Annotated in this window: 55 protein-coding genes and 2 tRNA genes (2 of these 57 only partly in view); 26 read left to right on the forward strand and 31 right to left on the reverse strand. The window is 71.5% G+C overall.

Annotated features, from left to right (window positions below; all coding sequences use genetic code 11):
• The 6 genes in view from ABT063_RS14440 to ABT063_RS14465 are tightly spaced (at most 45 nt apart) and all read right to left on the reverse strand, a layout consistent with a single transcriptional unit that may run on beyond the window.
• Positions 1-619 carry the 5' portion of an SAM-dependent methyltransferase gene (locus ABT063_RS14440; protein WP_351057607.1) on the reverse strand. The gene continues 188 nt to the left of window position 1, outside the view, so 619 of the gene's 807 nt are visible here — the first part of the coding sequence; the start codon lies at positions 617-619; its stop codon lies beyond the left edge, outside the window.
• A gap of 45 nt (positions 620-664) precedes the next feature.
• Positions 665-1,312, reverse strand: a complete 648-nt coding sequence (locus tag ABT063_RS14445) for an endonuclease (protein WP_351057608.1) — start codon at positions 1,310-1,312, stop codon at positions 665-667.
• Positions 1,309-1,641 carry a DUF3140 domain-containing protein gene (locus ABT063_RS14450; RefSeq protein ID WP_351057609.1) on the reverse strand — a complete coding sequence of 111 codons (333 nt, stop codon included), beginning with the start codon at positions 1,639-1,641 and terminating at the stop codon, positions 1,309-1,311. Before ABT063_RS14450 ends, ABT063_RS14445 begins: the two co-directional genes overlap by 4 nt.
• A gap of 42 nt (positions 1,642-1,683) precedes the next feature.
• The gene (locus ABT063_RS14455; protein WP_351057610.1) at positions 1,684-2,166 is read right to left on the reverse strand and encodes a Dps family protein; all 483 of its coding nucleotides are present in this window, start codon (positions 2,164-2,166) and stop codon (positions 1,684-1,686) included.
• Positions 2,163-2,453 carry a WhiB family transcriptional regulator gene (locus ABT063_RS14460; RefSeq protein WP_351057611.1) on the reverse strand — a complete coding sequence of 97 codons (291 nt, stop codon included), beginning with the start codon at positions 2,451-2,453 and terminating at the stop codon, positions 2,163-2,165. The genes ABT063_RS14455 and ABT063_RS14460 overlap by 4 nt, the downstream gene beginning before the upstream one ends.
• Before the next feature lie 32 nt (positions 2,454-2,485).
• Entirely contained in the window at positions 2,486-3,295 is an 810-nt protein-coding gene (locus ABT063_RS14465; protein ID WP_351057612.1) for an alpha/beta hydrolase, read from the reverse strand.
• Positions 3,296-3,430: 135 nt separating this feature from the next.
• Between ABT063_RS14465 and ABT063_RS14470 the strand changes: the two genes are divergently transcribed.
• Positions 3,431-4,204 (forward strand): sulfite exporter TauE/SafE family protein, encoded by a 774-nt coding sequence (locus ABT063_RS14470; protein WP_351057613.1) that lies wholly within the window; start codon positions 3,431-3,433, stop codon positions 4,202-4,204.
• Positions 4,205-4,224: 20 nt separating this feature from the next.
• Here ABT063_RS14470 and ABT063_RS14475 read toward each other — a convergent pair whose 3' ends face one another.
• Positions 4,225-5,019, reverse strand: coding sequence for an HAD-IIA family hydrolase (locus tag ABT063_RS14475; protein ID WP_351057614.1), 795 nt, complete (start codon positions 5,017-5,019; stop codon positions 4,225-4,227).
• 85 nt (positions 5,020-5,104) lie between these two features.
• Here ABT063_RS14475 and ABT063_RS14480 point away from each other — a divergent pair, with 85 nt between their 5' ends.
• Positions 5,105-5,851: a cobalt-precorrin-6A reductase gene (locus ABT063_RS14480; RefSeq protein ID WP_351057615.1), complete on the forward strand. Its 747-nt coding sequence runs from the start codon at positions 5,105-5,107 to the stop codon at positions 5,849-5,851.
• 23 nt (positions 5,852-5,874) lie between these two features.
• Here ABT063_RS14480 and cobF read toward each other — a convergent pair whose 3' ends face one another.
• Positions 5,875-6,648: a precorrin-6A synthase (deacetylating) gene (gene cobF / locus ABT063_RS14485; RefSeq protein WP_351057616.1), complete on the reverse strand. Its 774-nt coding sequence runs from the start codon at positions 6,646-6,648 to the stop codon at positions 5,875-5,877.
• 271 nt (positions 6,649-6,919) lie between these two features.
• On the reverse strand, positions 6,920-7,438 hold the full coding sequence (locus ABT063_RS14490) for a DUF309 domain-containing protein (protein WP_351057617.1): 519 nt from the start codon (positions 7,436-7,438) through the stop codon (positions 6,920-6,922).
• Positions 7,439-7,560: 122 nt separating this feature from the next.
• Between ABT063_RS14490 and ABT063_RS14495 the strand changes: the two genes are divergently transcribed.
• A tRNA-Pro gene (locus ABT063_RS14495) sits at positions 7,561-7,634 on the forward strand.
• A 113-nt stretch (positions 7,635-7,747) separates the two neighbouring features.
• Here the strand turns inward: ABT063_RS14495 and ABT063_RS14500 are convergent.
• Positions 7,748-8,182, reverse strand: coding sequence for an ATP-binding protein (locus ABT063_RS14500; protein ID WP_351057618.1), 435 nt, complete (start codon positions 8,180-8,182; stop codon positions 7,748-7,750).
• Between the two features lie 144 nt (positions 8,183-8,326).
• Between ABT063_RS14500 and ABT063_RS14505 the strand changes: the two genes are divergently transcribed.
• Complete coding sequence (locus tag ABT063_RS14505) at positions 8,327-9,094, forward strand: IclR family transcriptional regulator (protein WP_351057619.1); 768 nt, start codon at positions 8,327-8,329, stop codon at positions 9,092-9,094.
• Between the two features lie 42 nt (positions 9,095-9,136).
• Positions 9,137-10,651: a glycerol kinase GlpK gene (gene glpK, locus ABT063_RS14510; RefSeq protein WP_351057621.1), complete on the forward strand. Its 1,515-nt coding sequence runs from the start codon at positions 9,137-9,139 to the stop codon at positions 10,649-10,651.
• A gap of 216 nt (positions 10,652-10,867) precedes the next feature.
• Here the strand turns inward: glpK and ABT063_RS14515 are convergent, their stop codons facing one another.
• From ABT063_RS14515 to ABT063_RS14525, 3 genes are all read right to left on the reverse strand, one after another.
• On the reverse strand, positions 10,868-12,307 hold the full coding sequence (locus tag ABT063_RS14515) for an FAD-dependent oxidoreductase (protein WP_351057623.1): 1,440 nt from the start codon (positions 12,305-12,307) through the stop codon (positions 10,868-10,870).
• A 70-nt stretch (positions 12,308-12,377) separates the two neighbouring features.
• Positions 12,378-13,574: a polysaccharide pyruvyl transferase family protein gene (locus ABT063_RS14520; protein ID WP_351057624.1), complete on the reverse strand. Its 1,197-nt coding sequence runs from the start codon at positions 13,572-13,574 to the stop codon at positions 12,378-12,380.
• A gap of 65 nt (positions 13,575-13,639) precedes the next feature.
• A complete protein-coding gene (locus tag ABT063_RS14525; protein WP_351057625.1) occupies positions 13,640-14,518 on the reverse strand; it encodes an SDR family oxidoreductase in 879 nt (292 codons plus the stop codon).
• A gap of 146 nt (positions 14,519-14,664) precedes the next feature.
• Between ABT063_RS14525 and ABT063_RS14530 the strand changes: the two genes are divergently transcribed.
• The 4 genes from ABT063_RS14530 (at position 14,665) to ABT063_RS14545 (ending at position 18,356) form a co-directional block, all read left to right on the forward strand.
• The gene (locus ABT063_RS14530; protein WP_351057626.1) at positions 14,665-15,684 is read left to right on the forward strand and encodes a sigma-70 family RNA polymerase sigma factor; all 1,020 of its coding nucleotides are present in this window, start codon (positions 14,665-14,667) and stop codon (positions 15,682-15,684) included.
• A 59-nt stretch (positions 15,685-15,743) separates the two neighbouring features.
• Positions 15,744-16,412 (forward strand): NUDIX domain-containing protein, encoded by a 669-nt coding sequence (locus ABT063_RS14535; protein ID WP_351057627.1) that lies wholly within the window; start codon positions 15,744-15,746, stop codon positions 16,410-16,412.
• Between the two features lie 94 nt (positions 16,413-16,506).
• Entirely contained in the window at positions 16,507-17,493 is a 987-nt protein-coding gene (locus ABT063_RS14540) for an aldo/keto reductase (RefSeq protein WP_351057628.1), read from the forward strand.
• 59 nt (positions 17,494-17,552) lie between these two features.
• A complete protein-coding gene (locus ABT063_RS14545) occupies positions 17,553-18,356 on the forward strand; it encodes a DUF427 domain-containing protein (protein ID WP_351057629.1) in 804 nt (267 codons plus the stop codon).
• On the opposite strand, the gene ABT063_RS14550 is transcribed toward ABT063_RS14545, so the two are convergent.
• The 5 genes from ABT063_RS14550 to iolC are packed head-to-tail and all read right to left on the reverse strand — an operon-like array spanning position 18,346 to position 23,849.
• Positions 18,346-19,131: a GntR family transcriptional regulator gene (locus tag ABT063_RS14550; RefSeq protein ID WP_351057630.1), complete on the reverse strand. Its 786-nt coding sequence runs from the start codon at positions 19,129-19,131 to the stop codon at positions 18,346-18,348. The genes ABT063_RS14545 and ABT063_RS14550 overlap by 11 nt on opposite strands.
• 49 nt (positions 19,132-19,180) lie before the next feature.
• On the reverse strand, positions 19,181-21,058 hold the full coding sequence (gene iolD, locus ABT063_RS14555; RefSeq protein ID WP_351057631.1) for a 3D-(3,5/4)-trihydroxycyclohexane-1,2-dione acylhydrolase (decyclizing): 1,878 nt from the start codon (positions 21,056-21,058) through the stop codon (positions 19,181-19,183).
• Between the two features lie 8 nt (positions 21,059-21,066).
• Complete coding sequence (gene iolB / locus ABT063_RS14560; RefSeq protein ID WP_351057633.1) at positions 21,067-21,945, reverse strand: 5-deoxy-glucuronate isomerase; 879 nt, start codon at positions 21,943-21,945, stop codon at positions 21,067-21,069.
• Positions 21,946-21,959: 14 nt separating this feature from the next.
• A complete protein-coding gene (locus tag ABT063_RS14565; RefSeq protein WP_351057634.1) occupies positions 21,960-22,838 on the reverse strand; it encodes a Cgl0159 family (beta/alpha)8-fold protein in 879 nt (292 codons plus the stop codon).
• A 12-nt stretch (positions 22,839-22,850) separates the two neighbouring features.
• Positions 22,851-23,849 (reverse strand): 5-dehydro-2-deoxygluconokinase, encoded by a 999-nt coding sequence (gene iolC / locus ABT063_RS14570; protein ID WP_351057635.1) that lies wholly within the window; start codon positions 23,847-23,849, stop codon positions 22,851-22,853.
• A gap of 298 nt (positions 23,850-24,147) precedes the next feature.
• On the opposite strand from iolC, the gene ABT063_RS14575 reads away from it, so the two are divergent.
• Genes ABT063_RS14575 through ABT063_RS14595 form a run of 5 tightly spaced genes read left to right on the forward strand, consistent with a single transcriptional unit; the run spans position 24,148 to position 29,111 of the window.
• Positions 24,148-25,167, forward strand: coding sequence for a sugar ABC transporter substrate-binding protein (locus ABT063_RS14575; protein WP_351057636.1), 1,020 nt, complete (start codon positions 24,148-24,150; stop codon positions 25,165-25,167).
• Positions 25,167-26,243: an ABC transporter permease gene (locus tag ABT063_RS14580; RefSeq protein WP_351057637.1), complete on the forward strand. Its 1,077-nt coding sequence runs from the start codon at positions 25,167-25,169 to the stop codon at positions 26,241-26,243. The genes ABT063_RS14575 and ABT063_RS14580 overlap by 1 nt, the downstream gene beginning before the upstream one ends.
• Positions 26,244-26,248: 5 nt before the next feature.
• The gene (locus ABT063_RS14585; protein ID WP_351057638.1) at positions 26,249-27,166 is read left to right on the forward strand and encodes an ATP-binding cassette domain-containing protein; all 918 of its coding nucleotides are present in this window, start codon (positions 26,249-26,251) and stop codon (positions 27,164-27,166) included.
• A 1-nt stretch (position 27,167) separates the two neighbouring features.
• Positions 27,168-28,070: a sugar phosphate isomerase/epimerase family protein gene (locus ABT063_RS14590; protein ID WP_351057639.1), complete on the forward strand. Its 903-nt coding sequence runs from the start codon at positions 27,168-27,170 to the stop codon at positions 28,068-28,070.
• A gap of 18 nt (positions 28,071-28,088) precedes the next feature.
• On the forward strand, positions 28,089-29,111 hold the full coding sequence (locus ABT063_RS14595; RefSeq protein WP_351057640.1) for a Gfo/Idh/MocA family protein: 1,023 nt from the start codon (positions 28,089-28,091) through the stop codon (positions 29,109-29,111).
• A 70-nt stretch (positions 29,112-29,181) separates the two neighbouring features.
• Here the strand turns inward: ABT063_RS14595 and ABT063_RS14600 are convergent, their stop codons facing one another.
• From ABT063_RS14600 to ABT063_RS14615, 4 genes are read right to left on the reverse strand one after another with little or no spacing between them, the layout of a single operon-like run.
• The gene (locus tag ABT063_RS14600) at positions 29,182-30,204 is read right to left on the reverse strand and encodes a Gfo/Idh/MocA family protein (protein WP_351057641.1); all 1,023 of its coding nucleotides are present in this window, start codon (positions 30,202-30,204) and stop codon (positions 29,182-29,184) included.
• Positions 30,201-31,205, reverse strand: a complete 1,005-nt coding sequence (locus ABT063_RS14605) for a Gfo/Idh/MocA family protein (protein WP_351057642.1) — start codon at positions 31,203-31,205, stop codon at positions 30,201-30,203. The genes ABT063_RS14600 and ABT063_RS14605 overlap by 4 nt, the downstream gene beginning before the upstream one ends.
• Positions 31,206-31,257: 52 nt before the next feature.
• Positions 31,258-32,034 (reverse strand): SDR family oxidoreductase, encoded by a 777-nt coding sequence (locus ABT063_RS14610; RefSeq protein WP_351057643.1) that lies wholly within the window; start codon positions 32,032-32,034, stop codon positions 31,258-31,260.
• Between the two features lie 12 nt (positions 32,035-32,046).
• On the reverse strand, positions 32,047-33,210 hold the full coding sequence (locus ABT063_RS14615) for a phytanoyl-CoA dioxygenase family protein (RefSeq protein ID WP_351057645.1): 1,164 nt from the start codon (positions 33,208-33,210) through the stop codon (positions 32,047-32,049).
• A 133-nt stretch (positions 33,211-33,343) separates the two neighbouring features.
• Between ABT063_RS14615 and ABT063_RS14620 the strand changes: the two genes are divergently transcribed.
• A complete protein-coding gene (locus ABT063_RS14620; RefSeq protein WP_351057646.1) occupies positions 33,344-34,369 on the forward strand; it encodes a LacI family DNA-binding transcriptional regulator in 1,026 nt (341 codons plus the stop codon).
• On the opposite strand, the gene ABT063_RS14625 is transcribed toward ABT063_RS14620, so the two are convergent.
• Positions 34,356-35,516: a Gfo/Idh/MocA family protein gene (locus tag ABT063_RS14625; protein ID WP_351057647.1), complete on the reverse strand. Its 1,161-nt coding sequence runs from the start codon at positions 35,514-35,516 to the stop codon at positions 34,356-34,358. The genes ABT063_RS14620 and ABT063_RS14625 overlap by 14 nt on opposite strands.
• 108 nt (positions 35,517-35,624) lie before the next feature.
• On the opposite strand from ABT063_RS14625, the gene ABT063_RS14630 reads away from it, so the two are divergent.
• From ABT063_RS14630 to ABT063_RS14665, 8 genes are all read left to right on the forward strand, one after another.
• Positions 35,625-36,629: a LacI family DNA-binding transcriptional regulator gene (locus ABT063_RS14630; RefSeq protein ID WP_351057648.1), complete on the forward strand. Its 1,005-nt coding sequence runs from the start codon at positions 35,625-35,627 to the stop codon at positions 36,627-36,629.
• A gap of 826 nt (positions 36,630-37,455) precedes the next feature.
• Positions 37,456-38,331 (forward strand): dioxygenase family protein, encoded by an 876-nt coding sequence (locus ABT063_RS14635; RefSeq protein WP_351057794.1) that lies wholly within the window; start codon positions 37,456-37,458, stop codon positions 38,329-38,331.
• Entirely contained in the window at positions 38,328-39,419 is a 1,092-nt protein-coding gene (locus ABT063_RS14640; protein WP_351057649.1) for a maleylacetate reductase, read from the forward strand. Before ABT063_RS14635 ends, ABT063_RS14640 begins: the two co-directional genes overlap by 4 nt.
• Before the next feature lie 160 nt (positions 39,420-39,579).
• Positions 39,580-40,230: a GntR family transcriptional regulator gene (locus ABT063_RS14645; RefSeq protein ID WP_351057650.1), complete on the forward strand. Its 651-nt coding sequence runs from the start codon at positions 39,580-39,582 to the stop codon at positions 40,228-40,230.
• A 48-nt stretch (positions 40,231-40,278) separates the two neighbouring features.
• Entirely contained in the window at positions 40,279-40,941 is a 663-nt protein-coding gene (locus tag ABT063_RS14650) for a PIG-L deacetylase family protein (protein WP_351057651.1), read from the forward strand.
• Positions 40,938-41,666, forward strand: coding sequence for a 4-carboxy-4-hydroxy-2-oxoadipate aldolase/oxaloacetate decarboxylase (locus ABT063_RS14655; RefSeq protein ID WP_351057652.1), 729 nt, complete (start codon positions 40,938-40,940; stop codon positions 41,664-41,666). The genes ABT063_RS14650 and ABT063_RS14655 overlap by 4 nt, the downstream gene beginning before the upstream one ends.
• Positions 41,663-42,766, forward strand: a complete 1,104-nt coding sequence (locus ABT063_RS14660) for a 4-oxalomesaconate tautomerase (RefSeq protein ID WP_502990810.1) — start codon at positions 41,663-41,665, stop codon at positions 42,764-42,766. Before ABT063_RS14655 ends, ABT063_RS14660 begins: the two co-directional genes overlap by 4 nt.
• Positions 42,763-43,713, forward strand: coding sequence for a VOC family protein (locus tag ABT063_RS14665; RefSeq protein WP_351057653.1), 951 nt, complete (start codon positions 42,763-42,765; stop codon positions 43,711-43,713). Before ABT063_RS14660 ends, ABT063_RS14665 begins: the two co-directional genes overlap by 4 nt.
• A gap of 270 nt (positions 43,714-43,983) precedes the next feature.
• On the opposite strand, the gene ABT063_RS14670 is transcribed toward ABT063_RS14665, so the two are convergent.
• Entirely contained in the window at positions 43,984-44,916 is a 933-nt protein-coding gene (locus tag ABT063_RS14670) for an alpha/beta hydrolase (protein ID WP_351057654.1), read from the reverse strand.
• A 119-nt stretch (positions 44,917-45,035) separates the two neighbouring features.
• Positions 45,036-45,614 carry a TetR/AcrR family transcriptional regulator gene (locus ABT063_RS14675; protein WP_351057656.1) on the reverse strand — a complete coding sequence of 193 codons (579 nt, stop codon included), beginning with the start codon at positions 45,612-45,614 and terminating at the stop codon, positions 45,036-45,038.
• Positions 45,615-45,816: 202 nt separating this feature from the next.
• On the opposite strand from ABT063_RS14675, the gene ABT063_RS14680 reads away from it, so the two are divergent.
• Both ABT063_RS14680 and ABT063_RS14685 read left to right on the forward strand, forming a co-directional pair.
• Positions 45,817-47,271: an MFS transporter gene (locus tag ABT063_RS14680; RefSeq protein WP_351057658.1), complete on the forward strand. Its 1,455-nt coding sequence runs from the start codon at positions 45,817-45,819 to the stop codon at positions 47,269-47,271.
• Positions 47,272-47,350: 79 nt separating this feature from the next.
• A tRNA-Pro gene (locus ABT063_RS14685) sits at positions 47,351-47,424 on the forward strand.
• 628 nt (positions 47,425-48,052) lie between these two features.
• On the opposite strand, the gene ABT063_RS14690 is transcribed toward ABT063_RS14685, so the two are convergent.
• Together ABT063_RS14690 and ABT063_RS14695 are read right to left on the reverse strand one after the other, a co-directional pair.
• Positions 48,053-49,504, reverse strand: coding sequence for an MFS transporter (locus tag ABT063_RS14690; protein WP_351057659.1), 1,452 nt, complete (start codon positions 49,502-49,504; stop codon positions 48,053-48,055).
• Positions 49,505-49,550: 46 nt separating this feature from the next.
• Positions 49,551-49,979, reverse strand: coding sequence for a DUF3291 domain-containing protein (locus ABT063_RS14695; protein ID WP_351057660.1), 429 nt, complete (start codon positions 49,977-49,979; stop codon positions 49,551-49,553).
• Positions 49,980-50,116: 137 nt separating this feature from the next.
• Between ABT063_RS14695 and ABT063_RS14700 the strand changes: the two genes are divergently transcribed.
• Entirely contained in the window at positions 50,117-50,737 is a 621-nt protein-coding gene (locus tag ABT063_RS14700; protein ID WP_351057661.1) for a MerR family transcriptional regulator, read from the forward strand.
• A 7-nt stretch (positions 50,738-50,744) separates the two neighbouring features.
• Here ABT063_RS14700 and ABT063_RS14705 read toward each other — a convergent pair whose 3' ends face one another.
• The 4 genes in view from ABT063_RS14705 to ABT063_RS14720 are tightly spaced (at most 26 nt apart) and all read right to left on the reverse strand, a layout consistent with a single transcriptional unit that may run on beyond the window.
• A complete protein-coding gene (locus ABT063_RS14705) occupies positions 50,745-52,046 on the reverse strand; it encodes an NAD(P)/FAD-dependent oxidoreductase (RefSeq protein ID WP_351057662.1) in 1,302 nt (433 codons plus the stop codon).
• Between the two features lie 26 nt (positions 52,047-52,072).
• Positions 52,073-52,786, reverse strand: a complete 714-nt coding sequence (locus tag ABT063_RS14710; protein WP_351057663.1) for a 4'-phosphopantetheinyl transferase family protein — start codon at positions 52,784-52,786, stop codon at positions 52,073-52,075.
• Between the two features lie 25 nt (positions 52,787-52,811).
• Positions 52,812-54,614, reverse strand: a complete 1,803-nt coding sequence (locus tag ABT063_RS14715; protein ID WP_351057664.1) for an acyl-CoA dehydrogenase family protein — start codon at positions 54,612-54,614, stop codon at positions 52,812-52,814.
• A gap of 12 nt (positions 54,615-54,626) precedes the next feature.
• Positions 54,627-54,972, reverse strand: the final stretch of a protein-coding gene (locus ABT063_RS14720; protein WP_351057665.1) for an acyl-CoA dehydrogenase family protein. It continues 1,358 nt past the right edge of the window; only the last 346 of its 1,704 coding nucleotides appear in the window; its start codon lies beyond the right edge, outside the window; it ends in the stop codon at positions 54,627-54,629.

Genomic DNA, 54,972 nt, shown 5'->3' on the forward strand with positions numbered 1-54,972 from the left:
CGATGCCCTTGCGCACGTTCTCCGGGTCGAAGTCCGCCGTCATCGCGGACAGGACCAGGCAACTGCCCGGCGTCAGCGCGTCGACCAGCGTGTCCACCAGCTCGTGGGCGCCGTCCTCGTCGGCGACGAAGTGCAGGAGCGCGATCAGTGACAGGGCGACGGGCCGGTCGAAGTCGAGGACGGACGCGGCCCCTTCGAGAATCCGCTCGGGCTCGCGCGCGTCGGCCTGGACGTACCGCGTGGCGCCCTCGGGGGTGCCGTGCAGCAGGGCCTTCGCGTGAGCGAGGACGATCGGGTCGTTGTCGACGTACACGACACGCGCGTCCGGTGCCACGGACTGGGCGATCTGGTGGAGGTTGGGCTCGGTGGGGATGCCGGAGCCGATGTCGAGGAACTGGCGGATCCCCGTCTCCCGCAGAACGACACGTGTGGCGCGTTCCATGAACCGGCGGTTGGCGCGCGCGTGCCGCGGAGCGTCGGCCTGCATCGAGGTGATCCGGCGGCCGAGTTCCTCGTCGACGGGGTAGTTGTCCTTACCGCCGAGGAACCAGTCGTAGACCCGGGCCGGATGCGGCCTGCTCGTGTCGATGCGACGGCCTGCCGACTCGGTCTCGGTCACGCGGTGCTCCTCTGTTCGCCGGTGCGTGCCAGCAGTCTGGCACGATCATCCGGCGCGGCGGAGACAGTCTTCGGCCACCTCCTTGTCCAGCGCGGCCCGCACCAACGCCGCGGCGAGCACGGCCGGTTCGGTGTCCCCGGCGAGTTCGACCAGCCGGTCCTGGTCCTTGGGCAGGCCCAGGCGTTCCGCACCCTTCAGCGCCTTGTCGTCCAGGTACGGCGCCACTTCCGGCCACACCCGCTGGACCTCGCGCAGAAAGATGTCGGCGCCGGCCGGGCCCAGCCCGGGCATCTCCTTAATCATCCGGCGCAGTTCGGAGACCTTGCCGTCCGCCTCCCTGCGCATCCGCCGCAGGTCCCCGCCCCACCGCTCGGTCAACAGCTCGGCCTCGTCGCCGAGTTGGCTGGCCGTACGCTCGTCGTAGCGCCGGTAGCCGCCGCGGCCGAGAGCGTCCACGCGCTCCTGCCAGCTCGCGTCGGCCATACGGCGCGGATCGCTCATCCCGGCCTCGTACAGCTCGCGGGCGGTGTCGACGGCGATCGAGCCACGGATGCGGGCGCTGAGCAGGTGCGCCAGGACCAGCAGTCGGTACAGGGGCTGCGGGGTGTCCTTCAGCTTGATGCCCGCCTCCTCGGCGAAGGTCTGCCCGTGGGCGCCGACGAGCTCCCGCACCACTCTCTCTCTGCTGCTCATGGCTTCAGCGGGTCGTGGCCGAGCGTCATCAGCCGGTGCCGACGGCGCGTCTCCTCGGCCTCGGGCTCGTTCTCCACGTCCGTCTGCGCGGTGACGGTGTCGACGACCTCCTGCATCGTGCGGATGTCGTCCTCGGTGAGATCCGTGCGCCGCTTCTGCAGAATCGCCAGGACGTGCTGCCCCGTGGGCGTGCCCGCCTGGTCCGGCAGCGGCTCCACGGTCTCGTCGGCGTCGCTCACCCGCAGCCAGGCGGCCAGCTCCTGCGAGGTCATGTTCACCACGCGGTGGAAGTCCTCCCACAGCGCGTCGAGTTCGAGGGCGTCGGTCATCGCGTGCCCCTTCCGTACGTATGTGCTCGGACCGGGCGCCGGTCAGCCCTCCTTGGGCCAGTTCTCCGCGTCGAACATCCAGCGCTGCTTCTCCAGCTCCGCGGTGACGGTGATCAGCAGGTCCTGGGTGACCCGATCGGCCTCGTCGGTCGCCTCGATGCGCTCGCGCAGTCGCCCGATGGCCGCCTCCAGGGCCTCGACCATCACCTCGACGACGTCGTTGTCCCGCACCCAGCCGTCCTTCGGGCCCGGCAGCGTGAACGCCGACGCGATCGTCTCGGGCCGCCCGTCGGGCGGCATGCCGAGCGCCGCCGCGCGCTCCGCGACCGTGTCGGAGAACTCGCGTGCGGCCGAGACCAGTTCGTCGAGTTGCAGGTGGATCGACCTGAAGCGCGGCCCCACGAGGTTCCAGTGCGCCTGCTTCCCGGTGAGGGAGAGCCCGAGAAGATCCACCAGAGTGCTCTGCAGCGCATCCCCGACGACCTGACGGGCCGAGTCGGGAATCGTGCTCTTCACAACAGTCATACCGTGCTTCTCCTTCTGGCGTCGTCTCTGGCGGTACGGAGCAGTGCGTCGCGTTCCTCCTCACAGGTCCCGCCCCACACACCCGACGTCGGCCCGCCGTCCAGCGCGAAGTCCAGGCACGGGCTGATCACCGGGCAGCGAGCACAGATGCGCTTGGCCGCCGCGATGTCCCGCAGCGCCGGTCCTTCGGTGCCCACGGGGAAGAACAACTCGGGGTCCTCACCCACGCAGGCCGCTCGCCGCAACCACTCCATGCGGGCGCGGGTGCCCAGGGCGAACCGGTGCAAACACAGCGCCCGTGAAGCCCTCCCGGGCCCTCTCAGCCTGCGAGAACGCCGTCCAGGAAGTGCGTCACGTCCGCGAAGACCTCCGCCTTGTTCGTCTCGTTGAACACCTCGTGCCGGGCACCCGCATGGATCCGCTCGGTCAGCATCCCGCCGCTGATCTCCTCGATGCCGACACGGCTCCCGGCGAGCGGCACCAGCCGGTCGTCGTCGCCGTGCAGCCACAGCAGCGGAAGCCGGCCGAGGTCGCCGCCCTTGGACACGGTCTCCAGGGTCCGCGCGAACGCCTGAACCGTCGGCCGCTTCATCGGCCCGTGCCACACCAGCGGATCCGTCGCGTAAGCCGCCCCGACCGCCGGGTCGCGGGAGAGCGAGGCCGGGCTGATCGGGGTGTCGGGGATCTCGTCGAGCGCGAGCAGCCGCCCCGGCAGCTCCCAGGCGCCGATCACCGGCCCCGACAGCACCAGCGCGGCGAGACCGTCGCCGTACCGCTGGGCATAGCGGGCCGCGATCAGACCGCCCATGGAGTGCCCGACCATCACGACCGGCACGCCCGGATACGCGGCCCGGGCCCGCTCGGCCACGGCGCGCACATCGGTGACCACGTCCTCGAAGTCCTCGATCAGCACACGCTCGCCCGTCGACTTCCCGTGCCCCATGTGGTCGGGCCCGAACACCGCCGCCCCGTGCGCCACCAGGACGCCGGCCAGTTCCTCGTAGCGGCCGACGTGTTCGCCGTACCCGTGGACGACGAGCGCGACGTACCGGGGCCGCTCGCCCGGCCATTCGCGCACGGTGATCGGGCCCCGTGTTCCAGGCAGGACGTACTCACGGGAGTCGGCCATGTCTCCTCCGGCGATGTCGGTGCGGCTTCCGAGGGATCTTCCCAGGCGGTCGCCGACGGGTCCATACGCCCAGGGGCCACCTGTCGAGACGCTCCTTACGGGCACCGGTTCGCTGCACATAGCATCAGTCTCCGCATGAACACGATGACCCTCTGGCACATCACCGGCTGGGAGTTCGCCGCCCTCGCCTTCGCCGCCCTGCTCGTCGGTTTCTCCAAGACCGCCGTGAGCGGGGCCAACACGGTCAGCCTGGCGATCTTCGCCGCCGTGCTGCCCGCCCGCGCCTCCACCGGTGTCCTGCTGCCGGTCCTGATCGCCGGGGATGTCCTCGCCGTGCTCACCTACCGGCGGCACGCGCACTGGCCGACGCTGTGGCGGCTGTTCCCGGCGGTCGCGGTGGGCGTGGTCGTCGGCACGCTGTTCCTGGTGTGGGCGGACGACGAGATCGTACGGACGTCGATCGGGGCGATCCTGCTGCTGATGGCGGCGGTCACGGTGTGGCGCCGCCGTGCGGCCGACGCGGAGGACGAGCCGGACGCGGTCGTCACCCGCGCGGGCCGCCTCAAGGCCCGTTCGTACGGTGTCCTCGGCGGCTTCACCACCATGGTCGCCAACGCGGGCGGCCCGGTGATGTCGATGTATCTCCTCTCGGCCGGCTTCCGCAAGCTCGGTTTCCTCGGCACCTCCGCCTTCTTCTTCCTGATCGTCAACGTGTCCAAAGTGCCCTTCAGCGCGGGTCTCGGCCTGATCGACGGCCGCTCGCTGCTCCTCGACGCGGCGCTCGTGGCGTTCGTCGTGCCGGGCGCGTTTCTCGGCAAATGGGCTGTGAACAGGATCAACCAGCGGCTGTTCGAACAGCTGGTGATCGCGGCTACGGTGCTGGGCGGCCTGCAACTGCTCCTGCGCTAGTTCCCGCGACTGCTACCGCGCTAGGTGGATCGACCCAGCAGCGCGGGCAGGTCCGCGAAGGAGTCGATCACGTGATCGGGCGTGCCCCGGGCGGCCCGATGCGTCTCCGGCAGGTACTTGCCGGTCTTCACCAGCACCCCCGTGATCCCGGCGTCCTGCGCCGCCAGGACGTCGGACTCGATGTCGTCCCCGACCATCACGGCCTCGTCGGGGCCGGCCCCGAGGTGCGCCAGCGCCGCCCCGAAGAACGCGGGCGACGGCTTCCCCGTGACCTCGGCCTCCGTACGCGCGGCCTGCTCCAGGCCGATCAGGAACGCGCCCGAGTCGAGCCGCAGTCCGTCCTCGGTCCGCCAGTACAGATTGCGGTGCATCGCCACCAGCCGGGCACCGCGCTGGAGGTGGCGGAAGGCCCCGTCGAGCGCCGCGTAGCCGAACTCCGGCCCGGCCCCGCCGACGACCACGACATCCGCCTCGCCGTCAGTGTCGGCCGGGTCGAGGAGGGTGACGTCCCCGAGGTCCTCCCGGATGTCACCGCTGTTGAGCAACACACAGCGTGCGCCGGGCCAGTGCTCGGCGAGATGGGCGGCGGTGACGGCGGGCGCGGTCAGGATGTCCTCCGCGGCCACGGGGAACCCGGCGTCCTCCAGCGTCGCGGCGATCGACGCCCGCGTGCGGGACGTCGTGTTGGTGACGAGGGCAACCGCGAGACCGGCCTCCCGGATGTCCCGCAACGCCTCGACCGCCCCCGGCAACGGCCGCCACGAGACGGTGAGCACCCCGTCGATGTCGATGAGCACGGCACGCACGGATTCCATGCCCGGACGATAGCCGCCGCTTGCCCCGGAAGGCGGCCTGGACCCGGCGTTCCGTCCCCCGTCCGGGCCTCGTAGGCTCGGCGCCATGCCTTCGCACGTCCTCATCCTCGGCGGCACCGCCGAGGCCCGCGAACTGGCCGCCGTACTCGCGGCTCGCCGCGGTCTCCGTGTCACCACCTCGCTCGCCGGGCGTGTGGCCCGGCCGGGCGTGATCACGGGGGACGTGCGGATCGGCGGTTTCGGCGGCGCGGAGGGGCTGGCCGACTGGCTGCGCGAACAGCGCGTGGACGCCCTCGTCGACGCCACGCATCCCTTCGCCGAGGTGATCACCGCGAACGCCGCGCGGGCCGCTGCCGCGACCAGGCTGCCGCTGGTCGTGCTGCGCCGCCCGGGCTGGCGGCCCGGCCCCGAGGACCGCTGGCACATGGTCACGTCGCTGAGCACGGCCGCGGACCTGCTGCCGCGGCTCGGCCGACGGGTGTTCCTGACCACGGGACGCATGGGCCTTGCGGCCTTCGCGCATCTGACGGACCTGCACTTCGTCGTACGATCGGTGGAGTTGCCCACGCCCCCGATGCCGCCGCACACCGAAGTACTCCTCGCCCGCGGACCGTTCACGCTCGCCGACGAGTCGACGCTGCTCTACGACCACTGCATCGACGTCCTGGTGACCAAGGACAGCGGGGGAGAGGCGACGGCGGCGAAACTGACGGCCGCGCGTGAACTCGCGCTGCCCGTCGTGGTCGTACGACGGCCGCCGCTCCCGGAAGGCGTGACCGCGGTCCCCGACGTCGCATCGGTTCTGGCGAGGCTCGGTCTCAACTCTCCCTAGGACGCCCGCCCGCGCAGCGAGGCCTACTGATCCTTCGGATGACGGCGCAGCAGATACGTGTCCATGATCCAGCCCTTGCGCTCCCGGGCCTCGGCGCGCAGCCGCTCGATGCGAGGGGCTGCCTCGGCGATCGGACCGGCGGCGAGGATCTCGTCCGGGGTGCCGATATAGGCGCCCCAGTAGATGTCGATGTCCTCGTCGGCGTACCGCCGGAAGGTCTGGTGGGCGTCGAGCATCACGACCACGTCGTCCACGCCCTCGGGGAAGCCCTCGGCGAGGCGCCGGCCGGTGGTGATCTGCACGGGCCGCGCCACTCGGTTGAGTCCGGTGCGATGACGGGCGACGAGCGCCGAGACACTGCTGATGCCCGGCACGACGGTGTACGCGAAGTCCACCGCGCCCCGGTCGAGGAGCTCCTCCAGGATCCCGAGCGTGCTGTCGTACAGCGCGGGATCCCCCCACACCAGGAACGCGCCGCTCTCGTCCTCCCCCAGCTCCTCGGCGATCAGCCGCTCGTAGATGTCCGCGCGGGCGCTGCGCCAGTCGCCGACGGCCGGCGAGTACGCGGCGCCGCCGGCGGCCCGGTCGCGCTCCGGGTCGCGCGCCTCGACCACGCGGTACGTCCCCTGCGGCACATGCGCGTCGAGCATGTCCCGGCGCAGCCGCACGAGGTCCGCCTTCACCTCGCCCTTGTCCAGGACGAAGAACACGTCCGTGCTCCGCAGGGCCTTGACCGCCTGAAGGGTCAGCTGGTCGGGGTCGCCCGCGCCGATACCGATGACATGAATCTTCCGCACGCCCCGAGTCTGCCGTACGGCACTGACAGCGAGGACACCGCGGTGGCGCCGACCGGCGTGACGCGCCGCTTCCCGCGACGAGGCCGTGCACGACGCAGGCGTCCGCGTGCGCGCTCGCCGCTGCCCACGCGACCCACTCGGCCGGGCGCCGGGAGCCGCATGTGGCGGGGATGCTCCGCGAGGGCAAGCGGTCCGCTCCCGAACGGGCCAGGTCGCCGGTCGGCGCGGGCAGGTGATCCGCGCCGGATGCGGCCGAGAGGCGCGTCGCCCCCTAAGAGGCTCCCCGCAGCCGCGGCGCCCGCGCCCCCGCGTCCACGGACTCGCCCTCCTCCTCCACAACCCCCGCCAGCTCCCGCGCCCACACGACCAGCCCCGCGAGATCCATCCCGTACGGCCGCTGCCGCTCGCCTGCCGCCCACTCCTCGACGGCCCCGGCCCCGCGCCGCAGCAACCGCGCCCCTCCCATGACGTTCCCCCGGGCCGCGTGCGTGAGCCCCACCGCCAGCTGGGCCAGCCCCCGCCACAGGGCCTGCTCCTCCTCGGGGCCCGACTTCCAGGCGTCCTCGAACACCTCGTGCGCGTGGAACGGCTTCCCCGCGTCCAGCAGCTCCTGCGCCTCGGCGACGGTCTGCGCAGGGGTGCGCACCACGCCCTCCGGCTGCCGGGCCACCCCGTCCGCGCCGTACGGCAGCGGCCGCCCCAGCCCGTCCCGGGGCCGGGCGTTGCGCGCCCGCCCCTCGTCGTCCCGGTCCCGCGCGTCGACCCGCCGTGCTGAGGATTCACTGCCCATACGCCGATTGTCCCGCGCCCCTCGCCACCGGCCCACGTCCGCCCCCACCGGCTTCGGCCGGGCCCCCGACGTGGGGTAAAGTGCTCTTCGCGCGATCCTGCGGTTCACCGTGGGAAGCGCACCGGGACGTGGCGCAGCTTGGTAGCGCACTTGACTGGGGGTCAAGGGGTCGCAGGTTCAAATCCTGTCGTCCCGACGGTGCGAAGGGTCTTCGCGGGCGAGAGCCTGTGGGGCCCTTTTCGCGTGAGTCGGATTCCGGCATTCGGGGTTGGGCATGCCGTTCGCCGGCCCCTTTGCTCGGAGCCGGCCTCAACTCCGGCCGAACTCCAGCTCTGCCCACCGGCTGGTCCCGCCGGAGTGCACTCGTACGCCGCACCGGGCCGCCAGCGTGGTGACGATGCCGAGGCCCCGGCCGTGCTCGTCCGGGTCGTGAGTGGAAGTCGACAGCCCTGCCGGGGTCACAGGCCCCATGTCGGTCACTTCGACGCGTACGGCTCTGCACCGCTCCACCTGTCTGCGCGAGAGCCTCAGCGTCGCCGGGGGCAGGGCGTGGACGATCGCATTGGTGAGCAGCTCCGAGACCACCAGCAGCACGTCTTCGGCGAAGTCCGCGGCCAGGTTCCAGTCGGTGAGCAGCGTACGTATGCGTCGGCGTACGGCCGAGACGGCTCCTGGAGCGTGCGGCAGCGGAAAGACGTGCTCGACTTCCCCGAAAGGCGCGGCGTCGAGCTGCGCTGGAGTCATGCGTCCTCCTCAGGGAAGTGCTGTCGGCCATGGAGCGGGCGTGACACCCCACGCTAGGGAGGGGGATGCGACCGGTCAACGAACACCGGTCGGCATTACCGAACAGCAGTCCCAAATCGGGAGAACTCGGACTACCATCGCCTCATGGCCGGCCCAGTCCAGTCCATAGAGCGGGCAGCGGCGATCTTGCGCCTGCTCGCCGGCGGATCCCGTCGGCTGGGGCTGGGGGAGGTGGCGTCGTCGCTGGGGCTGGCCAAGGGCACCGCGCATGGAATTCTGCGCACCCTGCAACACGTGGACTTCGTGGAGCAGGACCCGGCGACCGGAAAATACCAGCTCGGGGCGGCTCTGTTGCACCTCGGCACCAGTTACCTCGACGTCAATGAACTGCGTTCGCGGTCCATCAACTGGGCCGATGCCCTGGCCGCCCGCAGCGGGGAGGCCGTCCGACTGGGCACGCCCCTGGAGGGCAAGGTGCTCGTCATCCACCACGTCTTCCGGCCGGACGACACCCTCCAGAGCCTGGACGTCGGCGCGCTGCTGCCCTTGCACGCCTCCTCGCTCGGCAAGGTCCTTCTGGCCTTCGGAGCCACGCCCATCGCCACCTTGACGGAGGCCGAGCCGGAGGCGTACACCCGGCACACCCTGGTCCACCCGGAGGAGCTCAACCGGGCGCTCGGCGAGATACGGGAGCTCGGCTGGGGCGCTGAGGTGCAGGAAATGAGCATGGGCGAAGCCGGAATCGCCGCGCCGATCCGAGGACAGGGCGGTCTCGTGGTGGGCGCGATCGGAGTGTCCGGCGCCGTCGAGCGGATCTGCGACACCAAAGGCCGGCCCCAGCCGGCCCTGATCACCGTGCTGCGGGAGGCGGCACGAGCGATCTCCAGAGACCTGGGCGCGGCCCGCTGGTAGGTCCCCAGCACCTCCGCGACGCATCGGAAGGCAGGGCCGATCATGGTTGAACGGTATGTGATGTCCATCGACCAGGGCACCACCTCCACCCGCTGCATCCTGTTCGACCACGGCGGGCGGCTGGTGTCGGTCGCCCAGCGGGAGCACCAGCAGTACTTTCCCCGGCCCGGCTGGGTCGAGCACGACGCCGTCGAGATCTGGCGCAATCTCCAGCGCGTCGTACCCGAGGCACTGTCGAACGCCCGTATAGACGCGGGACAGATCTCGGCCATGGGGATCGCCAACCAGCGCGAGACGACGGTGCTCTGGGACCGGCGGACAGGAGCCCCGCTGGGCAGGGCGATCGTCTGGCAGGACACCCGCACCGCCCCGCTCGTGGAGGACCTGAGGAAACAGCCCGGAGACGAGTTCTTCCTCGAACACTGCGGCCTCCCCCCTTCGACCTACTTCTCCGCGCCCCGCATCCGCTGGCTGTTCGACCACGTCGACGGGCTGGAGCAGCGTGCCCGGGACGGCGAGGTGCTGTTCGGCACGATGGAGAGCTGGCTGATCTGGAATCTCACCGGTGGCACGGACGGCGGCCTGCACATCACCGACGCCACCAACGCCAGCCGCACCATGCTCCTCGACATCCGGAAGCTGACCTGGGACGAAGCGCTGATGGACTTCTTCGGGGTCCCGCGCCCGATGCTGCCGGAGATCCGGTCCTCGGCCGAGAGTTACGGCGAGGCCCGCTCGGTGCTCCCGGGCGTGCGCATCACGGCCGCCCTCGGTGACCAGCAGGCGGCTCTGTTCGGACAGACCTGCTTCTCGCCCGGCGAGGCGAAGTGCACCTACGGGACCGGTAGCTTCCTGATGATGAACACCGGCACCGACGTCGTGCGGTCCAGGCACGGGCTTCTCACCACCGTCGCGTACAAGATCACGGGCCGGCCCACGGTCTACGCTCTGGAAGGCCCCATCGCCGTCACGGGCTCGCTGGTCCAGTGGTTCCGCGACCGTCTGGGCCTGATCAACAGCGCACCCGAGATCGAGACGCTGGCGCGCACCGTCGAGGACAACGGTGGCTGCTACATCGTCCCCGCGTTTTCCGGTCTGTTCGCACCCCACTGGCGCAGCGACGCCCGAGGCGTCATCGTCGGCCTCACGTCGTACATCACGAAGGGCCATCTGGCCCGAGCGGTCCTGGAGGCCACCGGCTGGCAGACGCGAGAGGTCGTCGACGCCATGAACGCCGACTCCGCGCTCGCCCTGAAGCAACTCAAGGTGGACGGAGGCATGACATCCGACAACCTGCTCATGCAGTTCCTGGCCGACGTGCTCGACGTTCCCGTGGTACGGCCCCTGGTCGCCGAGACGGTGTCGCTGGGCGCGGCCTACGCCGCCGGCCTGGCGTCCGGCTACTGGCCGGATCTGGAGGTCCTGCGCCGCAACTGGCACCGGGCCGCCCAGTGGCTGCCGGACATGGACCCCGGACGGCGAGAGTGGGAGTACGCATGCTGGAAGCGAGCCGTCGAGCGGTCCCTGGGGTGGATCCAGCCGCCGAAGCGCGCGTGACGTGTCGGCCCACGGGCTGGTGAGCAGGGCGAGTACCCGGCGGTCGAGACATTCGGCGACGGTGCCAGTCCCAGCTTGCGGGTGAGCCCTCGCGGTGACGAGGGCTCACCCGATGACAAGGGTGGAGCAGCACGCCACCTTGTTGGAAGGCGCAGGTCAGTGGCCGTTTCGGAGAGATCCTAGGCGGCCTTTCGGTTGGAAGCCGCACAGACCCCGTCAGCCCGCCGCCGGCACGCCTGCCCGCAGGTGGGCGCCCTGCCGGAGCAGTTCCTCCTGGACGAGGCCGTGCGGTATCTCGCGCGGAGCGCGTCCCAGGCGTACGGCCAGGGCCGCGCACGCGCCCGCCGCCTGGCCGGTCGCCATCGCGATGGGCATGACCCGGTAGGAGGAGTGCGCCACGTGCGTACCCGAGATGCAGCGGCCGGCCACCAGCAGCCGGTCGGTCCCGCGCGGCAGCAGACAGCGGAGCGGGATGTCGTAGAAGCGGCCCGCGGGCACCCGCTTGAGGACGGTGCCGGTGCCGCGCGGGTTGTGGATGTCGACCGGGTAGGCGCCGTGCGCGACCACGTCCGGGAAGGCGCTCGCGGCCAGGATGTCGTGCCCGGTCAGCCGGTAGTCGCCGAGCACGCGACGGGTTTCGCGTACGCCGATGTGGCTGCCGCTCTGCACCACGTACGCCTCCTCGAAACCCGGCACGTGCGTGCGCAGGAAGCGGTCGATCTCCGACAGCTGGCGGCGGGCCGTGTACTCGGCGCGGGTCAGGTCCCAGACGTCCGTGCCGAGCGCCCTGGTCACCCGCGTGCTGTTCACGCTGATCTCGCGCGGATGCGGGGTGCCGAAGAACAGCACATCCTCGCGCGGCAGCTCGAGCTCGCCGTCCGCCGTGGCCTGCCGTACGAGGTCCCACAGGCCGTGCACGCCGCGCCACTGGTCGGGATGCGCCCGCACGTACTCGGCGAACCGCGGCTGGGCGAAGTCCGCGACGCGGAACATCAGCGTCATCGGCTGCACCAGCCCGTCCTCCGGCCGGCCGATCTCGTACGGCGCCCCGCACGCGGCGGCGACATCGCCGTCCCCCGTGCCGTCCACCACGACGTCGGCGTCGATCACCACCGGACCGGACTTGGTCTCGAACACCACCCGCCAGCCGTCGTCGAGCGGCAGCGCGCCCGAGGCGAAGGCGTGGCACAGCATCCGTACCCCCGCCTCGTCCAGCAGGTCGAGCAGGACCAGCTTGAAGACCTCCGGGTCGAACGGCACCGTGTAGCCGGTCTCCAGGGAAGGCGGGACGCAGCCGCCGCGTTCCGTGAGCCGGTCCAGCAGCCGCCACAGCACGCCGGCGACCACCGGCTCGCCCTCGCCGTGGTCGGTGGGCAGCAGCCGGGTGTCCTCGCCGGACTCGGTGAACGCGGCCTGCCGGTGCTCGTTGTGGAAGGACATCAGCGGCATCACCAGGGCGACGGTGGCGTTGCCGCCGAGGAAGCCGTAGCGCTCGACGAGGACGACATCGGCCCCGGCGTCGGCCGCGGCGACCGCCGCGGCGCATCCGGCGGGCCCGCCGCCGACCACGAGGACGTCGGTCCGGCCACCGTGCCGGGCGGGCCGCGGCGGCAGCGTGACCGTACGGGGCTCTCGGGGTTCTTCGAGGATCGGCATCCTTGTTCGTCTCCCGGAGGCTTCGTGTCAGGGTTCGTCCCAGACTTTGTCTCAGGCTTCACACGTGGCCTCACGCGCTGAGCGGGCGGGCCTCCGGCGCGGTGTCCGGATCCGGGCTGCCCCCGATGTCGTCGAGGAGCGTTCCGCACCGGGCGCAGGTCTCCGCGGCGAGCCCGCACAGCTCGCGCACCCGGGACCGCAGGTCCGCGCGGCGCTGCGGATACTCGTCCCAGAGCCGGTCCACCTCGGCCAGCAGCAGCCCGGCCTGCTCCCGCGCCACCCCCACCAGGGCCGGTGCGCCGATGCGGCGGGCGAAATCGAAGACCTTGCCGGAGTAGGGCAGCGGCAGGACCGGCAGGCCGGAGAGCGCGGCGAAGATCACGAAGTGCAGACGCATGCCGACGGCCAGATCCAGGTGGCGCATGAAACCGAGGAGCTGTCCCGGACTGTAGGCGCCGTGCAGGATCCGTCCCCGGTCCGGTGCGGTCATGTGGGACAGCACGGCGTGCGCGTGCCGCACGTCGTGGCGTTCCATCGGCAGGAACACCACATGCGCGTCGAGCCGGCGGACGAGGAAGTCCGCGACGTCGGCGAGCAGCGCGTGGTAGTCGCCCTCGTCCAGCTTCTCCGCCGCCCGGCCCGGCTCCCGCACCGACATGCCCACCAGCCGGCCGTGGGCGGGCACGCCCTCGTTGCGCATCATCCGGTCGGTGAACGGCTCCGGCTCCAGCAGCAGCGCCGGATCGGCGGTGACCGTGATCTCGCGCTCGACGCCGACCTCCTCCAGGACGAGCCGGGACTCCTCGTCCCGCACCACGACGTCGTCCATGTCCGCCAGCACATCGCGCACCGCCTCCCGGTCCTCCGGCTCCCGCAGCGGGCCGGCGCCGACGGCATAGGCGAAGGTGCGGATGCCGCGTTCCTGCGCGGCGCGCACCAGCCGCAGATAGCGGCGCGCCTCGCCGTCGTAGAGGATGCCGCCGCCGCCCAGCACGAGCACGTCCAGGGAGGCCAGCGTGTCGTGCACCCGGTTGCGGCTGACGCCCTCCCAGTCGACCACCTCGTCGGCCTCGCGGACGTGGGCGCGGGTGTGCTCGGCGTCGCGGCTGAGGACGACCAGCCGGGCCTGCGGACGGTGGGCGCGCAGACAGCCGAGGACGGAGGCCAGGATCGACTCGTCACCGATGTTGAAGCCGCCGTACGAACCGAGCACGCCGATGCGCGGACCCGGGCCGGCGGGGCGCGGATGCGGTGGGGCAGATGTCATCCGTGAGCTCCCGTCATGTGGGGGTCGCACCCCAAGTAGACCCATCTCGAACAGTCAGTCGCAATTCAGGGCAGCGGCGTCCCGCCCGTCGCGTTCACTATCTCCGCGGTGATGAAGGACGCCTCCTGAGAGGCCAGGAAGACATAGGCGGGCGCCATCTCGGCGGGCTGTGCCGGGCGGCCGAGAGGCGACTGCTTGCCGAACTTCACCGTGTCCGGCATCGTCGCGGGGATCAGCGGCGTCCACACCGGACCCGGCGCGACCGCGTTGACGCGGATGCCCCGGTCGACCAGCATCTGGGCCAGCCCCTGCGTGAAGGTCACGATGGCCCCCTTGGTCATCGCGTAGTCCAGCAGGTGGGGACTGGGCTGGTAGGCCTGCACCGACGTGGAGTTGATGATGCTGCCGCCCTCGGGGATGTGCTCCAGGGCGAACTTCGACAGCCAGAACATGCCGTACAGGTTGGTGCGCAGCACACGGTCGAACTGCTCGGTGGAGATGGCCTCGATGCCGTCGGGCTGCGACATCTGGTACGCCGCGTTGTTCACCAGCACGTCGATCCGGCCGAACTCCCGGACGGCCTGGTCCACCAGGGCGCGGCAGTTGGCCTCCTCGCGGATGTCGCAGGCGACCGGCACGGCGCGCCGGCCCGCGTCCGCCACCCACCGGGCGGTTTCCCGCGCCTCGTCCTTCTCCTCGTCCAGGTACGTGAAGAGCACGTCGGCGCCCTCGCGGGCGAATGCCAGGGCCACCGCCCGGCCGATTCCCGAGTCCCCGCCGGTGATCACGGTCCTGCGGCCCGCCAGGCGTCCGCTGCCCCGGTAGGACTCCTCCCCGTGGTCCGGGGGCGGGTCCATGGGGCCGGTCCAGCCGGGATGCGGCTGGTCCTGGGCCGGGAACTCGGGGCTCGGGTGGCGCTCGGCGGGGTGCTGTGGTGCGGTCACGGCTCTGCTCCCTCTGCGTCGCGGTCCCACCGTGCGCGCGGGCCACCTGGCGCACGGTTCGTTCTTCGTGCCCCCGGGTACCCGTGCTTTCCGGTACGAGGCTTTCGGAGAGGAAGCAAGACGACGGGGGACGGAGGAACGCAACGATGTCTCCCAAGGCACGGACCCCCGAGACGGCCCCCCGAGAGGACCGTCGCGCCCCCGCCCGCACCGCGCGGCTGCGCAACCGGATCCCCGAGCCCGACGAGGAGCCCGACCTGCTCGGCCAGTACCTGACGCAGATCGCGGCCACGCCCCTGCTGACCGCCGAGGACGAGGTCCACCTCGCCCAGCGCCTGGAGGCCGGCGTGCACGCCCTGAAGGAACTGGAGCAGGCCGACGCGGGAGAGCGCGAGCTGTCGACGGGGCGGCGCCGGGAGCTGGAGGAGACGGCCCGCGACGGACTGGCGGCCAAGGACCACATGGTCCGGGCCAACCTGCGGCTCGTGGTGGCGATGGCCAAGCGGCACGCCCATCGGGGACTGCCCCTCCTCGACGTCATCCAGGAGGGCAACCTGGGCCTGATCCGGGCCGTGGAGAAGTTCGACCACACCAAGGGGTTCAAGTTCTCCACGTACGCCACGTGGTGGATCCGTCAGGCCATCGAGCGCGGCCTCGCGGCGCACGCACGTTCCGTGCGGCTGCCGATGCACGTGGTGGAGCGGCTGCAGAAGCTGGCCAAGGTGGAACGGCGCCTGCAACTGACCCTGGACCGCCGGCCCACCGCCGAGGAGGTCGCCGAGGACAGCGGCATGGCCGTCGAGAAGGTCATCTGGCTGCGCCGCGTCGGACGGCAGGCGATCAGCCTGGACACCCCGGTGGACGACACCGGCGAGACGGTCGTGGGCGACCTGATCCCCGACACGGAGGTGCTCCAGGCCCCCGAGGTCGCCGAATACCGGGCGCTCGCCGAGGAGTTGAGGCAGGCCGTCGGCACCCTGCCACCCCGTGAGGCCATGATCCTCAGTCTCCGCTACGGCCTGCACGACGGCCGGTCGCGCACCCTGCAGGAGGTGGCGCAGCACGTGGGCCTGACCCGGGAGCGCGTACGCCAGCTGGAGAAGGAGTCCCTCACCCGGCTACGGGCGTCCGGGACCGGGGAACGTCTGCTGGAGTGGGCGAGCTGACACCTCGGGATGGTAGAAGCGGGCATGACCAACTCGTTCATCACCCCGGCAGGTGCCCGATGACCGCCGGCATCGACACCCCCGACCGCCGCGGCCGCACCGGACTCGACCGCACCGGCCTGGACCTGACCCGAAACCCCCGGGTCAAAGTGCGGGACGTGAAACTCCTGTCCAGCCACTGGTACGTCGAGCGCGCCACCACCTTCGACCTCCAGCACGCCGACGGCACCTGGAGCACCCAGCAGCGCGAGACCCACGACCGCGGCAACGGGGCCACCATGCTGCTGTACGACGCCGAACGCGAAACGGTGCTGCTCACCCGCCAGTTCCGCTTCCCCGTGTACGTCAACGGCCATCCCGACGGGATGCTGATCGAGACCCCCGGCGGCCTGCTCGACGACGAGGACGAGCATCCGGAGATCGCCGTGCGGCGCGAGGTGGTCGAGGAGACCGGGCACACCATCGGCGAGATCCGGCACGTCTTCGACGTCTACATGAGCCCGGGCTCGGTCACCGAACGCGTCAGCTTCTACGCCGCCGCCTACGGCCCCTCGACCCGCACCCACGAAGGGGGCGGTCTGGACGAGGAGGGCGAGGACATCGAGATCCTCGAACTGCCCTTCCGCCGGGCCCTGGAGATGATCCGCACCGGGGAGATCGCCGACGCGAAGACGATCATGCTGCTCCAGTGGGCGGCACTGGAGGGCCCGTTCGCCCGCGGGACGTGAAGTCCCTTGACGTGAAGTCCCTTGACTTCAAGTGCGCTCCAGCATGAAGACTCCCGTTCGTGCCCCGACCGCGGGCACGTACGGGAGGATCATCATGAAGTACCGCACCATCGGCAGCGACCCGAAGAACCGCCGCGAGGTCAGTGTGCTCGCGCTCGGCGCGATGCTGTTCGGCTCCCGCACGGACGAGAAGACCTCCTTCGACGTGCTCGACCGGTACGTCGAGGCCGGCGGGAACTTCATCGACACCTCGGACAACTACGCCTTCTGGATCGACGGCGGGCAGGGCGGGCAGAGCGAGGAACTCCTCGGACGCTGGCGCAAGAGCCGCGGCATCGGCGACGAGATCGTCATCGCCACCAAGCTCGGCGCCCGCCCCCTGGCCCCCGGCACCAGCTACGTCGACAACCCGGAGGGCCTGTCCGCGAAGGTGATCCGGGAGTCCGCCGAACGCAGCCGCGAACGGCTCGGGGTCGAGAAGCTGGACCTGCTGTACGCGCACATCGAGGACCACACCGTTCCCCTGCGCGAGACCGTCGAGGGCTTCGCCGAACTCGTCGCCGAGGGCACGGTCGGCCTGCTCGGCGTCAGCAACCACGCCGTCTGGCGGGTGGAGCGGGCCCGCGCCCTCGCGGCCGCCGCCGGGCTGCCCGGCTACGAGGTGCTCCAGTACGAGCACAGCTATCTCCGGCCCCGGACCGACGTGCCCGGCGAGATCTTCCCCGACGGCAGCCTGGGCGCCGCAGGACCGCACCTGCTCGGCTACCTGCGGGCCGAGCCCGGCCTGACCCTGGTCGCCTACTCGCCGCTGCTGAAGGGCACGTACGCGCACCCCGACCGACCGCTGCTGCCCGGTTACGACCACCCGGGCACCCCGCCCCGCCTCGCTGCCCTGCGCGAGGTGGCACGCGAGACCGGCGCGACCGTCAACCAGGTCGTCCTGGCCTGGCAGATCGGCGGCGAGCTGCCGGTCGTCCCGCTGGCCGGAGCCTCGTCGATGGCGCAACTGGAGGAGAACCTCGCGGCGGTGGACCTGGAACTGACCGCGGAGCAGCGGGCCCGGCTCGACGGGGCGCACTGAACGCGCCCGTCGCAGGCCGCCGCAGTACGCTCCAGACGGAGCCGAAGGAGAGTGGATCCATGACCACTTTGCCCACCGAGCGATCCGTCCGGAGCACGCCCGAAGGCCTCCTGTGGGAGCCCAGCGAACGCTGGGTGCGCGGGTACAAGGGCGAGGTCGCCGTCGTCGACAGCCGGCATCCCGTCCTCGTCTGGGAGCCCGACCTGCCCGTCCCGCAGTACGCCTTCCCGCGCGGGGAGGTCCGCACGGACCTCCTCCGCCCGGCCAAGAACCCCGCGACGGGCACCCACACCGGATCGCGGATCTTCTACGACCTCGAGGTGGACGGGGAGCTGCGGGAGAACGCGGCCTGGACGTTCCCCGCCGCCGACCTGGCCGATCACCTCGCCTTCGAGTGGTTCCGGCGCCGGGACACCGGTCTCGACCGCTGGTACGAGGAGGAGGAAGAGATCTTCATCCACCCGCGCGACCCGCACAAACGGGTCGACGCGCTGCCCAGCAGCCGCCACGTGCGGGTCGAGGTCGCCGGCACGGTCGTCGCGGACACCCGCCGGCCGGTGCTGCTCTTCGAGACGAGTCTGCCGACGCGGTACTACATCCCCCGCGAGGACGTCCGCCTGGACCTGTTCGAGCCCACCGACCACCGCACGGGCTGCCCCTACAAGGGCACCGCCCAGTACTGGACCTGGCGGGGCGGGGCGGACGTACCCCGGAACATCGTCTGGAGCTACCCCGACCCGCTGCCCCCGGTGGCCGCCGTGAAGGGGCTGCTCGCCTTCTACAACGAGGCCGTGGAGATCACCGTGGACGGCGCACGCCTCGAGCGGCCGGTCACGCCGTTCACCGCGAGCCTCAAGGCCTGACCAGCAGCTGGAAGTCGAAGGCGTAGCGGGCCGCGCGGTAGATGTGCGTCCCGTACTCGACCGGGCGGCCGGTGTCGTCGTACGCCGTGCGCCGCATGGTCAGCAGTGCCGCACCCACGCCCTCGTCGAGGAGGTCCGCCTCCCCGGCGGTGGCGCTGCGGGCGCCGATGGTCTGGCGGGCGCTGTGCAGGGTGATGCCGGCGGAGCGCAGCATCCGGTACAGGCCGGTCGACTCCAGCCGCGCGGTGTCGAGGTCGAGCAGGGTCGCGGGCAGGTAGTTGCAGAGGAAGGCCACGGGCTGGCCGTGCGTGGAGCGCAGCCGCTCCAGGACCGTGACCTCGCCGCCCGTCGCGATCCCGAGGGCGGCCGCGACGTCGGCGGTCGCCGGGACGACCTCGTTGCGCACGACCCGGGTGGCCGGTCCCTGCCCGGCCGCCTCCAGGTCGTCGTACAGACTGCTGAGCTCCAGGGGGCGCTTGACCTGACTGTGCACCACCTGCGTGCCGACCCCGCGCCGCCGGACCAGGAGTCCCTTGTCGACCAGGGACTGGATGGCCTGGCGGACCGTCGGCCGGGACAGCCCGAGACGTACGGACAGGTCGATCTCGTTGCCCAGGAGGTTGCCGGGGGTGAGCACACCGTGCTCGATCGCCGCCTCCAGCTGCTGGGCGAGCTGGTAGTACAGCGGGACCGGACTGGCGCGGTCCAGGGCGAAGTCCAGAGAGCTGAGCGCGGGGGCGGTCACGGAACGCGAGTGGTTGCCGGTCTTCGCCATGGACGTACCTCCCTCAAAGGGCCGGGGGCGGGCTGCGGACGAGAGGGCGTCACAGGTGGCGGCGCCGGGTGGCGGCCTCGCGTTCGTAGGTCTCGCGGGCGCTGGACGCGGCCTCGCGGGACGCCACCTCGGCCACGGGCACGTCCCACCAGGCCTCGGCCGGGGGAGCGGTCGGCGTCGGGTCGGTCTCGACGTACACACAGGTCGGCCGGTCCGAGGCACGGGCCGTGGCCAGTGCCTCGCGCAGCTCCCGGACGGTCTTGGCCCGCAGTACGTCCATGCCGAGGCTGGCCGCGTTGGCGGCGAGGTCGACCGGGAGCGGGGCGCCGGTGAAGGTGCCGTCGGCGGCCCGGTGGCGGTAGGCGGTGCCGAAGCGCTCGCCGCCGACCGTCTCGGACAGGCCGCCGATGGAGGCGTAGCCGTGGTTCTGGATCAGTACCATGTTGACCGGCAGGCCCTCCTGGACGGCCGTGACGATCTCCGTCGGCATCATGAGGTACGTGCCGTCGCCGACCAGCGCCCACACGGGCGTGTCGGGGGCGGCGTGCTGGACGCCGATCGCGGCCGGGATCTCGTAGCCCATGCAGGAGTAGCCGTACTCCAGGTGGTACTGGCGCGGACCGCGGGCCCGCCACAGCTTGTGCAGGTCGCCGGGGAGCGAGCCGGCCGCGTTGATCACCACGTCGTCCTCGCCCACGACCGCGTCCAGCGCGCCGAGCAGCTGGGTCTGGGTCGGTACGGCGCTGTCGTCGGCCGCGCGGTAGACGGCCTCGACGACCTGCTCCCAGCGCTCCTTGCCGGCGCGGTACTCGGTCTCGTACGCGGGGTCCACGCGGTGGCCTTCGAGGGCCGTGGCGAGGACCTCCAGGCCCGCCCTGGCGTCGCAGACCAGGGTGCGGGCCGCCAGCTTGTGGGCGTCGAAGGCGGTGATGTTGAGGTTGAGGAAGCGGACGTCCGGGTTCTGGAAGAGGGTGCCGGAGGCGGTGGTGAAGTCGGTGTACCGCGTCCCGACCCCGACGACCAGGTCGGCGGTGCGGGCGAGGTCGTCGCTCGCCGCCGTGCCGGTGTGGCCGATGCCGCCGAGGTCGGCGGGGTGGTCGTGGCGCAGCGAGCCCTTGCCCGCCTGTGTCGAGGCGACCGGGATGCCGGTGGCGTCCACCAGCACCTTCAGGGCCTCCTCGGCCTCGCTGTGGTGCACGCCGCCGCCGGCGACGATCAGCGGACGCGCGGCGGCCCGGATCGCGCGGACGGCCTCGGCCAGCTCGACCGGGTCGGGCGCGGGACGCCGTACGGTCCACACCCGCTCGGCGAAGAACTCCTCCGGCCAGTCGAAGGCCTCCGCCTGCACGTCCTGCGGCAGCGCGAGGGTGACGGCGCCGGTCTCGGCCGGGTCGGCGAGGACGCGCATGGCGTTCAGCGCGGAGGGGATCAGCGCCTCGGGGCGGGTGACGCGGTCGAAGTATCTGGACACCGGGCGCAGCGTGTCGTTGACCGACACATCGGCCTCGGTCGGGTGCTCCAGCTGCTGGAGCAGCGGGTCGGCCGGACGCGTGGCGAAGTAGTCGCCGGGCAGGAGGAGGACCGGCAGCCGGTTGATCGTCGCCAGGGCCGCGCCGGTGACCAGGTTCGTGGCACCCGGCCCGATCGAGGTGGTGACCGCCTGCGCGGACAGGCGGTTGAGCTGGCGGGCGTACCCCACCGCCGCGTGCACCATCGCCTGCTCGTTGCGGCCCTGGTGGTAGGGCATCGCGTCCTCGCCCGCTTCGAGGAGCGCCTGCCCGACGCCCGCGACGTTGCCGTGGCCGAAGATCCCCCAGGTGCCGGCGACGAGCCGGTGCCGTACGCCGTCCCGCTCGGTGTACTGGGCGGACAGGAACCGCACCAGCGCCTGGGCGACGGTCAGGCGGATGCTGGTCGGGTGGCTCATCGGGGACCTCACTGGGAAGGGGCGGTGTAGAGGGGCAGACGGGGGTCGACGGGCTGCTCGGGCCAGGTGTCGCGGATCCACGCGTGATCGGGATGGTCGCGGATCAGCCAGGCCCGCTCGGGCTCCGGACCCGCCATGACGTTGAGGTAGTACATGTGGTGACCGGGCGCGGCCATGGAGGGACCGTGCCAGCCGTCGGGGATCAGTACGACGTCGCCGCCGTGCACCTCGGCCAGGACGTCCGTGCCCCGGCCCTGTCCGGACGGGGAGACGCGCTGATAGCCGAAGCCGTTCGGGCCGTCGATCTCGAAGTAGTAGATCTCCTCCAGGACGGACTCCTCGCCGGGGCGGTGCTCGTCGTGCTTGTGCGGCGGGAAGGACGACCAGTTGCCTGCCGGGGTGAGCACCTCGACCGCGATGAGCTTGTCGCACTCGAACGACCCCGCGGCACCGAAGTTGTTCACCTGCCGGGAGCAGTTCCCGGTCCCGCGCAGTTCCACCGGCACCGACGACGCCGGTCCGTAGCGGGCGGGCAGCCGGCGGGTGCAGCGGGCGCCGGTCAACGCGAAGCGTCCGCCCTCGGGGGCCAGGACGGTCGTACGGGCGTCGCGCGGCACGTACGCGAAGTCGCTGACGGCGCTGAACACGCTGTCGCGGCCGGCCAGTTCGAAGGCCGAGTGGCCGAAGTCGTCGGTGCCGGCCACCGTGCAGCCGCCGGTGAGCGGGAGGACGATCCACTCGCTGTCACCGGTGTCGAAGGTGTGCGAGCCGCCGGGCGGCAGTTCCAGGATCCGCAGGCTCGAGTAGCCCCAGCCGGCTTTCTCGGGCGTCACGTCCACGACGTACGGGCCGCCGAGCGCCTTTCCCGCGGGAAGGTGATACGTCATCGTGTGCCTCCGTGTCACAACAGGCCGACGGCGGTGTCCACGGCCGTGGCCACATCGCCCTCGGCCGGGTAGAGCAGGGACCGGCCGACCACCAGACCCCGCACGGTGGGCAGCCCGAGCGTCTTGCGCCAGCGCTCGTACGCGGCCTGCTGGTCGTCGCCGACCTCGCCACCGAGCAGCACGGCGGGCAGCGTGGAGGCCGACAGGACCTCGGCCATGTCGTCGGGATCCTCGGTGACCGGGAGCTTCAGCCACGTGTAGGCGGAGGTGCCGCCCAGGCCCGAGGCGATGGCGATGGAACGGGTGACGGCCTCGGCCGACAGATCGTTGCGGACCGCCCCGTCGATCCGGCGCGAGATGAACGGCTCGATGAACAGCGGGAGTTGACGCGCGGCCATCGCGTCGACGGCACGGGCGGTGGACTCCAGGGTGGCCAGCGAACCGGGGTCGTCGTAGTCGATGCGCAGCAGCAGCTTGCCCGCGTCGAAACGGAGCCGGACGAGGTCCTCGGCACGGTGGCCGGTGAAGCGGTCGTCCATCTCGAACGCGGCGCCCGCCAGGCCGCCGCGGTTCATCGAGCCCATGACAACCTTGTCGTCAAGCGCCCCGAGCAGCAGCAGATCCTCCAGGATGTCGGCGGTGGCGAGCACCCCGTCGACACCGGGCCGGGACAGCGCGACACACAGACGTTCCAGCAGGTCCGCCCGGTCGGCCATGGCGAGCCGGCGGTCGCCGACGCCCAGGGCGCCGCGCGCCGGATGGTCGGCGGCCACGATCATCAGCCGGCCGCTGTCGCCGATCAGCGGGCGGCGCACCCGGCGCGCCGCGGCCTCGGCGATCGCCTCCGGATGCCGGGCCCGGACCGTGGTGAGGTCGGGGATGCTGATGCTCAAGACAAGCTCCGTTCAGGCAGTCGTGCTCGGCGCCGGGGCGCTCGTGCCCGCGAGGAGGTCCTCCACCTCGGACCCGGTCGGCATCGCCGCGGAGCAGGCGAGACGGGAGGCGACGAGCGCGCCGGCCGCACCCGCGAACCGCACGGTCCTCTCCAACTCCCAGCCGGAGAGCAGGCCGTGGCACAGCGCGCCGCCGAACGCGTCACCCGCGCCGAGACCGTTGACCACCTCGACCGGCACCGGCGGCACTTCGGCGGCGGTGCCGTCGCGGTGCACGGCGAGTACCCCCTGCGGCCCCTGCTTCACCACGGCCAGTTCCACGCCCGCCGCCAGCAACGCCTCCGCGCAGGCACGCGGTTCGCGGACACCGGTGGCGACCTCGCACTCGTCGAGGTTGCCGACCGCCACGGTCGCGTGGCGCAGGGCCTCGGCGTAGTAGGGGCGGGCCTCCTCAGGGTCTCTCCAGGCTGTGTCACTCCACAGCGCGGGGCGCCAATCGAGGTCGAAGACGGTCGTGCCCGCCTTGTCGCGCGCCTTGAGGGCGGCGAGCGTGGCGGACCGGCTCGGCTCCTCGCTCAGACCGGTGCCGGTGATCCAGAAGATCCGGGCCGCGCGGATGGCGAAGTAGTCCAGCTCGTCGGTGTGTATCTCCAGGTCGGGGGCCTTCGGACGACGGTAGAAGTAGAGCGGGAAGTCGTCCGGCGGGAAGATCTCGCAGAACGTCACCGGGGTCGGGTAGGCGTCCACCGGTGTCACCCAGCGGTTGTCGACGCCGAACTCCGTGAGGGTTTCGTGCAGGTAGGCGCCGAAGGGGTCGGCACCGGTACGGGTGATGACGGCGGTGGAGCGGCCGAGCCGGGCGGCGGCGACCGCCACGTTCGCGGCCGAGCCCCCGAGGAACTTCCCGAAGGACTCCACGCGCGCCAAGGGGACGCCGGACTGCAGCGGGTAGAGATCAACTCCGATACGGCCCATACTGATCAAGTCGAAGTGCTGGACTGACTCGGCCATGCGCGACGCTCCTCGATCCGGGCTGGGGTGCGGGCCCCAGGGCCTGCCGCCTCCCAGGTGTAGGGCGCGGAGGGCGACCGTGTCAATAGTTTGTACTTACATTCGGACCTGCTTGTGAAATGATGTCTTAACAAAGTATTGACAGCGGGCGCGGCAAGGGATTGGATCCCGTCCCAACGCACAACAGTCGCGTTTGCGGCACAAGACCCGGCCCGCTTAAGCTCCCGGGCCCCCGGATCCCCGTGATCCCCGCCCCCTTTTCCGACGATCTCCCGTCGCACAGTGAGGTGCAGGACAGATGGACCGCTCTTCTCGCTTCCACTCCCGCGGATTCGCCCCGGTTGTGGCTCTGGCCGCGGCAGCGGCCCTGACCCTCGCAGGCTGCTCCAGCAGCTCCGGCGGCAAGAAATCCGAGGAGGGGGAGGCGGGAGCCTCCGCAGGCAAGGCCACCACACCCCGGATGAGGGTCGCCCTGGTCACCCACCAGTCGGCCGGTGACACCTTCTGGGACATCGTCCGCAAGGGCGCCGAGGCCGCCGCCGCCAAGGACAACATCCAGCTCGTCTACTCCAGCAGCCCGAACGCGGGCGACCAGGCCAACCTGGTGCAGAACGCGATCGACCAGAAGGTCGACGGCATCGCGATCACGCTGGCGAAGCCGGACGCCATGAAGGACGTCGTGGCCAAGGCGAAGTCCGCGAACATACCCGTGGTCGGCCTCAACTCCGGTGTGAGCGACTGGCAGAAGCTCGGCCTGATGGAGTTCTTCGGGCAGGACGAGGCCGTGGCGGGCGAGGCCCTCGGCAAGAGGCTGAACGAGTCCGGCGCCAAGAACGCCGTCTGTGTCATCCAGGAGCAGGGCAACATCGGCCTCACCCAGCGCTGCGACGGCGTGAAGAAGACCTTCTCGGGCAAGCTGCAGACGCTCTTCGTCAACGGTACCGACATGCCGTCCGTGAAGTCGACGATCACCGCCAAGCTCAGCCAGGACAAGTCCATCGACTACGTCGTCACCCTCGGCGCCCCCTTCGCGCTGACGGCGGTGCAGTCGCTGTCCGACGCCGGCAGCAAGGCCAAGATCGCGACCTTCGACCTCAACAAGGACCTGACCAGCGCCATCGACCAGGGCACGATCCAGTTCGCCGTCGACCAGCAGCCCTACCTCCAGGGTTACCTGGCGATCGACTCCCTGTGGCTCTACAAGAACAACGGCAACTACAGCGGCGGTGGTGAGCAGCCGGTGCTGACCGGCCCGGCCTTCGTCGACAAGTCCAACGTCGACGCCGTCGCCAAGTTCGCCGCGAAGGGCACTCGGTGATGAGTATGACCCAGCAGGCTGCGCCGGCGGTGAGCACGCCGCCGGCTCCCGAACCGAAGGAAACCGACGGCCGCACCTCACAACGCTCCTTGGCCCTGCGGCTGCTCGCCCGTCCAGAGGTGGGTGTCTTCCTCGGCGCGGTCGCGGTGTACGTCTTCTTCCTCGTGGCGGCCCCGCCGGTGCGTGACGGCAGCTCGATGGCCAACATCCTGTACCAGTCGTCGACGATCGGGATCATGGCCCTTCCCGTGGCGCTGCTGATGATCGGCGGCGAGTTCGACCTCTCCGCCGGTGTCGCGGTGATCACCTCGGCGCTCACCGCGAGCATGATCAGCTATCAGCTGACCATGAACGTGTGGGTGGGCGTGATCGTCGCGCTGATCGTGTCGTTGGCGGTCGGCTTCCTCAACGGATGGCTGGTCGTCAAGACCGGACTGCCCAGCTTCCTGATCACCCTGGGTATGTTCCTGATCCTTCAGGGCGTCAACCTGGCGGTGACCAAGCTGGTCACCGGCAACGTGGCCACCGACGACATCAGCGACATGGACGGCTTCGCCCAGGCGCAGAACATCTTCGCCTCGTCGTTCGGCATCGGCGGCGTCCAGGTGAAGATCACGGTCTTCTACTGGCTGGTCTTCGCGGCCCTGGCCACGTGGATGCTGCTGCGTACCAAGTACGGCAACTGGATCTTCGCGGTCGGCGGCAACAAGGACAGCGCGCGGGCCGTCGGTGTGCCGGTGACCTTCACCAAGATCTCCCTGTTCATGCTGGTCGGCCTCGGTGCCTGGTTCGTCGGGATGCACCAGCTGTTCTCCTTCAACACCGTGCAGTCCGGCGAAGGCGTCGGTATCGAGCTGATCTACATCTCGGCGGCGGTGATCGGCGGCTGTCTGCTGACCGGCGGCGCCGGCTCGGCGATCGGCCCGGTCTTCGGCGCGTTCATGTTCGGCCTGGTGCAGCAAGGCATCGTCTACGCGGGCTGGAACCCCGACTGGTTCAAGGCCTTCCTCGGCGTGATGCTCCTGGGCGCCGTCCTCATCAATCTGTGGGTCCGGCGCACGGCGACCCGGAGGTGACTGGAATGACAAGCAAGGAAACCGGCACCCATGGCGCCGTCCTCGCGGACGACGCACCCGTGGCCGACAAGGATGCGGCGATCGTCGAACTGCGCGGGGCGGGCAAGTCGTACGGCAATATCCGTGCCCTGCACGGTGTGGACCTGAAGGTCTACCCCAACCAGGTCACCTGCGTGCTCGGCGACAACGGCGCCGGCAAGTCGACCCTGATCAAGATCATCTCGGGGTTGCACCAGCACACCGAGGGCGACTTCCTCGTCGACGGCGAACCGGTGCGCTTCTCCACCCCGCGTGAGGCCCTTGACAAGGGCATCGCCACCGTCTATCAGGACCTCGCGGTCGTGCCGCTGATGCCGGTGTGGCGCAACTTCTTCCTCGGCTCCGAGATGACCAAGGGCCCCTGGCCCATCCGCCGCCTGGACATCGAGCGGATGAAGAAGACCGCCGACGAGGAACTGCGCAACATGGGCATCATCCTCGACGACATGGAGCAGCCCATCGGCACCCTGTCGGGCGGCCAGCGCCAGTGTGTGGCGATCGCCCGCGCGGTGTACTTCGGTGCCCGCGTGCTGATCCTTGACGAGCCGACCGCCGCCCTCGGTGTGAAGCAGTCCGGTGTGGTGCTGAAGTACATCGCCGCCGCCCGCGACCGCGGCCTGGGCGTCATCTTCATCACCCACAACCCCCACCACGCCTACATGGTCGGCGACCACTTCAGCGTGCTGCGCCTCGGCACGATGGAGCTGTCCGCCGAGCGCAGCCGGATCACGCTCGAGGAGCTGACCAACCACATGGCCGGCGGCACCGAACTCGCCGCCCTCAAGCACGAGCTGGCACAGGTCCGGGGCGTGGACGTCGAAGAGCTCCCCGAAGAGGAAGACCTCACCGCGCCCCTGGCGAGCACCGGCGAAGGGAAGTCCTGAGATGGCCCCTGCGCTGGACCGCATCCGGGTCGGGTCGGCTCCCGACTCCTGGGGCGTCTGGTTCCCCGACGACCCGCGGCAGGTGCCCTGGGAACGCTTCCTGGACGAGGTCACCGAGGCCGGTTACTCCTGGATCGAGCTGGGCCCGTACGGCTACCTGCCGACGGACCCGGCCCGGCTCACCGACGAGGTGACCAGGCGGAACCTGACGGTCTCCGCGGGCACGGTCTTCACCGGCCTGCACCGCGGGCCCTCGGTCTGGGAGTCCACCTGGGAGCACGTCAGCCAGGTCGCCGCGCTCACCCAGGCCATGGGCGCGCGGCACCTGGTGGTGATCCCGTCCTTCTGGCGGGACGACAAGACCGCCGAGATCCTGGAGCCGCCGGAGCTCACCGGCGAGCAGTGGGCCCACCTGACCAAGGGCATGGAGCGGCTCGGGCACGAGGTGAAGGAGGCGTACGGCCTCGACATCGTCGTGCACCCGCACGCCGACACCCACATCGACACCGAGGACCACGTCGAGCGATTCCTCGACTCGACCGACTCCGACCTGGTCAACCTGTGCCTGGACACCGGGCACTACGCCTACTGCGGCGGCGACAGCGTCAAGCTCATCGAGACGTACGGCGAACGCATCGGCTATCTGCACCTCAAGCAGGTCGACCCGGAGATCCTCGCCGACGTCGTCAAGAACGAGGTGCCGTTCGGCCCCGCCGTACAGCGCGGAGTGATGTGCGAGCCGCCGTCCGGCGTACCGGAGCTGGAGCCGGTGCTGGTCGCGGCCCAGAAGCTCGGGGTGGACCTGTTCGCGATCGTCGAGCAGGACATGTACCCGTGCGAACCGGACAAGCCGCTGCCGATCGCGGTGCGCACCCGCAAGTTCCTGAGGTCCTGCGGCGCCTGACGACCCGAAAGGACGGCCATGACTGAGCGCGCCACCCTTGGAGTCGCGGTCATCGGTACCGGAAGAATGGGCGCCGACCACGTGCGCCGTATCGATCAGGTCACCAGCGGGGCCCGGGTGACCGCCGTCGTGGACGTCGACGCGGAACGCGCCAAGCAGGTCGCGGCCCCCGTCGACGGCTGCACCGCCTACACCGACCCGGCCGCCGCGATGGCGGCGGCCGACGTCGACGCGGTCCTGATCGCCTCCCCGGGCCCGGTCCACGAGGCCACCCTGCTGGCGGCCTTCGAGCACGACCTGCCGGTGCTGTGCGAGAAGCCGCTCACTCCCGACGCGGCCTCCGCGCTGCGGGTGATGGAGGCCGAACAGAAGCTGGGCCGGCGCCGCGTGCAGGTCGGCTTCATGCGGCGCTACGACGCCGAGTACGTCAAGCTCAAGTCTCTGCTGGGAACAGGCCAGTTGGGCCGACCGCTGATGGTGCACAACCGGCACCGCAACGTGGCCAGCCCGCCCTTCTTCACCAGCGACATGCTCATCAGCGACTCCGTGGCACACGAGACGGACGCGACCCGCTGGCTGCTCGGCCAGGAGATCACGGCCGTCACCGTGCTGCGCCCGAGGCCGTCCGCGAACGCGCCGGACGCCCTGCAGGACCCGCAGTTCGTCGTCTTCGAGACGGACGGCGGCGCGGTCGTCGACGTGGAGATCTTCGTCAACTGCGGCTTCGGCTACCAGGTCCAGGCCGAGGTGGTCTGCGAACGCGGCACCGCCCGCATCGGCGACGGCCACGCCCTGGTCACCAACATGGCCGGCCGCTGGGGCGGCACCATCGCCCAGGACTTCACCGAACGCTTCGCCGACGCCTACGACCGCGAGGTCCAGGCCTGGGTCGACGCCACCCGCCGCGGCGAGATCACCGGCCCGAGCGTGTGGGACGGCTACGCCGCGGCGGCCGTGTGCGAGGCGGGGGTGCGGGCGCTGGAGGACGGCGGCCGGGTGGCCGTGGAGCTGGTCGACAAGCCTGCGCTGTACAGAGATTGACGGTCATCAGTCAGGCGACATTGCTGAGGGCCGGGGGATGGCACCCCGGCCCTCTCTTCATGCCCGCCCGTCAGCCCGCGAGCGTCGTGCGCGGTCGCGGCTCGAACCCGGCCGCGCGGTAGCTGTCGTCGATCAGCGACATCGTCGCCAGCGCGTCGTCCGCGTCCAGCGGCAGCGGACCGCCACCGCGCACCCGGTCCGCGAACGCCTCCAGCTGGTAGGTGTACGACGACCGCGTACCGAGCCGCTCCGTCCGCTCGCCCTCCGCCGTACGCACCACGACCCGGTCGTCGAGGTGCGGCAGCACGAAGTTCGGCGCGCTCGCCTCCCCCAGGGAGCCGATGATCCGGCAGCTCATCTCCAGCTCGTCGTACGCCATGTGACAGCGCGCGGACCCGGCGGCCCCGCCCGGGAACGCCAGCTCGGCGTCCAGCCACTCGTCGACGCCCGGCGCCCCCGCCCGCTCCCCGCCCCGCGCGGAGACGAGCTTCGGCGCGCCGCCCGCCCACGGTGCGAGCATCCGCACCGCGTGCAGGCTGTAGCAGCCCAGGTCCATCAGGGCGCCGCCCGCGAGCGGCAGCGACCAGCGCGGGTCGGAGTCGTCGGGCGCGGGAATCGCGACCAGGGCCTCCACCCGCCGCAGCTCCCCGAGCTCGCCGGAGGCCACAATCTCGTGCAGGCGCCGGGTGACGGGGTGGAAGAGGTAGTGGAAGCCCTCCATGAAGACGGTGCCCGCCTTCGCGGCCGCCTCCCGCACCTCGGCGGCCTCCGCGGCGTTGCTCGCCGACGGCTTCTCCGACAGGACGTGCTTGCCCGCCGCGAGCGCGGCGAGGTTCCACGGCCCGTGCAGGCCGTTGGCGAGCGGGTTGTAGACGGCCTCGACCTCGGGGTCGGCGAGCAGATCGGCGTACGAGGCGGCCACCCGTTCCACGCCGTGCGCCGCCGCGAAGGCCTCGGCGCGGGACCGGTCGCGGGCGGCCACCGCGACGAGGCGGTGGCCGACCGCCCGGGCCGGGTCCACGAGGGCGCGTTCGGTGATGCGTGCCGCGCCCAGTATTCCTATGCGCAGCGGTTCCCGGCCCGGTTCGCTCATGCCTGTCGTACCTCCTGGATCGTCACGGGGCGGTGCTCCTGAAGCGACAGTGTGCACGCCTCGGCGATCCAGCCGGCCTCCAGGGCGTCCTCGATCGTGCAGGGGGAGGGCCGGGTGCCGGCCACGACCTCGGTGAACGCGGTGAGTTCGGCGCGGTAGGCCTCGGTGAAGCGGTCCATGAAGAAGTCGTGCGGGGTGCCCGCCGGGAAGGTCACACCGGGCTCCACGGAGCGCAGCGGCAGCTTGTCCTCCAGGCCGACGGCGATGGAGTCCGTGAAGCCGTGGATCTCCATGCGGACGTCGTAACCCCGGGCGTTGTGGCGGGAGTTGGAGATCACCGCGATGGTGCCGTCGTCGAGGGTGAGGAGCGCGCCGGTGGTGTCGGCGTCGCCCGCCTCCTTGATGTAGTCGGCGCCGCGGTTGCCGCCGACGGCGTACACCTCGGTCACCTCGCGGCCGGTCACCCAGCGGATGATGTCGAAGTCGTGCACCGAGCAGTCCCGGAAGATGCCTCCGGAGGCGGCGATGTACGCGGCCGGCGGCGGCGCCGGGTCCAGCGTGGTCGACCGTACGGTGTGCAGCTTGCCGAGCTCACCGGCCTGCACGGCGGCCCGGGCGGCGACGAAACCGGCGTCGAAGCGGCGGTTGTAGCCGATCTGGATCGGCACGCCCTTGCCCTCGACGGTCTTGAGCACCTCGACGCCCTCGGCCATGGTCCTGGCGACGGGCTTCTCGCAGAAGACGGGGATGCCGGCCTCGACCCCGGCCAGGATCAGCGCGGGGTGGGCGTCCGTCGCGGCCGCGACCACGATGCCGTCCACCCCGGCGGCCAGCAGAGCCTCGGGCGAGTCCACGACCTCGCCGCCGAACCGCTCCGCGGCGGCCTTGGCGGCGTCCGCGAACGGGTCGGTGAGCACGAGCGACTCGACCGCGTCGAGTCCGGAGAGGGTCTCGGCGTGGAAGGCGCCGATGCGGCCGAGGCCGAGGATTCCGATACGCATGGGGTGTTGCTCCTTGGAGGGTGCGGGAGGGTGCGGTGTTTTCGCAGGGAGGTCAGTCGAGTCCGCCGAGCACGTTCTGGTCCCAGTCGATCACCGAACCGGTGACCACGCCGGACCGGTCCGACAGCAGGAAGACGACGAAGTCGGCGATTTCGTCCGGCTGGCCTAGCTTGCCCATCGGCAGCCGGGCGGCCGCCTGCTCGCGCCAGTCGTCCCCCGCGCCGTGGAAGGTCTTCTGCGTGGCGTCCTCGCCCTCGGTGGCGGTCCAGCCGATGTTCAGGCCGTTGATGCGGACCCGGTCGAACCGGTGCGCGTGCGCCGCGTTGCGGGTCAGACCGACGAGCCCGGCCTTGGCGGCGACGTACGGGGCGAGGAACGGCTGCCCGCCGTGCGCCGAGGACGTGATGATGTTGACGACCGTGCCGGGAGCCTTCCGCGCCACCATGTCCGCGACCGCGGCCTGCATGGCGAAGAACGGCGCCTTGAGGTTGATCGCGATGTGCTGGTCGAACAACTCGGGCGTGGTGTCGAGCAGCGTGCCCCGGGAGGTGAGGCCGGCCGAGTTGACCAGGCAGTCGACGCGGCCGTACGCGGCGGCCACCTCGGCCACGGAAGTCCTGGCCTGCTCGGCGTCCGCCAGGTCGGCCTGCACGAACATCGCCTTGCCGCCGGCCGCGGCCAGCTCCGTCACCAGCGCCTCGCCCGGCTCCGGGCGCCGCCCGGTGACGGCGACCTGCGCCCCTTCGCGGACCGCGGCCCGGGCGATGGCGGCGCCCACTCCCTGGCTGCCGCCGTTGACGAGGACGACCTTGTCGTCGAGAAGTCCCAATTCCAGGCCCTTTCAGCTCTCGCGCCGTGTGGTGCCGGCTCGCAGCTCGTCCCGTAGAGCCCGCGGGGTCCATCCTTCGTGCAGCGCCCGCCGTACGACGTCCGCCTGCGAGGGCGGGGCCAGACCGTCCACCGGCGGGTCGCTGTCGAGGTTGGTGGGGAACGGGTAGCCCTCGGCGCTCGCGGCGATCACCCGCTCCAGCCACTCCTCGCCGATGCCCTCGGCCCGGCGCCTGCGCAGTACGGGGAAGACCGCGTTCGCCACCGCCTCCCGGTCCACCGTCTCCATGGCCCGCCCGAAGGCCGAGGACACCTGGAGCAGATTGGCGACGCGCCGCACGTCCAGCGTGCGGTTGGTGCCGGCGGCGTGGAACACCGCCGGGTTGAAGAAGACGGCGTCGCCCTTCGCCAGCGGGAGCTGGACGTGGTGCGCCTTGAAGTACGCCTGGAACTCCGGCAGCCGCCAGGCCAGGTAGCCGGGCTCGTACGTCTGCGAGTACGGCAGGTAGAGCGTCGGGCCCGACTCGACGGGCATGTCGCAGTGCGCCACCGCGCCCTGCAGCGTGAGCACGGGGGAGAGGCGGTGCACGTGCGCGGGATAGGCGGCCGCCGCCTCGTTCGAGAGGAACCCCAGGTGGTAGTCGCGGTGCGCGGTCTGCGCGGCGCCGCCCGGGTTGACCACGTTGACCTGCGAGGTCACCTGGTAGCCGGGGCCCAGCCAGGCGGCCGAGACCAGCGCCAGGACCTCGCTCGCGTAGTAGTCGGCGAACACCTCGGGGTCGTAGAGGGCCGCCTTCTCCAGCGCGTTCCACACCCGGTCGTTCGCGCCCGGCGTGGCGAAGTGATCAACCGCGTCCGCGCCCGAGGCACGCTGCTCGGCCAGCAGGGCCTCGAAGACACTGGTGAGCCGGTCGACCGCCGCGTCCGGGAAGGCGCCCCGGAAGACCACGATGCCGGGGCCGTCGGTGAGCGCGCGGACCAGTTCGGCCCGCATCGCACGCCCGGCTCCGGCCACGCGGAGCCGCTCGCTGTCGTAGACGAGGATGTCGCTCTCGACCGCCGAGGCGTGCGGGTAGGCGCTGATGTCCGTCGTGCGTTCGACGAGTGAGCGGAGGACGTCGAGGTCGCAGTCCTGCTCGGTCAGCCAGGCAGGGTGCTGGGCGGCGGTGAGGGACATCCTCGTCCTCTTTCGGTCACGGGGAGCGACACGCTTCCGGTCACGGGGAGCGACACGGCTCTGCCATTCTTGTCAGCACAAACCCCTCGAACAACCAGCAGCGAGCCATCAAAAACCCCTCAAGGAGCCTGCCGTGGGTCACCCCTACCCGATCCGGGAGATCGCACGTCAGGCGGGCCTGAGCGAGGCCACCGTCGACCGGGTCCTCAACGGCCGGGGCGGCGTGCGCGAGAGCACCGCCCGGGAGGTCCACCAGGCCATCGCCGACCTGGACCGGCAGCGCACCCAGGTCCGGCTGGTCGGCCGCACCTTCATGATCGACATCGTGATGCAGACGCCGGAGCGGTTCTCCACCGCCGTACGCGCCGCCCTGGAGGCCGAGCTGCCGTCCCTGCACCCGGCCGTCGTGCGCTCGCGCTTCCACTTCCGGGAGACCGGGCCGGTCCAGGAGCTGACCAGGACGCTGGACCGGATAGCCCGCCGCGGCTCGCAGGGCGTGGTCCTCAAGGCCCCGGACGTCCCCGAGGTCACGGCGGCCGTCGACCGGCTCGCCGAGGCGGGCATCCCGGTGGTGACGCTGGTGACCGACCTGCCCGCCACCGCACGGCTCGCCTACGTCGGCATCGACAACCGGGCGGCGGGCGCGACGGCCGCCTACCTCATGGGCCAGTGGCTGGGCGAGCGCCCCGGCAATGTGCTCACCAGCCTCAGCAGCGGCTTCTTCCGCAACGAGGAGGAGCGCGAGATGGGCTTCCGCAGCGCCATGCGCGCCCGGCACCCGGACCGCGCGCTCGTCGAGATCGCCGAGGGCCAGGGCCTGGATGCCACCCAGTACGACCTCGTCCGGGCCGCGCTGAAACGCGACCCGGACATCCGTGCCGTCTACTCCATCGGCGGCGGCAACATCGCCACCCTGCGCGCCTTCGAGGACGCCGGGCGGGAGTGCGGGGTCTTCGTCGCCCACGACCTCGACCACGACAACACCCGGCTGCTGCGCGAGCACCGCCTGTCCGCCGTGCTCCACCACGACCTGCGCCAGGACATGCGCGAGGCCTGCCACACCGTGATGCGCGCCCACGGCGCCCTGCCGCCCGCGGGACCCACGCAGCCCTCCGCGATCCAGGTGGTGACTCCCTACAACATGCCTACGTCGCTGTGACGTCGGTCCAGGAGCCGCTCTCGGCGGACCGCACCATCGCCTCCAGTACGGCGGCACTGTGCACGGCGTCCGCGAGGGTGGCCCCGTACGACGTGCCCTCGGCGACCGAGCGCAGGAAGCGGTACGCCTCGACGACCTTGAGGTCGTCGTAGCCCATGGCGTTCGCCGCGCCCGGCTGGAAGGCGCCGAACTCGCCGTCACCGGGACCGACGTACACCGTGCTGACGGGCTGGTCCTGGTACGTCGTGCCCCGGCTGACGCGCAGCTCGTTCATCCGGCGGAAGTCCCAGAACACCGCGCCCTTGGTGCCGTGCACCTCGAAGCCGTAGTTGTTCTGCTCGCCGACCGAGACCCGGCAGGCCTCCAGGACGCCCCGGGCGCCGGAGGCGAAGCGCAGCAGGCAGTTGACGTAGTCCTCGTTCTCGACGGGGCCGAGTTCGCCGCCGGAGGCGCGGCTGTGACCGGCCGTGGCGCCGGTGGGGCGGGCCCGCTCCGGCAGGAAGATCGCGGTGTCGGCGGTCAGGGACGCGATGTCGCCGAGCAGGTACCGGGCCAGGTCCGCGCCGTGCGAGGCCAGGTCGCCCAGCACGCCGCTGCCACCCCGCTCCCGCTCGTACCGCCAGGTCAGCGCGCCCTCCGGATGCGCCGCGTAGTCGCTGAACAGCCGGATCCGGACATGCGTGACCGCGCCCAGTTCACCGGTGGTGATCAGCTCGCGGGCCGTCTCGACGGCGGGCGCGTTGCGGTAGTTGAAGCCGACGGCACTTTGCACGCCCGCCTTGGCGACCGCGTCGGCGACCGCACGGGCATCCGCCAGGGTCAGACCGACCGGCTTCTCGATCCAGATGTGCTTGCCGGCGTCGGCCATCGCCACACCGATCTCCCGGTGCAGGAAGTTCGGAGCGGTGATGCTCACCGCCCGCACGCGCGGGTCGGCGGCCACCTTGCGCCAGTCCCGGCTCGTCGAGGCGAAGCCGAACTGGGCGGCGGCCTCCTCGGCTCGGCCGGGCACGTCCTCGGCGACGGTCACGAGCTCCGGCCGCAGCGGGAGCTTCGGGTAGTGGTGCGGGACCCGGGCGTACGCCTGGGTGTGCACCCGGCCCATCCAGCCGAAACCGACGACGGCGACACCGAGCGCTTCCACCATGAGCCCCTCTTTGGACCGGTCCATACCCTGTCCAAGCCACCCTGAGTGGCATCACAGCCGGTGTCAACCCCTTTGACAGCCTCCTGGAACTCATGGAACGGTCCATCCATGAGGCAGCCGACGATCCGGGACGTGGCCGAGCGGGCCGGAGTCTCCAAGTCGCTGGTCTCGCTGGTGCTGCGCGGCTCCGACCAGGTCCGGCCGGAGAAGCGGGAGGCCGTGCTGCGGGCCGTACGGGAACTCGGCTACCGGCCCAATGCCGCCGCGCGCAGCCTGAGCGAGCAGCGCACTCGAACGGTCGGCGTACTCCTGAACGACCTGCGCAACCCGTGGTTCGTCGACCTGCTCGACGGCCTGAACCGGCCGCTGCACGAGCACGGCCTGCACATGCTGCTGGGCGACGCCCGCCTCAACCGCCGTACCGGCCAGGACCTCGCCCGGCCCTTCCTGGACGTCCAGGTCGACGGGCTGGTCGTGGTCGGCACCCTGCCCGACCCGGCCGCGCTCGGCGCCGTCGCCGAGCGCATACCGGTGGTCGTCGCGGGCGCCCGCGAGGCGGTGCCGCCCGGCGTGGACGTCGTCGCAGGCGATGACGAGCAGGGGGCTCGACTGGTCACCGAGCACCTGATCGGCCTTGGTCACCGCCGGATCGCGCACCTCGCGGGCTACGGAGCCGTCGGCGAGCTGCGCCGGCACAGCTTCGAGGCGGCCATGCGCGCCCACGGCCTCGCGGACCGGGCCCTGGTCGAACCCGGCGACATGACGGAGGAGGGCGGTTTCCGCACCGCCGTCCGGCTGCTGAACCGCCCCGAGCGGCCCACCGCCCTCGTCGCCGTCAACGACATCGCCGCCGTCGGCGCGCTGTCGGCAGCCGAGGAGCTGGGCCTGCGCGTCCCGCACGACCTGTCCGTCACCGGATACGACAACACCAGCATTTCCCGGCTGCGCCACCTGTGGCTCACCACCGTCGACAACGCCGGCCACGAGGTCGGCCGCCGCGCCGCCCGCCGCCTGCTCGACCGCTTCGCGGGACACGGGGGAGAGGGGCGAGTGGAGCTCGCCGCGCCCGCCCTGGAGATCCGGGGGACGACGGGGGCGCCGCGCGCGGAGTGAGACCGGAGATCCGGGATGCGAGGCGCACCCGGCCACACGGGCAGGCCCGCACAGGCCACACGGGCACGCCACGCCGGAGTCCGGCGGTGAGCGCCGTTGCCCACGGCTGGGGGCCGCCACTCATCCAAGCGCGGCTGTTGATCCCCCCGACAACGGCCTGTCCCAGGGGCGTAGGCCCCTGGGGACGAACATCGACGGTGCGATCGAGAGCCGTGCAGCCGACCGGCGTCGGCAGGTCGCGGCCGATCTGCGGGACTTCCGGCCGGGCCGGGATCACGACGCCTGGGAAGGCCTGTTAGGGGTACGCGGGACGGGCGATGTGGAACGTCCTCTCTTCGCGGGCCGCCGGCTGCCGGACGACGTCTCGGATCCGGTACGGGAGACAGGCGTCGGCGACTACCGGCACGGGCACACCCACGCCACCTGGGCCGAGGTCCGGGCGGTCGACTGGGGCGCACCCGTCGCCTCCGGGCCCGCCCGGTTCTGGGCGGCTCGGTCCTGGGCGGCTCGCCAGGAGGCGGGTGCCGACGGCCGATCCGCCCCGGCCGGCGTCGTACGGGCGGCACCCGACCTGGGCGAGGCCGCGGCCGACACCTTCGGCGGGCACGTGCTCCTCGCCCCGTCCGAGTGGCCGCCGGGCGGGGAGGTGTACTTGGTCGGCGCGGTGCACCGGCCCGTGGTCCTCACGGCGCGGATGCTCGCACCACCGGACCAGGCTGGGCTCAGGTCCGGGGCGCGATGCGGGAGCTCGCGACCGGCCTCGGGGACGACGACGTACGCCCGGTCGCCCGGTGCGGCCGACCGGCGTACCGGGGAAGGAGCCCGCATGACCAGCGACGCCACCGACACCACCGACACCACGGTCACGGACGAGGCGCTGCGCAGTCTGCGCGGCACCGCCGACCCGCGCCTGCGCGACCTGCTGACCGTCCTGATCCGCCACCTGCACGCCTTCGCCCGCGAGACCCGGCTGACCCGGGAGGAATGGGAGCGGGCGATCGGTTTCCTGACGGCGACCGGACAGGCGTGCACGGACACCCGGCAGGAGTTCATCCTCCTGTCGGACGTGCTCGGACTGTCGATGCTCGTCGAGGAGATCAACGGCCACCAGGCCCCCGGCGCCACCGAATCGACCGTGCTCGGCCCGTTCCACATGACCGAGTCCCCGGCCCGCGAACTCGGCGCGAACATCGACCTGGTGGGCGACGGCGAACCGTGCGTGGTCAGCGGCCGGGTCCTGTCCCAGGACGGCACCCCGCTGCCCGGCGCCACCGTCGATGTCTGGCAGGCAGACCGGCACGGCTTCTACGACGTCCAGCGCCCCGACGTCCAGCCCCCGGGCAACGGTCGGGGCCTGTTCACCGCGGACGCGCAAGGCCACTTCCGGTTCCGTACCTGCGTGCCGAGCCCGTACCCGATCCCGACCGACGGCCCCGTGGGCGAGCTCCTCGCGGCCACCGGCCGTCACCCCTACCGGCCCGCCCACATCCACTTCATCGCCTCGGCCGCCGGCCACACCCCGCTGACCACGCACATCTTCGTGGCGGGCAGCGACTACCTCGACTCGGACGCGGTCTTCGCCGTGAAGGACAGTCTCGTACGGGACTTCGCCGAGACCGACGACCCCGTCCTGGCGCGGGAGTGGGGCGTCGCCGGCCCCTTCCGGCACGCACACGTCGACCTCGTACTGGAGCGATCATGAAGGACGCGAAGGGCTTCCTCGACTTCTCCTACGAGACCCGGCCGACGCGGGTCGTCTTCCGGCCCGGCGCCGCCACTTCCGCGACCGCGGGCGAGGCCGAACGGCTCGGCCTGCGGCGGCTGCTGGTGGTGTGCGGCAGCCAGGGCGCGGACATCGCGCGGGCGGTCGCGGACTCCCTCGGCCCGCTGTGCGCGGGCCTGCACGCCGGGGCCCGTGCGCACGTGCCCGTGGAGGCCGCCGACCGGGCCGTGGAGGTGGCCCGGGCGGCCGGCGCCGACGGGTGCGTCGCGGTGGGCGGCGGCTCGGCGATCGGCCTGGGCAAGGCGATCGCCCTGCGCACCGGCCTGCCGCTGATCGCCGTACCCACCACGTACTCCGGCTCGGAGGCGACCTCCGTCTGGGGCCTGACGGAACACGGCGTCAAGCGCACCGGACGCGATCCGGCCGTCCTGCCGCGCAGTGTCGTCTACGACCCCGAACTCACCCTCTCCCTCCCCGTCCCGCTCTCCGTGACCAGCGGCGTCAACGCGATCGCGCACGCCGTCGAGGCGCTGTACGCCCCCGACACCTCGCCCCTGATCGTGTTGATGGCCGAGGAGGGCGTACGGGCGATGGCGCGGGCGCTGCCCGAGGTGGCCGCCGACCCCGAGTCCGTCCAGGCCCGCGGCCGGGCCCTGTACGGGGCCTGGCTGTGCGGCTCCTGCCTCGGCGCCACGACGATGGGCCTGCACCACAAGCTGTGCCATGTGCTCGGCGGCACCTTCGGCCTGCCGCACGCCGAGACGCACACGGTGGTGCTGCCGTACGTGCTGGCGTACAACGCGCCCGCCGTCCCGGACGCGGCCGCCGCCGTCGCCCGCGCCCTGGACACCGAGGACGCCCCGCGGGCCCTGTGGGAGCTCGCCGGCCGGCTCGGCGCACCCCGCTCCCTCGTCGAACTCGGCCTGACCGAGCCCGACTTGGCGCGAGCGGCGGCCCGGACCGCCGGCGAGGTGTACGCCAACCCGCGCTCGGTGACGGCGGACGGCGTGCTCGCCGTGCTGCGGGCGGCGTACGAGGGCGGACCGCCGGAGCCGACCGAGGTCTGAAGACGCGGGGCCGAAGACGCGGGCCTGAAGACGCGGCCGCCTTCGGACGACCGGAGTCACGCATGTGGGCAGGTCGTGCGTGGCATACGGCGGACAAAATTGTTGACAATGTTGTTGGACTAGATTTAGGTTCGACAGGCACTGACTCAGGGAGGGCGCAATGCCGAAAGAAGCCCGTCCGAGCACCGGAGCGCAGGCCAAACAGCATGCGTTCGCGCAGCTGCGGCAGGCGATCCTGCACGGCGACATGGCACCGGCGCAGCGGCTGGTGGAGAACGAACTCGCCGAGCAGTTCGGTGTGACGCGGGCCAGCATCCGCGCGGCACTCATCGATCTGGAGGCCCAGGGCCTCGTCGAGCGGATCCGCAACCGCGGCTCGCGGGTGCGGGTGGTGACCGTGGAGGAAGCGGTCGCCATCACCGAGTGCCGCATGGTCCTCGAAGGGCTGTGCGCGGCGAAGGCGGCGGTCGCGGCCAGCGACGAGCAGCTGGCCGAACTGACGGTGCTGGGCACGGCGATGACCAAGGCCGTGGCCGACGGCGAGCCCGTGACGTACTCCGACCTCAACCACGAACTGCACACCAGGGTCAGGGAGTTCTCCGGTCAGCAGACCGCCCTGGAACTCCTTGAGCGGCTCAATGCCCAACTGGTGCGCCATCGCTTCCAGTTGGCACTGAGGCCGGGACGCCCGCAGCAGTCCCTGAATGAGCATCTGGCGATGATCGAGGCGATCAGGTCCAGGGATCCGCAGGCGGCCGAGGTGGCCGTCCGCGCCCACCTCACCAGCGTGATCGAGGCGCTGCGCGACTGAGTCGTGCGAGGCGGGCGCATACCTGTCCACTCCAAGGAGATCTGAGCAATGACGCACCCAGGCGCGCCCGCCGTCCCACGATCGACACTCGTCGTCACCGCGCACGCCGGGGATTTCGTGTGGCGGGCGGGCGGAGCCATCGCCCTGGCCGCCTCCCGCGGGGAGAAGGTCACCATCGCCTGCCTGACCTTCGGCGAGCGGGGCGAGTCCGCCAAGGCGTGGCGCGAGGGCAGGAAGCTGGAGGAGATCAAGGCGATGCGCCGGAACGAGGCGGAGCGCGCCGCCGCCATCCTCGGCGCCGAGGTCCGCTTCTTCGACGCCGGCGACTACCCGCTGATCGCCACCGTCGAGCTCACCGACAAGCTGGTCGAGGTCTACCGCGAGACCCAGCCCGATGTCGTCCTCACCCACCCGACCGATGACCCGTACAACGGCGACCACCCGACCGCCAACCGCATGGCCCTTCAGGCCCGCGTCCTCGCCCAGGCCATCGGCTACCCGGGGCCGGGCGAGATCATCGGCGCCCCGCCGGTCTTCTACTGCGAGCCGCACCAGCCCGAGATGAGCGGCTTCAAGCCCGAGGTACTCCTCGACATCACCGAGGTGTGGGAGGCCAAGCGCAACGCCGGCCCCAACCTGGGTCTGGCCCACAAGACCATGGCAGAGGCGTACATGCGCCCCTACCCCCAGATCGCCAAGGAGCTGGCATGAGCGGCGTGATCGTCACCAACCCGCCGAAGACGGACGCGAAGGATGTCGAGGCGCTGGCCGGGTTCGGCGTGGCCACCGTCAGTGAGGCCATGGGCCGAACCGGCCTGCTGGGCCCGGAGATCCGCCCGATCCAGCAGGGCGTACGGGTCGCGGGCACCGCGGTGACCGTACTCAGCTGGCCCGGCGACAACCTCATGATCCACGCCGCCGTCGAGCAGTGCGGCGAGGGCGACTTCCTGGTCGTCACCACCACCTCCCCGTCCACCGACGGCATGTTCGGCGAGCTTTTTGCCACCGCGCTGCACCGGCGCGGCGTGCGCGGCCTCGTGATCAACGCGGGCATCCGCGACACGCAGGAGCTGCGGGAGATGGGCTTCGCCGCCTGGTCCCGGGCAGTCTCGGCGCAGGGCACCGTCAAGGCCACCGGCGGCTGCGTCAACGTGCCGGTCGCCATCGACGGCCAGGTGATCCGCCCGGGTGACGTGATCCTCGCCGACGACGACGGCGTGGTCGTCGTACCCCGCGAGCGCGCCCGCGAGACGGCCGAGAAGTCCGAGGCCCGCGAGGCCAAGGAGGCGAAGTCCCGCGCCGCCTTCCTCGACGGTCAACTCGGCCTGGACCGCTACGGATTGCGCGAGAAGCTCGTCCAGCTGGGCGTGACCTACCAGTCGTACGAGGACTACGCCCGGGCGGATGACCACGTGCGCGCCGGAGAGCGGTCGTGACCGCGGAGGTGCGCTGCATGCTGATGCGCGGCGGCACCTCCAAGGGCGCCTACTTCCTCGCCGGGGACCTGCCCGCCGAACCGGCCCCGCGCGACGCGCTGTTGCTGCGCGTCATGGGCAGCCCCGACGAGCGGCAGATCGACGGCCTCGGCGGCGCGCACCCGCTCACCAGCAAGGCGGCGGTGATCTCGCCCTCCGCCGACCCGCGTGCCGACGTCGACTACCTCTTCCTTCAAGTCGCCATCGACAGGCCCGAGGTGAGCACCCGTCAGAACTGCGGAAACATCCTCGCCGGCGTCGGCCCGTTCGCCGTTGAACGCGGGCTGGTCCCGGCGGGGGACGAGGAGACCGCCGTCCGCATCCGCATGGTCAACACCGGCGACTACGCGACGGCGACCTTCCCGACACCCGGCGGCCGGGTGCGCTACACCGGGGATGCCGAGATCTCGGGCGTGCCGGGGAGGGCAGCGCCCGTGGTGATCGAATTCGCGGCGGGTGCGGGGAAGTTGCTGCCCACCGGCAATGTCAGAGACGAGATCGACGGTGTTGCGGTGACCTGCGTGGACAACGGCATGCCGACGGCGCTGATCGAGGCGGCCTCCCTCAAGGTCACCGGCTACGAGTCGCCCGCGGCGCTGGAAGGCGACCGGGAACTGACCGACCGGCTCCGTACGATCCGTCTGGAGGCGGGCCGCCTGATGGGCCTCGGCGACGTCTCGGACGCCACCGTGCCCAAGCTCACGCTGCTCGCCCCGCCCCGCGCCGGCGGCGCGGTCACCACCCGCACCTTCATTCCCGTGCGCTGCCACCCGTCGATCGGCGTGCTCGGCGCGGCGAGCGTGGCCGCCGGCCTGCGGATCGACGGCAGCGTGGGCGCCGACCTCGCGGAACTCGATGCCGGAAGCGACCGCGTTCGCATCGAACATCCCACCGGATTCCTGGACGTCGAGAGCAGCCTCGGGACCACCCCCGACGGCCTGCCCTCCGCCCGCCGTACCGCCGTGGTCCGCACGGCCCGCAAGATCTTCGACGGCATCGTCTTCCCTACGTCCGCCGAGACGGCACCGACACCCCCACCGCTCCAAGGAGGTCAACGATGACTCCGCCGCTCGGCGACATCGCCCACATCGGCCACGCCCAGCTCTTCACCCCGGACCTGGACGCCAGTGTCGGCTTCTTCACCGACTACCTGGGGCTCACCGTCAACGGGCAGGACGGCGACACGGTCTACCTGCGCAGCTTCGACGACTACGAGCACCACAGCCTGGTGCTCACCGACCGCGAGCGGCCCGGCCTCGGCCGGCTCGCCCTGCGCACCTCAAGCGAGGAGGCCCTCCGGCGCCGTATCGCGGCGATCGAGGAGGCGGGCGGCACCGGCACATGGGTCGAGGACGAACCCGGCCTCGGCAAGCTCTACGTCACCACCGACCCGGACGGCCACGAGCACGCCCTCTACTGGGAGAGCGAGTACTACCAGGCCCCCGACGCGCTCAGGCCCGCGCTGAAGAACCAGCCGCAGGCCAAGCCCAACCGGGGCGTGGGAGTGCGGCGCCTGGACCACGTCAACTTCCTCGCCGCGGACGTGCTCGCCAACGCGCATTTCCAGCAGAACGTCCTTGGCGCTCGGCCCACCGAGCAGATCCGGCTCGACACGGGGAAGATCGCGGCGCGCTGGCTGACGTACACCAACAAGTCGTACGACGTCGTCTACACCTCGGACTGGACCGGCTCCACCGGCCGGCTGCACCACATCGCCTTCGCCACCGACACCCGCGAGGACATCCTGCGCGCCGCCGACCTCGCCATCGACACCGGCGTGTTCATCGAGACGGGCCCGCACAAGCACGCCATCCAGCAGACGTTCTTCCTCTACGTCTACGAGCCGGGCGGCAACCGCATCGAGCTGTGCAACCCGCTCACGCGCCTGGTCCTGGCGCCCGACTGGCCGCTGATCACCTGGACCGAGGCCGAGCGCGCCAAGGGGCAGGCCTGGGGTCTGAAGACCATCGAGTCGTTCCACACCCACGGGACGCCGCCGGTCGCCTGAGGGGGACTGCCGAGCACTCCACCTCTCCGTGGCTGAATCGTCGATGAGATTGTTGACAAAACGTTGACGTTCATGGTCTAGCAGTCGCTGGTCGGCGCGCACTGAGGGCACCAAGCCCCCCGACCAAGGGGACTCCCGCGGCCCCCAAGGTGTGGCGCGAACTGACGGAGAACGCCGAGAAGTTCGGGCTCACTCCTCCCACGCCCGTCGTCTGACCGCAGAGGCCCAAGGTCGCCGGCCGTTCGGGGACGGTCGGCGACCTCGGATCCCTCAGATGTGGACCGCCTTCCGTATGTGGCGGGCGATCAGGGTATAGGTCTTCCGGGCCTTCTCGTCGTCCGACGTGTCGTAGCCGTGGTCGGCTCCCGGCACGTCGTGGTGTTCCACGAGCGCCCCGTCCATCCGCAGCCGGTCGGCGTAGCGCTCGCCCTCCCCCCTGAGGAGGTCGAACGCGGCGGTGATGACCAGCGCCGGAGCGATGCCGGTCAGATCCGCGGTGTCCGACGGATGGGCGGGCGACACGAGCCGGTCGGTGCGCTGCCGCACGTCCGGGACGTACGACGTGTCGAAGACGTCGGCCATCCAGGGCCGCAGCCCGGGCTTGTCGACGGCGGCGCGCTTGTCCTTGGCGTGGGTGGCGAGGTCCAGCGGGGGATAGTGCAGGACCTGGAGCGCGATCGAGGGGCCGCCCTCTTCGAGTGCCTGGCGCGCGACGGCCGCCGCGAGTCCGCCGCCGGCGCTCTGCCCGCCCACCGTGAGCCGGCCGCCGTCCCAGCCCTGATCCATGCCGTGTTCGGCCACCCAGCGGACGACTTCGTACGCCTGCCGGGGCGGGGCCGGGAAAGGGTGCTGCGGGGCGACCACGTAGTCCACGTTGATCACCGCGACCCCGGCCTCGGTGGCGAGGAGGCGGCACAGGGGGTCGTCCAGCTCCGTGAGTGTCATGACGTATCCGCCGCCGTGGAAGTTGACGTGCACCGGTGGCGCCGGTTCCTCGGCCGCGGGCAGGTACACCGTCGCCCGGGCCGGGGCGACCGACGTGGGGATCGTCAACTCCCTCACGTTGCGCGGGAATTCGGGGAAGCGGGCGTGCGAGGCCGCCGCGGAGCCGCGCCCGCCGGAGCGCCGGTCGGCGAGGTCGGTCATCCGTTGCATCGTCTTGGCGGCGAGGGCGGCCACCGCCGGCCGGGCCAGGAGGGACATGTGGCTCCGTTCGCTGGAACTGTGGCGGCACACGGGAATCCGCCCTACACTAGAGAACTTACTTGAGTCAGGCAATAAAAATCCAGACCGCTGTCGGCGCAATGCGGGGGAGGGCCGGCTCAGCGGGTGGTGCGCACGCCGTCGAGGGCGACGGACAGGACCCGGTCGCGCTGGGTGTCGTCGTCGAAGGTCGTCCCCGTGATGCCCGCGATCATGCGCAGCAGGTCCACGAAGTTCATGTCGGTGCGGGCCTCGCCGGCTCGCTGGGCCCGCTCGAAGAGCGGGCCGCCGGCCGCGTACATCGACTCGCGGCAGGCGGCGAAGATCTCCGACTCGTCGTTGAGGGCCTCGCGGACGGCCCGCTTGGTCACCATGTAGCCCGCGAACCGGTCCAGCCAGGCCGTCAGCGCCTCCCACGGCTCCAGGTCCGCGACCTCCAGGGCCACCCCGCACAGGGCGTTCACCTCGTCGGCGTAGACGCTCTCGAAGAGATGGCGGCGGGTGGGGAAGTTCCGGTAGAGCGTGCCGATGCCGACGCCCGCGCGGCGCGCGATGTCCTCAAGGGACGCCTCCGCGCCGTGCTCCGCGAACGCCTCGCGGGCGGCGGCCAGCAGTGCGTCGTAGTTGCGGGCCGCGTCCTTCCGGTGCGGTCGCCGGGACGCGACGATCTCGCTGACGGGGAACGGCTGGGCGGTCACTGGTGCCTCCCGGGGCGGGGCTCGGTTGAAGCGGAGGTTCGCCTCCGATAGAGTGGAGGTGTACCTCCACTTTACCAGTTCACCTTTCCGCGACCGCTCGTCGCGGCCGTTCGGCGTGCCCGTGTCGCTCTTGGTGCGCACCGGGTCCGTACGGCCGTGCTCTGGGCTTCGGCCGCCCCCCTGTGTTCGGAGAGGCTTCTTCATGCCCCGCAAGTCCCCTCGCCTCACCTTCGCCGTGCTCGCGACCGGTGCCGGCGTGTTCTCCATGCTGCAGTCGCTGATCGCGCCGGCCCTGCCGACCGTTCAGCACGCGCTGCACACCTCGCAGTCCACCGCGACCTGGGTGATGACGGCGTATCTGCTGTCCGCCTCGGTCTTCACCCCGATCCTCGGCCGCGTCGGCGACCTGATCGGCAAGAAACGCACCCTCGTCGCCGTCCTCGTGACGGTGGCCGTCGGCTGTCTGCTCGCCGCGCTCGCGCCGACCATCGGCCTACTGATCGTCGCCCGGGTGGTGCAGGGCGTCGGCGGCGCGCTGTTCCCCCTCTCCTTCGGCATCATCCGGGACGAGTTCGCCCCCTCCGAGGTGAGCGGCAGCATCAGCAACCTGTCCGCGGTGATCGCCGCCGGCGGCGGCGTCGGCATGGTCGCGGCCGGACCGATCGTGTCCGCGCTCGACTACCGGTGGCTGTTCTGGATCCCCGTCGGCATCGTCGCGGTCGCCACGCTCATCGCCGTACGCTATGTGCCCGAATCGCCCAACCGGGCGGAGGGGAGCGTCAATTGGCTCGGTGCCGGGCTGCTGTCGGCCTGGCTCGTGGCGCTGCTGCTGCCGCTCAGCCAGGCGAGCGTGTGGGGCTGGGGCTCGGCCCGGGTGCTCGGCCTGTTCGCCGCGGCCGTCGTGCTGTTCGCGCTGTGGCTCTCCAGCGAGGCCCGTTCCCGCACCCCGCTGATCGACCTGCGGGTCATGCGGCTGCCCGCCGTGTGGACCACCAACACCGCCGCGCTGCTGTTCGGCGCGGGCATGTACGCGATCTGGTCCTTCCTGCCCGGCTTCGTGCAGACGCCGTCGTCGGCCGGGTACGGCTTCGGCGCGAGCGTGACCGCCGCAGGGCTGCTGATGCTGCCCATGCTGGTGGCGATGTTCCTTTCGGGCGTGCTCAGCGGCCGTCTGGAGCCGGTCCTGGGCGCCAAGGCGCTGCTCGTGGCCGGTGCCGCGCTGGGTGCGGTCGCCTGCGGCTTCCTCGCCCTCTGGCATGACGAGCAGTGGCAAGTCGCCGTCGCGGCGGGCGTGTTCGGCCTCGGCATCGGACTCGCCTTCGCCTCCATGGCCAACCTGATCGTGGGCAGTGTCCCCGCCGACCAGACCGGCGCCGCCACCGGCATGAACGCCAACATCCGCACCATCGGCGGATCCGTCGGCGCCGCGGTCACCAGCGTCCTGGTCACCGGCCGCCTCCAGCCCTCGGGCCTGCCGTACGCCTCCGGCTACACCCACGGCTTCACCCTGCTCGCCCTGCTCTGCCTGGCCGCCGCCCTGGCCGCACTGCTCGTCCCGGTCCGCCGCGGCGCCCGCACGACCGGCACGCCCTTCGCCGCGGGGGACACGACAGGCGCGGACCAGCGACCGGCCGTGATTCCCGGCGCACGCGGCTGACGGGCGCACAGCGGGCCGACCCGCGCCTATGAGGTAGGGTTGATCCGCGCGCTCTCACGGGCGACCGTGGAGAGCGCATCGGGACGTGGCGCAGCTTGGTAGCGCACTTGACTGGGGGTCAAGGGGTCGCAGGTTCAAATCCTGTCGTCCCGACGGTTGTGATGTCTCAGGACATCGGAGAAACCCTCGAACCTGCGGGTTCGAGGGTTTCGTCGTGTTCGTGGGGTTTTGGGGTGGGTAGTCGCGGGTGGGGCCGATGATCAGCTCGCGCAGGAGTTCTCCGCTGGTGGCGGCGACTGTGCGGAAGGATCTCCGTGTCGGTGCCAGTTGTGTCGGCGAGCGGGTAGTGGGTGAAGTCGGCCTGCGAGGTCTCGTTGCCCAGTGCGGCCTGGAAGCGGATGCAGGGCGAGCGGGGCCGCTTGGCGGGTTCGTGCGTGACAGCTCGTGCCGGGTCAGGTAGCGGCTGATGTTGGCCCGCGACACGGTGCGCTGATGATGGTGGGTCAGGTGTCTGGCGCGTGTCGGGTCCGGCGTCCGGGCCCTGCTCCGTCAACGGCTTTCGGGGCCTGATGACCCTCGCCGTTTCAGCGGGTGGGGCCGGGTGGGCAGGCATACGTGGCGGCGGATGCGGATGCGGATCGGTCGGGGCTGCGGTGTCCGGGGCGGAGAGATCAGCGCACGGCGCCGTCCCTGCCGGGACCATCGGCATGGAGGAAGCCGCCTGTGCGGTGGCTGCCGCCGAGGATGCGCACGCAGCCACCGCAGGGGAAAGGCGGGGAGATCACGCCTTTTCGGACGCCGTGGCTTCCGGGTGCGGGCGGCGCGGGATGCCGAGGGCGCACAGGGCGCCCGCGAGGACGACCGCGACGCCGACCCACACCGCGGGGCGCAGCCCGTCGACGAACTGCTGGGGGTTCCGCGTGCTGCCGTGCGCCACGAACACGGTGCTCAGGACGGCGATGCCGAGGGCTCCGCCGACCTCCCGGACGGTGGTGTTGGCGCCGGACGCCTTGCCCGCGTGCTCCTGGGCGACCGAGCCGAGCACCACCGCGGCCGTCGGGGCGAACACGAAGCCCATGCCGACGCCGGCCACGATCATCGGGCCGACCAGGGAGGAGTACGCGGTGTCGGTGTCCGCGACCAGGTTGATCCAGCCGAGGCCCACACCCTGGAGGAAGAGCCCGAGGGCCATCAGGCGGCCGCCGCCGACCTTGTCGGTGAGGAGGCCGGCGACGGGGGCGACGAACATCGGCATCAGGGTCCAGGCGAGCGTGCGCACACCAGCCTCCAGCGGCGTGCGAGGGGGCACGATCTGGAGGTACTGGGCGAGGAGGAAGAGCGAGCCGAAGACGCCGAAGTACATGGCCGCGGAGACGACGTTGGTCAGGGTGAAGGCCCGTACGCGGTAGAAGGACAACGGCAGCATCGGCTGCGGGGCCCTGGCCTCCCAGGCGACGAACGCGGCCAGCAGCACCGCGCCGCCCGCGAACGCGCCGAGCACCGTCTGCGAGGTCCAGCCGTCGGTCTCGCCGTGCACGATGCCCCACACGACCGCGCACAACCCGGCGGCGGCCAGCAGCATGCCGACGAGGTCGAGTCGGATGCCGGGAAGCGAGCTCTCGCGCAGTGCGAACAGGACCAGCGGGATGGCGATCACGCACACCGGCACGTTGATCCAGAAGATCCAGCGCCAGTCCAGGCCGTCGACCACGGCGCCGCCCACCACCGGGCCCATCGCGACGGCCAGACCGCTCACGCCGGACCACACACCGAGCGCCATGCCGCGCAGCCGCTCCGGCACGGCATGCGACAGCAGCGTCAGCGACAGCGGCATCACGGCCGCGGCCCCGAAGCCCTGGAGCGCGCGGAAGGTGATCAGCTGCTCGCTGGTGTCCGCCAGGCCGCAGCCTATGGAGGACAGCGTGAACACGACGATGCCGAGCACGAAGACCCGGCGGCGGCCGAAGCGGTCACCGAGCGCGGCACCCGTCATCAGCAGGCAGGCGAAGCTGAGAACGTAGGCGTTGACGAACCACTGGAGCTGCTGGGTGGAGGCGTCGAGGTCGACGGCCAGGGTGCGCAGTGCGGTCGAGACGACGAGGTTGTCGAGCGCGACCATGAACATGGGCACGCTGGCCGCGACGATCGCGAGCCACAGCGGCACGCGCCGCCCCTCGCGCGGCGGGGCGTCGGCCGCCTCCTCGACGACGGCGTTCTGTTCGGAGAGGGTCATGCGGGTCACTCCTGTGGGGGTGCTGAGCGGTGTTGAGGGACAGAGGTCAGGCCGCCGTGGGCCCGTCGGTGTTCTGCGCGTCCGCGCGCTCCCGCTCGGCCAGCCGGCGCCGGGCGTCCGACCAGTCGATGGGCAGGTCCGCCGCGGGAACCTCCCAGAACGTGAAGACCGAGCGCCTCATGGTGGGCCGCAGGCCGTTCATGATCGAGCGGTGCGGCTCAGTCTTCGCGTACGTGTAGAGGGCCTCCTTGTCCTCCCATGCCGACAGCGTCCAGAAGGTGCGCCCGAGCGGCTCGGCGATCAGGGAAGCGCCGAACGCGCCGGGCGCGCCGGTCACCTGCTTCCAGGCGGTGAGCGACCGCAGGAAGAAGCGGGGGACGTCGGCGAAGGAGCGGACCTCCAGGCGGGATGCCATCACGAACGCCTCGGCGTCCGGGGCGGGGGTGTCGACGGTGGTCCAGCGCAGGGTGGGCATGGCTGCGGCCTTCTTCCGGCAGAGGCAGGCAGGGGCAGGGAAAGGGTGGGACGGAGGGGCCCTTGAGACCCTTTGGATACTTCAACTATCCATGTTAGACAGTGAAGGTGTCCAATGACCAGAGCGGAGCCGTCCCGATGCGTTTGTCCGACCTGAGCCGCCGCAGCGGCGTCTCCGTCACGACGATCAAGTACTACCTCCGCGAGGGCCTGCTCCCGCCCGGCCGGCAGCTGTCCGCCACCCAGGCCGAGTACGACGAACAGCACCTGCGCAGGCTGCGGTTGATCCGCGCACTGATCCGCGTCCGGGGCCTGTCCGTCAGCACCACCCGCGATGTGCTGCGGGCCCTGGAGGAGCACACCGGCGACACCCACATCCTCCTCGGCCTCGCCCTCGGCTCGATCCGGATCGCGCAGGAGCCCGAGGCGGACGCCCCGGAACCGGCCGAAGTGGACGCGCTCATCAAGGAGCTGGGCTGGCAGGTGCACGAGTCCGCACCGGCCAGGACCACCCTCGCCGAGACCCTGACCTCGCTGCGCACGCTCGGCAGCGCGATGGACTGGCGCGCGCTGCTGCCGTACGCGCGGCTGGCCGAACGGACCGCGGCCGTCGACCTCGACCAACTGGAGGGGATCGACGACCCGTTGGAGGTGGCGGAACGCGCGCTCCTGCTGACCGTCCTCCTGGAACCCGCGCTGCTGGCGCTGCGGCGCATGGCCCAGGAGAACGAGTCGGCACGGCGGCACGCCGAGGACTGAAATCGGCTCAGCCCAGCTCGCTCAGGAGCTGTGCCGCCGCGTCCGCGCCGGACGAGAACGCGGCCTCGTGGGAGCCGATCAGGTCCGGGCCCAGCTGCTTGGAGTGGAAGTACGACCCGGCCAGCTTCACCCGGGGCCCCTCGTTGGCCTGGTAGATCACGGACTGCCGCTCGCGCACCGCCACGTCGATGACCGGGTGGGTGTAGTCGAACTCGGCGATGACCGATTCGGGGTCGAGTTCACGGGGCGGGTCGAGGACGACGAAGTAGTCGTTCTCCGCCGTGAAGTCCTGCAGCTTGTTCAGGTAGTAGGTGACGAAGCAGTGGGTCTCGCCGTCCACCTGGACCTTTCCGTAGTTCCAGGCCAGCCAGCTCTCCCGGGCGGTGGGCATCAGGGAGGGGTCGGTGTGGAGCACCGCCTTGGAGCGGCTGTAGCGGATGCCCTCCAGCGCCGACCGCTGCCCGTCGGTGGGGTTCTCCAGCAGGGCGAAGGCCTCGTCGGCGTGGGTGGCCAGCACCGCGTAGTCGAACGTCGTGGTGCCGGACGCGGTGGTCACGGCGACCCCGTCAGCCTCCTGTCGGACGGCGGTCGCGGGCTGGGACACGCGCAGGTCGGGACCGATCGCCGCGAGCGCCTTGCGGACGTAGGAGATCGAGCCACCGCCCACCGTCCGCCAGTCGACCCGCCGCCCCCCGAGTCCGCCCTCGCCGTGGCCGACGAAGAACGCGATCACCGTGGCCGCCGGTATCTCCCAGACCAGCTCCGCCGGCACCGACCAGACGGCGGAGCAGAGCATGATCAGGTACGAGTGGCGGAACTCCTTGCTGTATCCGTTCTGGTCCAGGTACTCGCCCATCGACATGTTCGCCCGGCCGCGTACGAAGTCACGGCGGCCCTCCTCCTGGAAGCGGCGTGCCTCCCGCCAGACGTTCGGGAATTCGGGGTACCGCGCGGCGTAGCGCTCCTGGATCGAGGCCTCGTCCAGTTCGAGGTCGCCGGTGCCGAACTCCAGTCCGCTGTCGAGGTCGAAGAAGGTGAAGCCTCCGGGGTGGGGGACGGTCTCGACGCCGAGTTCGTCGAAGAAAGCGGTGAGCCGCGGGTAGGCGGGCTGGTTGAAGACGATGAACGCCGTGTCCAGACCGAGGACGCGGCCGTTCTCCTCGACCTCCACCGTGTTGGCGTGGCCGCCGGGGCGGGGCTCGCGCTCGAAGACGGTGATCCGGGCGCGGTCGCGCAGACGATAGGCGGCGGACAGCCCGGCGGGGCCGGCGCCGATCACGGCGATGTTCAGCGGAGTGTGCTGGGACATGGGAGATCCTTACCTGTAGGGGGGAGTTACGTGGGTGGCGTTTGTGCGGTCCAGGCTGGTTCGCGGCAGCGCAGGGGGCCGCCGTCCTCGGTCGCGACGGCCACGAGATGGTGCGGGGACGGGCGCAGCAGGGCGATGTGCCAGCGGGCCGCCACGGCCGGCCGGCGGTGGTCGGTGACGGAGAAGCCTCCGGCGTCCCGGCGCCGGAAACCGAGACCCTCGAGGCCCTCCGCCATGCCGACACCCAGCCCCTTCAGGTACGCCTCCGTCAGCACCCACCGCTCGCTCACGGCGGCGCCGCAGACACCGCCGAGGAAGGCGTTCAGCAGCCGTGTCTTCTCGTCGTCGAAGGGCACGCGCTCCACGTCCACGCCGCAGCCGCGCCCACGAGCCACCACACAGACGATCAGGCCGTCGGTGTGGGACAGGTTGAAGCGCAGCCCGTCGTGGTCCGCGGCGAGTTCCGGACGCCCGTGCCGGGTGACGGCGAACCGCCAGGTGTCCGGCGGCAGCCCGGTGCGGGCGCTGAGGGCCAGGCGGCACAGCAGGCGCCCGCCCAGGAAGCGGTGCCGGGAGGCGGCGCGCAGCAGCCTGCCGTGGCGTGTGCGCTCGTCCGGGGTGAGCAGGTCCAGGCCGCCCATACTCAGCGCCAGCTCCTGAACCCGGTGCTCGGGCATTGTCCAGAGGTCCACCGCCCGCGCATCGTCGAGCCGGGCCGTGGTCCGGGGCGGCGAGGTCACGTCGTACTCCTCGGTCGGGCCGGGCTCAGTGGCGGGCGGCGGTCTGGTCGACCGTGCGGGGGGCGAGCGGGAACTGCCAGTACGAGAAGAGGCGGTCCTCGCGGTGCAGGTGGCGCAGCACCCGCATCGCCTCGTCGATCACGCTCTGGTCGGTGACCGCCTCGTGCGGACGCAGGTGCCTGCGCAGCCGTTCGAGCTGGAGCAGCAGCAGCGCACCGCTCGGCAGCGGCTCCTCCATCGCCGCGTGCGAGTGGACGAAGGTCAGGACGCACGCGGCGGCGGCGTGCACGAGGCAGTACTCCTTGGCCAGGTCGAACAGCTCGGCGCACTGGCCGAAGTCGCGGCCCAGCCGGGAGCGCAACTCCTCGCAGCGGGTGGTGAGCGAGCCGAGGTGGTCGAACAGTTCCGCGGCCACGTCGGCGGCGCGCAGCAGCCGTTCGCGCTCGTCGTCCTCCTTGCAGTCCTCCGCCAGGGAGCGCAGCCTGCCGATCCCGTCGGGCGCCGCGAGCACCGTGTCGTCCCGCCCCCGGCAGGACAGCTCCTGCTTCCAGGGCTCGTACGTCGGCATGGGCCGGGTGATGCCGTACAGGACGGCGGCCCGCTCCTCGGCCGTGCGCCGGATGCCGTCGTCCGCCGGTGCGGAGGTGGCCGTCGCGAGCAGGGGCCGCAGCTGCTGGCCGAGGTTGCGCAGGTTCACCACGGTGTTGCCGTCGGCGAAGTTGGCCACCAGCAGATCGCGCAGCATCTTCTGGAACACGCCGTAGTGCGGGTGGCCGCGCAGGAAGAAGCGGGCGCCCAGCACCACCGACAGCTGCGACATGGTGCGTTCCATCAGCGTCGGCACGAAGTACTTGACCACCGACGACCCGATGCTGACCTGCTCGGGTGTCACCTGCAGGGCGCGCACGGCACCGAGGCTGACCGCGTCGGCGACCATCAGGTCGGCGAAGCACTCGGTGATCTGGCGCCGGCTGTAGGGGATGTCGCTGACCGGCCGGCCGAACAGGATCCGGCCCTCGGTGAAGTCCAGGGTCAGCCGCAGTCCGGTGTCGACGGCCGACATGGCGATGCAGCTGATCTGGGCACGGGCGATCTGGGTGGCCTTGAGGGCGATCTCCAGCCCCTGGCCCTCGGCACCGATCCGGGCCGACTCGGGGACGAACAGTCCGCTCACCCGCAGGCCGCTGATGTCCATGCCGCGCAGTCCGTGCAGCCGCTCGCGGGGCAGCTCCGCCACCGTCCCGACCGGGGCGGTGCGCTTGTCGAGGACGAAGAGCGAGAAGCCGGCCGGGCCGCCGCGCTCGCTCGTGCGGGCGATCGCGGTCATTCCGTCGGACCAGGTGGCGTTGCCGATCAGCCACTTCTCGCCGGTCAGCAGATAGCCGCCGTCGACCCGCTCGGCGGTCATCGAGTTGGCCAGCAGATCACTGCCGTAGGCGCGTTCCGACAGCCCCCAGGACAGCCGGTAGCCGTGGACGATGTCGTGGACCATCCGCCGCTTCTGCTCGTCGGTGCCGGCGATCCAGAGCGGCATGAAGCCCAGGTTGGTGATGATCAGGGCGGTGGCGGTGGTCGGATCGCGGCGGGCGACCAGGCGCAGCAGGTTGAACTCCGCCTCCACGTCCCCGGACCGGCCGCCCTGCTCGCCGGGGAGGGCGTACTCGGGGACGCCCCAGGCGCGCAGCGCGCCCACGAAGTCGTACGGGTACGTCTCGCGTTCGTCGTACTCCAGGATCGTGCGGTACGACATCGGGCTGTCCGGATCGTGCGGGTCGCCGAGGTGTTCCTCGAGCCGCACCGCCAGCTCGGTCAGGTCGGCCTTGGGCATGAGCGCCTCTCCTCAGGACTCGGCCGCCACCCGCACGGGGGCGGCGGTGAACAGCAGGCCGCCCGCGCGCAGCGCGGACAGGGCGTCGACGGCGGGCAGCAGGTCGGGGCCGTGGCGGCGCGGGTCGACGCCGTCCGCGCGGGCGAGAAGGAAGGCGAGGGCCGCCCGCAGCCAGCCGGACGCGCCCGGCTCGCCGCCGTACAGCGACCGGTCGCGGTTGTGCCACCACAGGTGGACGCAGGCGGACGCCGCGTGCAGCCAGGCGTAGCGCTCCGCGAGGTCCACCAGGGCGTTGGGGTCGGCGCCGGGCCGTCGTACGGCGGCGGCCTCGCAGCCGAGCGTGGCGACGGCGCCGGCC

It is taken from the genome of Streptomyces sp. NPDC002838 (assembly GCF_040295365.1).
GTDB lineage: Bacteria > Actinomycetota > Actinomycetes > Streptomycetales > Streptomycetaceae > Streptomyces.

Bases quoted from the DNA above. Each gene is read 5' to 3' on its own strand.
- ABT063_RS14445 (WP_351057608.1), bottom strand. From the start codon at position 1,312: ATGAGCAGCAGAGAGAGAGTGGTGCGGGAGCTCGTCGGCGCCCACGGG.
- ABT063_RS14450 (WP_351057609.1), bottom strand. From the start codon at position 1,641: ATGACCGACGCCCTCGAACTCGACGCGCTGTGGGAGGACTTCCACCGC.
- ABT063_RS14455 (WP_351057610.1), bottom strand. From the start codon at position 2,166: ATGACTGTTGTGAAGAGCACGATTCCCGACTCGGCCCGTCAGGTCGTC.
- ABT063_RS14465 (WP_351057612.1), bottom strand. From the start codon at position 3,295: ATGGCCGACTCCCGTGAGTACGTCCTGCCTGGAACACGGGGCCCGATC.
- ABT063_RS14470 (WP_351057613.1), top strand. From the start codon at position 3,431: ATGAACACGATGACCCTCTGGCACATCACCGGCTGGGAGTTCGCCGCC.
- ABT063_RS14475 (WP_351057614.1), bottom strand. From the start codon at position 5,019: ATGGAATCCGTGCGTGCCGTGCTCATCGACATCGACGGGGTGCTCACC.
- ABT063_RS14480 (WP_351057615.1), top strand. From the start codon at position 5,105: ATGCCTTCGCACGTCCTCATCCTCGGCGGCACCGCCGAGGCCCGCGAA.
- ABT063_RS14490 (WP_351057617.1), bottom strand. From the start codon at position 7,438: ATGGGCAGTGAATCCTCAGCACGGCGGGTCGACGCGCGGGACCGGGAC.
- ABT063_RS14500 (WP_351057618.1), bottom strand. From the start codon at position 8,182: ATGACTCCAGCGCAGCTCGACGCCGCGCCTTTCGGGGAAGTCGAGCAC.
- ABT063_RS14505 (WP_351057619.1), top strand. From the start codon at position 8,327: ATGGCCGGCCCAGTCCAGTCCATAGAGCGGGCAGCGGCGATCTTGCGC.
- glpK (WP_351057621.1), top strand. From the start codon at position 9,137: ATGGTTGAACGGTATGTGATGTCCATCGACCAGGGCACCACCTCCACC.
- ABT063_RS14515 (WP_351057623.1), bottom strand. From the start codon at position 12,307: ATGCCGATCCTCGAAGAACCCCGAGAGCCCCGTACGGTCACGCTGCCG.
- ABT063_RS14520 (WP_351057624.1), bottom strand. From the start codon at position 13,574: ATGACATCTGCCCCACCGCATCCGCGCCCCGCCGGCCCGGGTCCGCGC.
- ABT063_RS14530 (WP_351057626.1), top strand. From the start codon at position 14,665: ATGTCTCCCAAGGCACGGACCCCCGAGACGGCCCCCCGAGAGGACCGT.
- ABT063_RS14535 (WP_351057627.1), top strand. From the start codon at position 15,744: ATGACCGCCGGCATCGACACCCCCGACCGCCGCGGCCGCACCGGACTC.
- ABT063_RS14540 (WP_351057628.1), top strand. From the start codon at position 16,507: ATGAAGTACCGCACCATCGGCAGCGACCCGAAGAACCGCCGCGAGGTC.
- ABT063_RS14545 (WP_351057629.1), top strand. From the start codon at position 17,553: ATGACCACTTTGCCCACCGAGCGATCCGTCCGGAGCACGCCCGAAGGC.
- ABT063_RS14550 (WP_351057630.1), bottom strand. From the start codon at position 19,131: ATGGCGAAGACCGGCAACCACTCGCGTTCCGTGACCGCCCCCGCGCTC.
- iolD (WP_351057631.1), bottom strand. From the start codon at position 21,058: ATGAGCCACCCGACCAGCATCCGCCTGACCGTCGCCCAGGCGCTGGTG.
- iolB (WP_351057633.1), bottom strand. From the start codon at position 21,945: ATGACGTATCACCTTCCCGCGGGAAAGGCGCTCGGCGGCCCGTACGTC.
- iolC (WP_351057635.1), bottom strand. From the start codon at position 23,849: ATGGCCGAGTCAGTCCAGCACTTCGACTTGATCAGTATGGGCCGTATC.
- ABT063_RS14575 (WP_351057636.1), top strand. From the start codon at position 24,148: ATGGACCGCTCTTCTCGCTTCCACTCCCGCGGATTCGCCCCGGTTGTG.
- ABT063_RS14580 (WP_351057637.1), top strand. From the start codon at position 25,167: ATGAGTATGACCCAGCAGGCTGCGCCGGCGGTGAGCACGCCGCCGGCT.
- ABT063_RS14585 (WP_351057638.1), top strand. From the start codon at position 26,249: ATGACAAGCAAGGAAACCGGCACCCATGGCGCCGTCCTCGCGGACGAC.
- ABT063_RS14590 (WP_351057639.1), top strand. From the start codon at position 27,168: ATGGCCCCTGCGCTGGACCGCATCCGGGTCGGGTCGGCTCCCGACTCC.
- ABT063_RS14595 (WP_351057640.1), top strand. From the start codon at position 28,089: ATGACTGAGCGCGCCACCCTTGGAGTCGCGGTCATCGGTACCGGAAGA.
- ABT063_RS14600 (WP_351057641.1), bottom strand. From the start codon at position 30,204: ATGAGCGAACCGGGCCGGGAACCGCTGCGCATAGGAATACTGGGCGCG.
- ABT063_RS14605 (WP_351057642.1), bottom strand. From the start codon at position 31,205: ATGCGTATCGGAATCCTCGGCCTCGGCCGCATCGGCGCCTTCCACGCC.
- ABT063_RS14615 (WP_351057645.1), bottom strand. From the start codon at position 33,210: ATGTCCCTCACCGCCGCCCAGCACCCTGCCTGGCTGACCGAGCAGGAC.
- ABT063_RS14625 (WP_351057647.1), bottom strand. From the start codon at position 35,516: ATGGTGGAAGCGCTCGGTGTCGCCGTCGTCGGTTTCGGCTGGATGGGC.
- ABT063_RS14630 (WP_351057648.1), top strand. From the start codon at position 35,625: ATGAGGCAGCCGACGATCCGGGACGTGGCCGAGCGGGCCGGAGTCTCC.
- ABT063_RS14635 (WP_351057794.1), top strand. From the start codon at position 37,456: ATGACCAGCGACGCCACCGACACCACCGACACCACGGTCACGGACGAG.
- ABT063_RS14640 (WP_351057649.1), top strand. From the start codon at position 38,328: ATGAAGGACGCGAAGGGCTTCCTCGACTTCTCCTACGAGACCCGGCCG.
- ABT063_RS14645 (WP_351057650.1), top strand. From the start codon at position 39,580: ATGCCGAAAGAAGCCCGTCCGAGCACCGGAGCGCAGGCCAAACAGCAT.
- ABT063_RS14650 (WP_351057651.1), top strand. From the start codon at position 40,279: ATGACGCACCCAGGCGCGCCCGCCGTCCCACGATCGACACTCGTCGTC.
- ABT063_RS14655 (WP_351057652.1), top strand. From the start codon at position 40,938: ATGAGCGGCGTGATCGTCACCAACCCGCCGAAGACGGACGCGAAGGAT.
- ABT063_RS14665 (WP_351057653.1), top strand. From the start codon at position 42,763: ATGACTCCGCCGCTCGGCGACATCGCCCACATCGGCCACGCCCAGCTC.
- ABT063_RS14670 (WP_351057654.1), bottom strand. From the start codon at position 44,916: ATGTCCCTCCTGGCCCGGCCGGCGGTGGCCGCCCTCGCCGCCAAGACG.
- ABT063_RS14680 (WP_351057658.1), top strand. From the start codon at position 45,817: ATGCCCCGCAAGTCCCCTCGCCTCACCTTCGCCGTGCTCGCGACCGGT.
- ABT063_RS14690 (WP_351057659.1), bottom strand. From the start codon at position 49,504: ATGACCCTCTCCGAACAGAACGCCGTCGTCGAGGAGGCGGCCGACGCC.
- ABT063_RS14695 (WP_351057660.1), bottom strand. From the start codon at position 49,979: ATGCCCACCCTGCGCTGGACCACCGTCGACACCCCCGCCCCGGACGCC.
- ABT063_RS14700 (WP_351057661.1), top strand. From the start codon at position 50,117: ATGCGTTTGTCCGACCTGAGCCGCCGCAGCGGCGTCTCCGTCACGACG.
- ABT063_RS14705 (WP_351057662.1), bottom strand. From the start codon at position 52,046: ATGTCCCAGCACACTCCGCTGAACATCGCCGTGATCGGCGCCGGCCCC.
- ABT063_RS14715 (WP_351057664.1), bottom strand. From the start codon at position 54,614: ATGCCCAAGGCCGACCTGACCGAGCTGGCGGTGCGGCTCGAGGAACAC.